The sequence below is a fragment of the Sedimentitalea nanhaiensis DSM 24252 genome, from assembly GCF_000473225.1.
Lineage (GTDB): Bacteria > Pseudomonadota > Alphaproteobacteria > Rhodobacterales > Rhodobacteraceae > Sedimentitalea > Sedimentitalea nanhaiensis.
In genome coordinates this window covers 3800165-3857835 of the sequence record NZ_KI421509.1, presented here as the reverse complement: position 1 = coordinate 3857835, position 57671 = coordinate 3800165, and the positions used below count along the sequence as shown (strand labels likewise).

51 protein-coding genes, 1 tRNA gene and 4 pseudogenes (1 of these 56 cut by a window edge) are annotated in these 57671 nt (G+C 60.1%); 21 read left to right on the top strand and 35 right to left on the bottom strand.

Going from position 1 to position 57671, the window contains the following annotated elements:
• The 3 genes in view from NANH_RS0121095 to NANH_RS0121085 are tightly spaced (at most 13 nt apart) and all read right to left on the bottom strand, a layout consistent with a single transcriptional unit that may run on beyond the window.
• Positions 1-1171, bottom strand: the 5' end (the start) of a protein-coding gene (locus NANH_RS0121095; RefSeq protein WP_245601489.1) for a sarcosine oxidase subunit alpha family protein. 1739 nt of this gene lie to the left of the window's left edge; only the first 1171 of its 2910 coding nucleotides appear in the window; its start codon is at positions 1169-1171; its stop codon lies beyond the left edge, outside the window.
• Positions 1140-1394: a sarcosine oxidase subunit delta gene (locus tag NANH_RS0121090; RefSeq protein WP_027263826.1), complete on the bottom strand. Its 255-nt coding sequence runs from the start codon at positions 1392-1394 to the stop codon at positions 1140-1142. The genes NANH_RS0121095 and NANH_RS0121090 overlap by 32 nt, the downstream gene beginning before the upstream one ends.
• Before the next feature lie 13 nt (positions 1395-1407).
• The gene (locus NANH_RS0121085; RefSeq protein ID WP_027263825.1) at positions 1408-2658 is read right to left on the bottom strand and encodes an FAD-dependent oxidoreductase; all 1251 of its coding nucleotides are present in this window, start codon (positions 2656-2658) and stop codon (positions 1408-1410) included.
• A gap of 207 nt (positions 2659-2865) precedes the next feature.
• On the opposite strand from NANH_RS0121085, the gene NANH_RS0121080 reads away from it, so the two are divergent.
• The 3 genes from NANH_RS0121080 to NANH_RS0121070 are packed head-to-tail and all read left to right on the top strand — an operon-like array spanning position 2866 to position 5149.
• Positions 2866-3933 carry an aromatic ring-hydroxylating dioxygenase subunit alpha gene (locus NANH_RS0121080; RefSeq protein ID WP_027263824.1) on the top strand — a complete coding sequence of 356 codons (1068 nt, stop codon included), beginning with the start codon at positions 2866-2868 and terminating at the stop codon, positions 3931-3933.
• Between the two features lie 27 nt (positions 3934-3960).
• Positions 3961-4542, top strand: a complete 582-nt coding sequence (locus NANH_RS0121075) for a carboxymuconolactone decarboxylase family protein (RefSeq protein ID WP_027263823.1) — start codon at positions 3961-3963, stop codon at positions 4540-4542.
• Between the two features lie 4 nt (positions 4543-4546).
• Positions 4547-5149, top strand: a complete 603-nt coding sequence (locus tag NANH_RS0121070) for a helix-turn-helix domain-containing protein (protein WP_245601488.1) — start codon at positions 4547-4549, stop codon at positions 5147-5149.
• 9 nt (positions 5150-5158) lie between these two features.
• Here NANH_RS0121070 and NANH_RS0121065 read toward each other — a convergent pair whose 3' ends face one another.
• From NANH_RS0121065 to NANH_RS26805, 4 genes are all read right to left on the bottom strand, one after another.
• Positions 5159-5911, bottom strand: coding sequence for an amino acid ABC transporter ATP-binding protein (locus tag NANH_RS0121065; RefSeq protein ID WP_027263821.1), 753 nt, complete (start codon positions 5909-5911; stop codon positions 5159-5161).
• Between the two features lie 11 nt (positions 5912-5922).
• A complete protein-coding gene (locus NANH_RS0121060; protein ID WP_027263820.1) occupies positions 5923-6828 on the bottom strand; it encodes an amino acid ABC transporter permease in 906 nt (301 codons plus the stop codon).
• A 65-nt stretch (positions 6829-6893) separates the two neighbouring features.
• Positions 6894-7724 carry a transporter substrate-binding domain-containing protein gene (locus NANH_RS0121055; RefSeq protein ID WP_027263819.1) on the bottom strand — a complete coding sequence of 277 codons (831 nt, stop codon included), beginning with the start codon at positions 7722-7724 and terminating at the stop codon, positions 6894-6896.
• A gap of 41 nt (positions 7725-7765) precedes the next feature.
• Positions 7766-8617, bottom strand: a complete 852-nt coding sequence (locus NANH_RS26805; protein WP_081710501.1) for an amino acid ABC transporter permease — start codon at positions 8615-8617, stop codon at positions 7766-7768.
• A gap of 146 nt (positions 8618-8763) precedes the next feature.
• On the opposite strand from NANH_RS26805, the gene NANH_RS0121045 reads away from it, so the two are divergent.
• The 3 genes from NANH_RS0121045 to NANH_RS0121035 all read left to right on the top strand — a co-directional run bounded on the left by NANH_RS0121045 (position 8764) and on the right by NANH_RS0121035 (position 12184).
• On the top strand, positions 8764-9654 hold the full coding sequence (locus NANH_RS0121045; protein WP_027263818.1) for a LysR substrate-binding domain-containing protein: 891 nt from the start codon (positions 8764-8766) through the stop codon (positions 9652-9654).
• A 136-nt stretch (positions 9655-9790) separates the two neighbouring features.
• Positions 9791-10801: a succinylglutamate desuccinylase/aspartoacylase family protein gene (locus tag NANH_RS0121040; protein WP_036050178.1), complete on the top strand. Its 1011-nt coding sequence runs from the start codon at positions 9791-9793 to the stop codon at positions 10799-10801.
• Between the two features lie 294 nt (positions 10802-11095).
• Positions 11096-12184: a hypothetical protein gene (locus NANH_RS0121035; protein WP_027263816.1), complete on the top strand. Its 1089-nt coding sequence runs from the start codon at positions 11096-11098 to the stop codon at positions 12182-12184.
• Between the two features lie 497 nt (positions 12185-12681).
• Here NANH_RS0121035 and NANH_RS0121030 read toward each other — a convergent pair whose 3' ends face one another.
• The 7 genes from NANH_RS0121030 to NANH_RS0121000 all read right to left on the bottom strand — a co-directional run bounded on the left by NANH_RS0121030 (position 12682) and on the right by NANH_RS0121000 (position 20886).
• Entirely contained in the window at positions 12682-13650 is a 969-nt protein-coding gene (locus NANH_RS0121030; RefSeq protein ID WP_027263815.1) for an ABC transporter ATP-binding protein, read from the bottom strand.
• Positions 13647-14660: an ABC transporter ATP-binding protein gene (locus NANH_RS0121025; RefSeq protein ID WP_245601487.1), complete on the bottom strand. Its 1014-nt coding sequence runs from the start codon at positions 14658-14660 to the stop codon at positions 13647-13649. The genes NANH_RS0121030 and NANH_RS0121025 overlap by 4 nt, the downstream gene beginning before the upstream one ends.
• Before the next feature lies 1 nt (position 14661).
• The gene (locus tag NANH_RS0121020; RefSeq protein ID WP_027263813.1) at positions 14662-16137 is read right to left on the bottom strand and encodes a chlorohydrolase family protein; all 1476 of its coding nucleotides are present in this window, start codon (positions 16135-16137) and stop codon (positions 14662-14664) included.
• Positions 16134-17330, bottom strand: a complete 1197-nt coding sequence (locus tag NANH_RS0121015) for an amidohydrolase family protein (protein WP_027263812.1) — start codon at positions 17328-17330, stop codon at positions 16134-16136. Before NANH_RS0121015 ends, NANH_RS0121020 begins: the two co-directional genes overlap by 4 nt.
• Positions 17331-17341: 11 nt before the next feature.
• Entirely contained in the window at positions 17342-18280 is a 939-nt protein-coding gene (locus NANH_RS0121010; protein WP_027263811.1) for an ABC transporter permease, read from the bottom strand.
• On the bottom strand, positions 18277-19248 hold the full coding sequence (locus NANH_RS0121005) for an ABC transporter permease (RefSeq protein WP_027263810.1): 972 nt from the start codon (positions 19246-19248) through the stop codon (positions 18277-18279). The genes NANH_RS0121010 and NANH_RS0121005 overlap by 4 nt, the downstream gene beginning before the upstream one ends.
• Before the next feature lie 66 nt (positions 19249-19314).
• Positions 19315-20886, bottom strand: a complete 1572-nt coding sequence (locus tag NANH_RS0121000) for an ABC transporter substrate-binding protein (protein WP_051372531.1) — start codon at positions 20884-20886, stop codon at positions 19315-19317.
• 254 nt (positions 20887-21140) lie between these two features.
• Here NANH_RS0121000 and NANH_RS26800 point away from each other — a divergent pair, with 254 nt between their 5' ends.
• From NANH_RS26800 to NANH_RS26795, 3 genes are read left to right on the top strand one after another with little or no spacing between them, the layout of a single operon-like run.
• Positions 21141-21833: a GntR family transcriptional regulator gene (locus NANH_RS26800; protein ID WP_036050174.1), complete on the top strand. Its 693-nt coding sequence runs from the start codon at positions 21141-21143 to the stop codon at positions 21831-21833.
• 46 nt (positions 21834-21879) lie between these two features.
• Entirely contained in the window at positions 21880-22539 is a 660-nt protein-coding gene (locus NANH_RS0120990; protein WP_027263808.1) for a flavin reductase family protein, read from the top strand.
• The gene (locus NANH_RS26795) at positions 22509-23201 is read left to right on the top strand and encodes an aspartate/glutamate racemase family protein (protein ID WP_051372530.1); all 693 of its coding nucleotides are present in this window, start codon (positions 22509-22511) and stop codon (positions 23199-23201) included. The genes NANH_RS0120990 and NANH_RS26795 overlap by 31 nt, the downstream gene beginning before the upstream one ends.
• A gap of 85 nt (positions 23202-23286) precedes the next feature.
• On the opposite strand, the gene fzlA is transcribed toward NANH_RS26795, so the two are convergent.
• The 6 genes from fzlA to NANH_RS0120955 form a co-directional block, all read right to left on the bottom strand.
• Positions 23287-23952 carry an FtsZ-binding protein FzlA gene (gene fzlA, locus NANH_RS0120980; protein ID WP_027263807.1) on the bottom strand — a complete coding sequence of 222 codons (666 nt, stop codon included), beginning with the start codon at positions 23950-23952 and terminating at the stop codon, positions 23287-23289.
• Between the two features lie 57 nt (positions 23953-24009).
• On the bottom strand, positions 24010-24729 hold the full coding sequence (mtgA, locus tag NANH_RS0120975; RefSeq protein ID WP_027263806.1) for a monofunctional biosynthetic peptidoglycan transglycosylase: 720 nt from the start codon (positions 24727-24729) through the stop codon (positions 24010-24012).
• 372 nt (positions 24730-25101) lie between these two features.
• Entirely contained in the window at positions 25102-29634 is a 4533-nt protein-coding gene (gltB, locus tag NANH_RS0120970) for a glutamate synthase large subunit (protein WP_027263805.1), read from the bottom strand.
• Positions 29634-30068: a GFA family protein gene (locus NANH_RS0120965; protein WP_027263804.1), complete on the bottom strand. Its 435-nt coding sequence runs from the start codon at positions 30066-30068 to the stop codon at positions 29634-29636. The genes gltB and NANH_RS0120965 overlap by 1 nt, the downstream gene beginning before the upstream one ends.
• Positions 30065-30502: a GFA family protein gene (locus NANH_RS0120960; RefSeq protein WP_027263803.1), complete on the bottom strand. Its 438-nt coding sequence runs from the start codon at positions 30500-30502 to the stop codon at positions 30065-30067. Before NANH_RS0120960 ends, NANH_RS0120965 begins: the two co-directional genes overlap by 4 nt.
• 121 nt (positions 30503-30623) lie before the next feature.
• Positions 30624-32060, bottom strand: a complete 1437-nt coding sequence (locus NANH_RS0120955) for an NAD(P)-dependent oxidoreductase (protein ID WP_027263802.1) — start codon at positions 32058-32060, stop codon at positions 30624-30626.
• Positions 32061-32288: 228 nt separating this feature from the next.
• Between NANH_RS0120955 and NANH_RS0120950 the strand changes: the two genes are divergently transcribed.
• Positions 32289-33092 carry an undecaprenyl-diphosphate phosphatase gene (locus NANH_RS0120950; RefSeq protein WP_027263801.1) on the top strand — a complete coding sequence of 268 codons (804 nt, stop codon included), beginning with the start codon at positions 32289-32291 and terminating at the stop codon, positions 33090-33092.
• Here the strand turns inward: NANH_RS0120950 and NANH_RS0120945 are convergent, their stop codons facing one another.
• Complete coding sequence (locus NANH_RS0120945) at positions 33093-34076, bottom strand: complex I NDUFA9 subunit family protein (RefSeq protein WP_027263800.1); 984 nt, start codon at positions 34074-34076, stop codon at positions 33093-33095. It lies immediately after the preceding gene.
• 216 nt (positions 34077-34292) lie between these two features.
• Between NANH_RS0120945 and NANH_RS0120935 the strand changes: the two genes are divergently transcribed.
• Positions 34293-34379 (top strand) — tRNA-Leu (locus NANH_RS0120935).
• A 490-nt stretch (positions 34380-34869) separates the two neighbouring features.
• Here the strand turns inward: NANH_RS0120935 and NANH_RS0120930 are convergent.
• Positions 34870-36693 carry a Fic family protein gene (locus NANH_RS0120930; protein WP_211237104.1) on the bottom strand — a complete coding sequence of 608 codons (1824 nt, stop codon included), beginning with the start codon at positions 36691-36693 and terminating at the stop codon, positions 34870-34872.
• Entirely contained in the window at positions 36614-37114 is a 501-nt protein-coding gene (locus tag NANH_RS0120925; protein ID WP_027263797.1) for a hypothetical protein, read from the bottom strand. The genes NANH_RS0120930 and NANH_RS0120925 overlap by 80 nt, the downstream gene beginning before the upstream one ends.
• 350 nt (positions 37115-37464) lie before the next feature.
• Here NANH_RS0120925 and NANH_RS26790 point away from each other — a divergent pair, with 350 nt between their 5' ends.
• A complete protein-coding gene (locus tag NANH_RS26790) occupies positions 37465-38139 on the top strand; it encodes an SOS response-associated peptidase (protein WP_245601486.1) in 675 nt (224 codons plus the stop codon).
• Between the two features lie 60 nt (positions 38140-38199).
• Here NANH_RS26790 and NANH_RS28695 read toward each other — a convergent pair whose 3' ends face one another.
• The 9 genes and pseudogenes from NANH_RS28695 to NANH_RS0120870 all read right to left on the bottom strand — a co-directional run bounded on the left by NANH_RS28695 (position 38200) and on the right by NANH_RS0120870 (position 47903).
• The gene (locus tag NANH_RS28695) at positions 38200-38385 is read right to left on the bottom strand and encodes a hypothetical protein (protein WP_083557678.1); all 186 of its coding nucleotides are present in this window, start codon (positions 38383-38385) and stop codon (positions 38200-38202) included.
• A gap of 571 nt (positions 38386-38956) precedes the next feature.
• Entirely contained in the window at positions 38957-39781 is an 825-nt protein-coding gene (locus NANH_RS26785; protein ID WP_051372529.1) for an alpha/beta fold hydrolase, read from the bottom strand.
• A gap of 47 nt (positions 39782-39828) precedes the next feature.
• On the bottom strand, positions 39829-41562 hold the full coding sequence (locus NANH_RS0120900) for a PHA/PHB synthase family protein (RefSeq protein ID WP_027263796.1): 1734 nt from the start codon (positions 41560-41562) through the stop codon (positions 39829-39831).
• Positions 41563-41605: 43 nt separating this feature from the next.
• A pseudogene (locus tag NANH_RS0120895) lies at positions 41606-41752 on the bottom strand (acyl-CoA dehydrogenase family protein); the annotation flags it as partial.
• A gap of 82 nt (positions 41753-41834) precedes the next feature.
• Positions 41835-43280: a dihydrolipoyl dehydrogenase gene (gene lpdA, locus NANH_RS0120890; protein ID WP_027263794.1), complete on the bottom strand. Its 1446-nt coding sequence runs from the start codon at positions 43278-43280 to the stop codon at positions 41835-41837.
• A gap of 2 nt (positions 43281-43282) precedes the next feature.
• Complete coding sequence (locus NANH_RS0120885; RefSeq protein WP_074920808.1) at positions 43283-44959, bottom strand: 2-oxo acid dehydrogenase subunit E2; 1677 nt, start codon at positions 44957-44959, stop codon at positions 43283-43285.
• Positions 44960-45973, bottom strand: a complete 1014-nt coding sequence (locus NANH_RS0120880; RefSeq protein WP_027263792.1) for an alpha-ketoacid dehydrogenase subunit beta — start codon at positions 45971-45973, stop codon at positions 44960-44962.
• Position 45974: 1 nt separating this feature from the next.
• Complete coding sequence (locus tag NANH_RS0120875; RefSeq protein ID WP_027263791.1) at positions 45975-47207, bottom strand: 3-methyl-2-oxobutanoate dehydrogenase (2-methylpropanoyl-transferring) subunit alpha; 1233 nt, start codon at positions 47205-47207, stop codon at positions 45975-45977.
• 225 nt (positions 47208-47432) lie between these two features.
• On the bottom strand, positions 47433-47903 hold the full coding sequence (locus NANH_RS0120870; protein WP_027263790.1) for an Lrp/AsnC family transcriptional regulator: 471 nt from the start codon (positions 47901-47903) through the stop codon (positions 47433-47435).
• A gap of 206 nt (positions 47904-48109) precedes the next feature.
• Here NANH_RS0120870 and NANH_RS0120865 point away from each other — a divergent pair, with 206 nt between their 5' ends.
• Complete coding sequence (locus NANH_RS0120865; protein ID WP_036050171.1) at positions 48110-49174, top strand: Glu/Leu/Phe/Val family dehydrogenase; 1065 nt, start codon at positions 48110-48112, stop codon at positions 49172-49174.
• Between the two features lie 175 nt (positions 49175-49349).
• Here the strand turns inward: NANH_RS0120865 and pcaQ are convergent, their stop codons facing one another.
• Positions 49350-50270, bottom strand: a complete 921-nt coding sequence (pcaQ, locus tag NANH_RS0120860; RefSeq protein WP_027263788.1) for a pca operon transcription factor PcaQ — start codon at positions 50268-50270, stop codon at positions 49350-49352.
• Positions 50271-50361: 91 nt separating this feature from the next.
• On the opposite strand from pcaQ, the gene pobA reads away from it, so the two are divergent.
• The 7 genes and pseudogenes from pobA to NANH_RS29095 form a co-directional block, all read left to right on the top strand.
• On the top strand, positions 50362-51531 hold the full coding sequence (pobA, locus tag NANH_RS0120855) for a 4-hydroxybenzoate 3-monooxygenase (RefSeq protein ID WP_027263787.1): 1170 nt from the start codon (positions 50362-50364) through the stop codon (positions 51529-51531).
• 10 nt (positions 51532-51541) lie between these two features.
• Positions 51542-51925: a 4-carboxymuconolactone decarboxylase gene (gene pcaC / locus NANH_RS0120850; RefSeq protein ID WP_027263786.1), complete on the top strand. Its 384-nt coding sequence runs from the start codon at positions 51542-51544 to the stop codon at positions 51923-51925.
• The gene (gene pcaH, locus NANH_RS0120845; RefSeq protein WP_027263785.1) at positions 51922-52644 is read left to right on the top strand and encodes a protocatechuate 3,4-dioxygenase subunit beta; all 723 of its coding nucleotides are present in this window, start codon (positions 51922-51924) and stop codon (positions 52642-52644) included. The genes pcaC and pcaH overlap by 4 nt, the downstream gene beginning before the upstream one ends.
• A 2-nt stretch (positions 52645-52646) precedes the next feature.
• Positions 52647-53246, top strand: coding sequence for a protocatechuate 3,4-dioxygenase subunit alpha (gene pcaG, locus NANH_RS0120840; RefSeq protein WP_027263784.1), 600 nt, complete (start codon positions 52647-52649; stop codon positions 53244-53246).
• Between the two features lie 7 nt (positions 53247-53253).
• Positions 53254-54090, top strand: coding sequence for a BKACE family enzyme (locus NANH_RS0120835; RefSeq protein ID WP_027263783.1), 837 nt, complete (start codon positions 53254-53256; stop codon positions 54088-54090).
• Positions 54091-54124: 34 nt separating this feature from the next.
• Positions 54125-54418: pseudogene (locus NANH_RS26780) on the top strand (CoA transferase subunit A); the annotation flags it as partial.
• A 145-nt stretch (positions 54419-54563) separates the two neighbouring features.
• Positions 54564-54773 (top strand): annotated as a pseudogene (locus tag NANH_RS29095) (ATP-binding protein); the annotation flags it as partial.
• A gap of 610 nt (positions 54774-55383) precedes the next feature.
• Here the strand turns inward: NANH_RS29095 and NANH_RS0120815 are convergent.
• Positions 55384-55725 (bottom strand): zinc ribbon domain-containing protein YjdM, encoded by a 342-nt coding sequence (locus NANH_RS0120815; RefSeq protein WP_027263782.1) that lies wholly within the window; start codon positions 55723-55725, stop codon positions 55384-55386.
• Positions 55726-55922: 197 nt separating this feature from the next.
• Here NANH_RS0120815 and NANH_RS28120 point away from each other — a divergent pair.
• Positions 55923-56197, top strand: a pseudogene (locus tag NANH_RS28120) (transposase); the annotation flags it as partial.
• Between the two features lie 359 nt (positions 56198-56556).
• Here NANH_RS28120 and NANH_RS0120810 read toward each other — a convergent pair.
• Positions 56557-57462, bottom strand: coding sequence for a LysR family transcriptional regulator (locus NANH_RS0120810; protein ID WP_027263781.1), 906 nt, complete (start codon positions 57460-57462; stop codon positions 56557-56559).
• Between the last annotated feature and the right edge of the window lie 209 nt (positions 57463-57671).

Sequence of the window (57671 nt, the reverse complement as noted above, 5' to 3'; positions counted from 1 at the left end):
GTGAAATTGCGATGCTGCGCAAACTCATCCGTCCCCGCGTTCGGACCACGACATGACCGCCCAGCACGTCAATCCCCGCCACCTGCGCCAGCGCCTCGGGCGGCACCTGCGGGCGGGCGTCGACAATTGCCGCAATCTCGATCCCCGCCGCCTGCATGTCCGCCGCAACAGCATAGGCGCTGTTATTGTTGGTAAAGACCACGGCCCGTCGGCCGGGACGCACCGCCCAGCGGTTGACATAGGCCTGTGCCGCGCTGGCCAGCATCACGCCGGGCCGGTCGTTGCCGGGAAACACCAGCAGCCGTTCGATCGCCCCGGTAGCGCAAATCACCCGGCCCGCGCGCACGCGCCAACTGCGTTCCAACAGGCTGTCGTGATCGGGGCTGCGTTCAGTCACCATCATCAGATTGTGTTCGCGATAGGCCCAGACGCTGGCGTTTTGCAGGTGGGTGACATGCTCCATCGCTGCCAGTTCCGCCACCGCATCCGCGACCCACTCCATCGCCGGACGGTCCTCGATGCGCAGGCGGCGGGTCAGCAGGCCGCCTCCGGCTTCGGTGCCCTCATCGGCCAGAAACACCCGCTTGCCAGCGCGACCCGCGACCAGCGCCGCCATCAGCCCCGCCGGGCCGGCACCCGCGATGAACACATCCGCATGGGCGTGGCGCGCCTCGTAATGACCGTTTGCAGGCGGCTGTGTCGGGGCGCGGGCCAGCCCGGCGGCCCGGCGGATCATCGGTTCGAACAGCTGCCAGTCGGGCCATTTGAAGGTTTTGTAATAGAACCCGGCAGGCAGGACTCGCGCGAACAATTGGTTGACGCCACCAATATCGAACCGAAGCGACGGCCAGCAATTCACCGATTTTGCCCGCAACCCGTCGCGGATCCGCACCGTGGTGATCGGTTCGTTGCCCGAGGCGTCCGCCCCCAGCAGTTCCACCAGCGATGCCGGTTCCTCGACGCCGTAGCCGACAATGCCGCGCGGACGGTGGTATTTGAAGCTGCGCGCCGTCAACCGGACCCCATGCGCAAGCAGCGCCGAGGCCAGGGTGTCGCCGTGATACCCGTCATAGACCCGTCCGTTAAAGGTAAAGGCCACCCGCCGGCTCCGGTCGATCCGCCCACCCTGCGGCAATCGCTCACGCATCGTCCGGCCCTTTGACAATGTCATGGCTGGTCGTGTCCCGCCAAAGGGTCAGCCATGTGCCGCAGCCGCGCACATGCCACCAGTGTTCCTGAACCGGTCCCTGTGGATTGGGAGTGACGGTCAGATATTCGACCCAAGCCGCATCGCTGACCGCGTCGGGATCGGGGCGGCGGGCGCGAACCGGGCCGCCATGGGCAAACTCGCTTTCGTTGCGCGGCCCACAGAACGGGCATGGGATCAGCAGCATCATCCGTCTCCTGTCATCGGGCGGTGGTGGTCCCGGATTCCATCACAAAATCCAGATGTCGAAACCGCTCCAGCGTGAACGCTGCCATCAGCGGGTGCGGCTCGCCCCTGGCCACCAGATGCGCCAGCGTCAGTCCGCCCGCCGGGATCGCCTTGTAGCCGCCCCACCATCCGGCGGTAATGAACAGTCCTGCCACATCGGTTTTCGACATGATCGGCGAAGCGTCATGGGCGATGTCCAGATGCCCGCCCCATTGCCGCATCAACTTGAGTTTTTGGAAGGCCGGAAACAGCGACAGCATTGCCGTCACCGTATCCTCGAACACCGTCTGCTTGATATCCCGGCGGAAACTCTGCCCCGCGTCAGGCGCGCCGCCGATGACCATCTCGCCCTTGTCGGACTGGCTGAAATAAAAGCCGCTGTCGGGGCAATTCACGATCACGTCGACCAGCGGCTTGACCGGCTCGGACACAAATGCGGTCAGATTCATCGTGCGCAGCGGCAGTTTCAGACCGGCGGTTTCGGTCACCGTCGTGGTATGGCCGGACACCGCCACCACCACCTTTGCCGCCCGCACCTTGCCGCGATTGGTCTGAACCCCGGCGATAGCTCCGTCCGCCCCCCGGATCAGGGACTGCACCGCCGTCTTCTGGTGAATCTCGACCCCCAGAGCATCGGCCCCGCGCGCATAGCCCCAGGCCACGGCGTCGTGGCGGTTCACCCCGGCATCGGTATGCACCATGCCGCCCAGAATCGGCAGCCGCGCATCGGGACCGCCACCGGTCAGGGCAGGAATTCTCCGACGCAGCTCCTCCGTCGAGATCGGTTCATAGGTCGAGCCATAGATATCCATCGTCAACTGCCGCCGCCGCAATTCGCGCATCCGGGAATAGGTTTGCACCACATCCACCATGGTGCGCTTGGAATGCATCATGTTGAAATTCAGCTCGCGGGTCAGGTCCTCGAACATGGCGACGGATTTGACGTAAAAGGGGATCGATTCATCGCGCATGTAGTTGGACCGGATAGTCACCGTATTGCGGGCGATGTTGCCGCCGCCAAGCCAGCCGCGTTCCAGAACCGCAATGTTTTTCTGCCCGAATTCCTTGGCCAGATAATAGGCGGTGGCCAGTCCGTGACCTCCGGCGCCGATGATGACGACATCATAGGCCGGTTGCAGCGGCGGCGATCGCCAAGCACGGGCCCAGTTGCGATGTCCGCTCAGCGCGTTGCGAGCCAGGGAGAAGAGAGAGTATCTTTGCATTTGAATAAATATATTTACTGGAAATAATTATTCGTCAAGCCATTTCCGCTGCTCCCGGGCCTGCCGGAACAGCCTGAATTCGCTTGATCTGGAGTCGGAGTTCAATGTATTGTCAGTTAAGTTTTCTACTGACAGGAAATTTCAACAAGCGAACCCGGCTGGCAAAACGACCGCCGTTTCAAGTGACCCAGACAAAGGACATGAGACATGCAACAGGATCTGATTGGCAGCGAAGGGTTCTTGTTCAATTGCTGGTACGTGGCCGGACGCAGCGAAGATTTCGGCCAGTCGCTGACCGCGGCGCGGCTGCTGGATCAGGAAATCGCGATATTCAGGGGCGAGAACGGCGAGCCGATCGCGCTTGAGGATGCCTGCCCGCACCGCAAGCTGCCATTGTCGCGCGGGTCGATCCAGGGCAGCAACGTCGTCTGCGGCTATCACGGCCTGACCTTTGATTGTTCCGGCTCTTGCGTCGCCGCGCCGACCCAGCCCGACGCGCTGCCCAAACGCGCGAGGGTGCGCAGCTATCCGGTACGGGATCGCTGGGGGTTTCTGTGGATCTGGATGGGCGACGCCAGCAAGGCCAACCCGGAAGCGATTATTGATATCCCCAATTTCGACGACCCGTCCTGGGGCAAAACCCAAAGCGGCGCGCTGGAGATGGACTGCAACTATCTGTACATCACCGATAACCTGCTCGACCCGTCGCATGTGGCCTGGGTGCATCTGACCTCGTTTGCGGGCGCGGGCACCGACAGCCGCCCGCTGGCGATGGACGACACCGAGGACAGCGTGATGATCTGGCGCTGGATCGCCTCGGAGCCCGCCCCGCCCTATTACGCCGACATGCTGGAATTCAGCGACAATTGCGACCGCAAACAACATTACGAATGCCGCCTGCCCTCGACCGCGATCAACATGTCGGTTTATACCCCGGCGGGAGAAGGCGGTGCCGACAAGCCGCTGTCGCCCAACGCCTTCGTCAATATCTCGTATAACTTCATCACCCCGGTGGATGACCGGCATTCACTGTATTTCTGGTTCCAGCATCGCAATATGCATGCCGGGGACGCCGAGATGAGCAAACGCATGTTCGACGGCGCGGTCATGGCCTTTCACGAGGACAAAGAGATTCTGGAACGCGTCCAGACCGGCATGGCCAAACGCACCACGCCCTATCTGAATCTGGGGCTGGACATGGGAGCGATGCGGTTCCGCAAGAAGGTGCAGAAAGCGATCGAGGCGGAACAGGCCCCGGCGCAAGAATCCGCCTGAACCATTCACAACAGAACGAGAAGCGATATGTCAGCCTGGATACAGATGATTTCCGACGATGAGGCCAGCGGCAGGCTGAAGCAACTGCTGGACGAGGCGCGCACCCCGCACGGCACGGTGGATACGGTGATGCGGGTGCATTCGCTGCGACCCGAAACCATGAACGGTCACGTAACCCTGTACCGTTCGGTACTGCACAGCGACGACAACAAGCTGCCATTCTGGTTTCTCGAAGTTGTCGCGAGCTATACATCGATCCTGAACGACTGCACCTATTCGCTGACCCATCATTTCATGAATGTGCGCAACCTGTTGCGCGACCAGCCGCGCAGCGACCGCATCTTCACCGCGCTCAAAGCGCATCGTCCCGAGGATGAATTCGCCGGCAAGGACCTGGCGCTGCTGCGCTATGCCGGCAAGCTGACCACCGATGTGGGCAAGATGGTGAAATCGGATTTCGAAGCGCTGAAAATCGCTGGCTGCGAAGATGGCGAGATTCTGGAGGTCAACCAGGTGGTGGCCTATTTCAACTATTCCAACCGGCTGCTGAACGGCTTGGGCGCAACGACCGAAGGCGACGTGGTCGGTTACTACAAAGAGGACGGCTGAGCCGATGGACGACGGCGCAAAACCCGCGATGGACAAGTCCGCCGCGATCGAAGCGCAAGTCGGGCGCGCCCTGCACCGGCTGCGCCAGGAGCGCGCGCTGACGGCGGCGCAACTGGCCGAGACCGCCGGCCTGTCCACCGCGATGATCAGCCGGATTGAAAATGGCCATGTCTCGCCGTCTCTGGGCACATTGCAGGCCTTGGCCGATGCGCTGTCTGTGTCGGTGATGGCGTTGTTTTCCAACAGCGAAAACGCCGCAGACGTGCATCATGTTCCGGCCGGTCAGGGCCTGCCGTCCCGCCGGGTCACTCCGGACCACAGCCACGACTATTTGCTCCTGGGCAAACATTCCGGCCCCGGCGGCAGCTTTCAGTCCTCCCGGATTCGTATCCGACGGCAAGACGCGGGTACGTTGCCGCGTTATCAGCACGAAGGCCATGTGTTCATGTATGTGATCCAGGGCCGGGCCAGCTATGCCTGCGGCGCGCAGGTTTTCGCCCTCGCCCCGGGCGATACACTGAGCTTTGACGGCAAGCTGCCACATGGCTTTACCGAAATCACCAGCGACTATATCGAATTCATCAGCGTCTCCGCCCGCCCGCAGTAGGCGACGGCTTCAATGCCCGAGAAGCTGGCTTAGAAACAGTTGCGCGCGGTCGCTTTGGGGCGCGCTGAAAAATGCCTCGGGCTCGGCGACCTCGATGATTTCGCCTTCGTCCATGAACACGACCCGGTCGGCAACCTTGCGGGCGAACCCCATTTCGTGGGTGACGACGATCATCGTCATCCCCTCTTCGGCCAGTTCGATCATCACATCCAGCACCCCTGCGATCATCTCAGGATCCAGCGCCGAGGTCGGCTCGTCAAACAGCATCACCTTCGGTTTCATACACAGGCTGCGGGCGATCGCCACACGCTGTTGCTGCCCGCCCGACAGTTGCGTCGGATACTTGTCGGCCTGCTCGGCAATATGCACCCGATTCAGGTAATGCATCGCCAGCTCCCGCGCCTCGGCCCTTGACGCGCCGCGATTGCGGATCGGGCCCAGCGTCAGATTGTCCAGGATGGTCATATGCGGAAACAGGTTGAAGTTCTGAAACACCATGCCGACCTCGCGCCGGATCTTCTCGATGTTCTTCATCTCCGGGCTGACCTCTTCGCCGTCGATCATGATGGTGCCAACCTGATGTGCCTCAAGCTGGTTGATGCAGCGGATCATCGTCGACTTGCCCGATCCGGAAGGGCCGCAAACGACAACCTTCTCGCCCTCGTGCACAGTCAGGTTGATGTCATGCAGGGCGCTGAAATCGCCGTACCATTTGCACACGTCGCGGAATTGGACCAGCGGGCGCGGGGTTGCATCGAGCATGTGGAAATCTCCTAACGTCTGCTGCGGGCGGCGCGGCGTTCCAGCCAGCCGAACAGCAATGCGAAACTGTAACACAGGACAAAATACATCGCGCCAACCAGAATCCAGGTTTCGAACACCTTGGTCGTGGTCGCGGCGACCTCGGTTGCCATGAAGGTCAGCTCTTGAATCGAGATCAGCGACACGATGGACGAATCCTTGATCAAGGTAATGAACTGACCAGCCAGCGGCGGCAGGGTCTTGCGCAGGGCCTGCGGCAGGATGACATCGCGCAGCACATTTGTGCGGGACAGACCGATGGCCCGGGCCGCTTCCCATTGCCCCTTGCCGACGGCCTGGATGCCGGCGCGGACGATTTCCGTGACATAGGCTCCTTCGAACATCGCCAGACATAACACCCCGGCCAGAAAGTTTGACAACAGAGCCGGATCGCCGAACAGCAATGCGAACAACCAATTGTCCACAAACAAACCCTCAGGGTTAAGATCGTCCAGCCCGAGCCACGGAAATATCTGGCTGGAAATGAAGAAATAGAAGATGAAAATGAAAACCAGCGGCGGAATGTTGCGGATCAGCTCCACATAGCTGCGGCTGAGAATGCGCAATGTCAGGTTGTCGACCGTGCGCCAATATCCCAAGACGACGCCGATGATCGTCGCCAGGACCGTCCCCCACAGCGCCAGCCGCAGCGTGGTCGCCAGCCCATACAGCAACAGGTTGGTCACATACTCGCCGGTGTCCGGGTCGAAGCGAATGAAGAAGTTGAAAACGCGGGACCAGTTCCATTGATACACCAGAACCTCGTTCACCCGATAGCCGGCATAGGCGATCAGCGCCGCGACACTGGCGAACAACAGGATATCTACGGCGGTCAGCCGCTTTCGCGGCGGAGCGGGCGGTGGCGTGTTGCGGTCCATGGGCTGGATTTACGTCTTTCTAAACAGGGCCGGGGCGCGCGGCCCCGGCGTTCGGTGCGTTGCTACTACTCTTGCGCAACCATGTCTTTCCAGGCGGTCTGGCCCTTGAACCAGTAGTCATGGGTTTCCTGCAACCAACCGTCGGTGGTATTTACCAGAATCCAGTTCGAGAAGAAGTTCAGCGCATCGACGTCGCCCTTGCGCAGACCAAAAGCCTCGTCGTTGCTGCTCAGAGGTTTGCCGTCGTTCGCCATGAACATGATGTCAGGGTTCGCCTCGACGGTGAATTCGGGCTTGGGTGCCGATGAGATTGAGGCATGGGCGTTGCCGTTCGCCACCTCTTGAAACGCCTGGGCGTCATCGTCAAACCGCCGGACCGTGGCCTTGGGGAACATCTGTTCGGCCAGATTGCACGGCGTCGCCCCGCGGCGGCACGAAATCGTGACCGAAGGATCGTTGTAGTCGCTCAGATCCTTGAAATCACCCGCCAATTTCGTGTTGGCGGCCATCGTCTGCCCCGAATGTGCATAGGGAATGGTAAAGTTCACAGTCAGATTCCGCTGCGGGGTGATCGACATGCCGCCGACGATCACATCGAATTTCTTGGCAATCAGCGCCGGAATGATCCCGCTCCAGGCTGTCGGCACGAATTCGACCTCGACGCCCATATCCTCGGCCAGCTTGGTCGCGACGTCGATTTCGAACCCCATCAGGTTGCCTTCCTTGTCGCGCATCGCCCAGGGCACGAAGGTCGACATCCCGACCCGCAGCTTGCCGCGCTTGAGGATGTCTTCCACAACGCTATCGGCATTTGCCGGTGCTGACGTTGCCGCGACGCTGCCCGTCACCATTGCGACCGCAATGGCAACAGCCTTGATTGAGTTGACGATCTTCATTGTATTTCTCCAACTGTGGATGGTTCGATATGTTTTTCTGGCTATCGTTTGCTCTTGTTCAGGGACCGTTCAAACAGGCTGACACCGATTGACAGCGTGATGGTTACCGCCAGGTACATTCCCGCCACCAGAAACCAGACCTCGAACGCCATGAAAGTATCGGCGATCAGATTCAGTCCCGCAGTGGTCAGTTCGGACACCGCAATGACGCTGACGATGGCGGAATGCTTGATCAGCGAGATCAGCAAACCGGTCAGCGGCGGCAGGATCAGCGGCAGCGATTGCGGGATGACGATGTACCGGTATTTGTCGACAACGCTCAGGCCAATGGCGTCGGCGCCTTCGTACTGGCCCCGGTCCACGCCCTGGATGCCACCACGAATGATTTCGGCGGCGAACGAGCCTTCGAAAAACGCCAGGCACAATATACCAGACCAGAACCGGTCGATGCCGAAGATCGGAGCCAGCACGAAATAGAACAGGAACAACTGCACCAGCAACGGCGTGTTGCGGATGGCTTCGAGATAACAGGTGGCGATGATCCGCCCGGAAATCGACTGCGACAGGCGGGCAAAAGCGGTGACAAAGCCGATCAGAACCGCGATCACACCGGCGATTACCGCCAGTTTCAAGGTCTGGATCAACCCTCGCACCAGCGGCCCCCAAATCACCTCGCCGTCGATCACGCGATAAAAGAACGGCTCGACCCGGTACCATTGCCAGTTGTATTCCATCGCAGCGGCACCGCGCCAGATCAGATAGCCGATCACCACATACACCAGCACTGCCTGCACGATCTGCCAGAACCTGCGCCAGATCGTCCGAACGTCCATGCCAGCCTGTTCGCGCTGGCGCAGCTCGCGCGGCGTGGGCACTCCTACTCGTCCCGGCATCGGTTCTCCTGGCGGCGGCTGAAGATGTTTCGAAACTATCGGTTTACAACTATAGCTTTGTCAACCAACAATGCCCTGACGTTTCCATAAATACTATATGTTGACCCGCCCATCGGCGGTACAGGCAGTCCAGGAGGTTCGGCACCATGAACATCACCTTCAGGCAAGTGGATGCTTTTCGAACCGTGCTTTCTACCGGAACCGTTACCGAAGCAGCCGAAATGCTGGGCATATCACAGCCCGCCGTCAGCCGGTTGATCTCGGATTTCGAGTCCGCCGTCGATTTTCGTCTGTTTCGGCGCGTCGGTCGGGTTCTGGAGCCGACCGAAGAGGCACATCTGTTGGTCGCCGAGGTACGCCAGGCGGTCAGCGGGATGGAGCATATCAAGGAAACGGTTACCGCGATCCGCAGATTCGGCCATGCGCGGCTGACACTGGCGACCACACCCACCTTTTCCACCCTTACCGCCCCTGGATTGATCGGCCGGTTTGCACAGGCCCGCCCCGACAGTATGATCAAGATGGAAATCGGCCCTGCCGACGATGCGGTCGAATGGATGGTCTCGCAAAGCTATGACTTTGGGATTTCCAATACCGAAAATCGGAACCCGGCGTTTGACAGTCTGATGATCGCCGATGAAAATGCGTATTGTGTCGTGCCCGATGGCCACCCTCTGGCGGCCAGGACGCTGGTGCAGGCCGAAGATCTGGCGGATGAACGTTTCATATCCTACTTCTCTTCTTCGCGGTTCCGGTTCGAGATCGACAGCTTTTTCGACGCCCAAGGCGTCTCTCGCCGTTTGCAATATGAAACGCGTACGACCGATGCGATCTGCCGTCTGGTAGCGGCCGGGCTGGGGGTTTCGGTGGTCGGCTCCAGCGCCGCCTACCTGCAAACGCTTCCCGGCTGCACCGCCCTGCCGTTCAACGCGCCGCTGCGTTTTCGCGCCATTCTGATCTGGTCCAACCGCCGCCCACTCACAGCCATCGCGCAGGAATTCCTGACCATCGCGCGACATCGGGCCGAAGCGCAATAGGCCACAGTGGCGCGGCGGTTTGCCATTTGCGCTCTGCCTGGTGGGGGTCTCGACATGGCAACCGGTTCGGATCACATTTATACGAACCAGGTTCCGGAGCTTCCTCCGGTCTCACCCTCTTCTGCGAGACATTGCAATGACATCCCCCGAAACGCCCAGTCGCCTCCATCTGACTCTCGATCTGGACCAGCCTGGCCGGCAGATCGGCGATCTGATGCTGCGCTGGTCCGACAACGCCAATCCGCTGGGATATCATCCGGTTCCGGTGATCAGTCTGCGGGGCGGCACCGGGCCGACCGTGCTGATTGCCGGCGCGACCCATGGCGATGAATTCGAAGGTCCGGCGGCGATCATGCGGCTTGTCCACGGTCTGGCACCCGAGGCGTTGGCCGGGCAGTTGATCCTGTTCCCGGCGCTGAACGCGCCCGCGCTTGCGGCATCCTCGCGGGTATCGCCACTGGACGGCGCCAACCTGAACCGCGCCTTTCCCGGCGACCCCGATGGCGGGCCGACGGCGATGCTGGCGGATTTCGTTGAAAACCGGCTGCTGCCGCGATGCGATGCGGTGATCGACCTGCATTCCGGCGGCAAGGCGTCGTTCTTTCAGCCCTGCACCCTGGCCACCCGAACCGCCGATGCCGGCCTGTATCAAAAAAACCTTGCTCTGGCCCGCGCCTTCGGCCTGCCGCTGATCTGGCAATTGGGTGCGAACAACGACAACCGGTCGGTCAATTCTGCCGCCGAGCGTGCCGGAGTGCCGATGATCGCGGCGGAGCTGGGCGGCGGCGGCGGCGTAGACCCCGGCATTACCGATCTGACCGAACAGGGGCTGATGCGCTGTCTGCGTCATCTCGGCTTGCTGCCGACGCCTCCTGCACCTGTTCCGGCGCGGATCGTGACCCTCGCCGCCCCGGAACACTCGATCTACGCCCCTGCGGACGGGCTGTTCGATCGCGCCATTTCGGCAGGGCGCGATGTGCGCGCTGGCGACATCGCCGGTCGGTTTCATTTCATCACCGAACCGGAACGCCCACCCCGCAATCTGACCTTTGGCCAGAGCGGGCTGGTTCTGGCCCATACCTGCCGGGGCATGGTGCGCCGGGGCGAATTGCTGGCGCTGGTGACACAGGATGCCGCCGACGGCTGAGCGCCGGCCCAATCTGCGCAACTCAGCGACGCAATACCCGGCTGTGCAATTGCGTCCCGATGAAGCCGGTTTGAAAGTCCTCAACCCGGCATCCGGGGAAATCCGCACTCGCGCACCCGAACGCCTTGGCCGCACTGCCAGGCCCTGGGGTGGCATATCGCCGATCTGATAGACCCAGCACTGAAAATGAACGGTTGATCTTTGAGTGAGCCAGACTAATGTCCGGCTGTGCCGCCTATTAATGGATTTTGACGCTGCGGGCAGCGATACCTGCCGCGTGGACGGGAATGGAACATGGTAGATTTCACACCAGAGCGCGGCGCGCTCAATCTGCTTCGGAATTGCGCGCGGGCAAGGTCCGGCGACAGGTTGCTGATTGCCTATGAGTCGCCTGAATACGGGTATTATGACGATTTGGCGGTAGCTCTCATATGCGACGCCGCCAAATCTCTGAACCTGCCGGTCGAACTCATTGATGTCGGGTTCAACCCGGACAATCCCCATCTGACTTCCGAGTTGCGGCGGAAACTCAACGACACGGACATTATCCTGTTTCTCGCCCGTCTGGGCGATCAGTTGCGGTTTTCTGACATACCCGCGGGCAAGCGCATGATCGTCAGCTTTGCCGTGTCACAGGAACTGTTTGGCTCGGGCTTTGCCAATGGCCATCACGACGCGTTTCTTGCCCTGAAGAACGCAACCAACGCCAGCCTGGCCCAGGCCAGCGAGGTTCGGATCACCTGCCCGGCGGGGACCGATATCGTGGGCAGACCCGAGATGGACCTCACCCCGTCCGGAGACACCTCGATCCTGCGGTTTCCGATGTCGGTCTTCACCCCGGTGCCCGCACACAGCTTTTCCGGCCGGGCCGCTCTCTCCGGGTTCCTGACCGGAACTGGATCGCGTTATTACGACAATTATACGGTCGAATTCGACAGCCCGGTTTACGCCCTGATGGAAAACGGTCGGCTGACCGGGTTTCAGGGTACCGCCGATGACGTGGCCCGCGCGAACGCCCACTACGACTATGTCGCGGAACGCTTCGGGATCGACCGGAATTTTGTGCATTCCTGGCATGCGGGCATTCATCCGGGCTGTGGCTATCCCTGGCCGGCGCGCGAAAATTACGAACGCTGGGGCGGCGTCGCCTTTGGCAACCCTCGCATCTTGCACTTTCACACCTGCGGTGCCTATGCGCCGGGTGAAATCAGTTGGAACGTGATCGACCCGACGATTGTGGCCGATGGGGTCACCCTGTGGGACACCGGCAGATTTCACGCTGAACGGCTGCCGGACGGCGCGGCGATCTTGCAGCAGTTTCCCTGCGCGGACTCCCTGTTTTCGCGGCCCGACCGCAATATAGGTTTACCGCACGCGGGCTAGCCGTCCAAAGCGACGCCTTACGGATCGGACATGCGCCGCAAGTCGTAGCTTCGCTTCTGTGGCGCTTGATCGTGTACCGTCGCCTGCGCTGCGCAGGGTTAGTTTGCCCCCCAAAGCAGGCAATACTGCCGCGGTCGGGATCATACTGGAAATAGCTGACGTCATATTTGCCTCAGGTCCGATCCTTGCGCTCGCGCACCGGCACATGCGGTGTCACGTCACGCTTCAATGGCCATGCACGGAATGGGCCAGTGCCATCAGATCTATCCGCAGCGATCCCGTGATCCGTGTGGATCAGGTAGTTGGCCCATAACCGAAGTGCCCCGGACCATCTATGATGGACCATGCGGCCCGGGATCAGTGTCGAAGATATATTGAGTGTAGCGAGCTTTGATAGCTTTCCGCGCATCCCGATAGCCGTTGCACTATGTCAGCCGGTCAGTGCGCGCTCGCAACACTGCGGTGGCAACAAAATGGTCTGCGGGTGCTTGATCGCCTCACGGATCCGTCACGGCGTGGCAGGCGACCCTTGCCTGGCCCTCGGTCGCGAGCAGTTCCGGTATCGCTTTTCTGCATTTATCCATCGCGATGGGACAGCGCGGGTGAAAAGCGCAGCCGGAAGGCGGGTTTAACGGGCTGGGAGGTTCGCCAGCCTGCGCATCGATCCGGCGCCTGGGATTCTCGATGTCGGGGATCGTCGCCAGCAACAGTTTTGAATAGGGGTGCCGCGGCGCGGTGAACAGGTGTTCCACCGGGGCCTGTTCGACGATCCGACCGAGATACATGACCGCAATGTAGTCGGACATATGGCGCACCACGCTCAGATTGTGGCTGATGAAGAGATAGGTCAGCCCCAGTTCGTCCTGCAAGTGTCTCATCAGGTTCAGGATCTGCGCCTGCACCGATACGTCCAATGCCGAGGTCGGCTCATCGCAGACCAGCAGTTCGGGTTCCGACGCCAGAGCGCGGGCGATCGAGATGCGCTGCCGCTGACCGCCTGAGAATTCATGCGGATATCTCAGCGCGTCGTCAGCGCCCAATCCGACCGTCTCCAGCAGTTCGCGCACCCGCGCATCCGTCTGTTTCACGTCGTCGCGCAGCTTCATCTCCCGGATCGGTTCCGCGATGATGTCGCCGACGCGCCAGCGCGGGTTCAGGCTGGAATGCGGATCCTGAAAGATCATCTGCACCCGGATCGGACGGCCCGTCCTGCCCGTGCCGAAAGATATATCGCCGCTCGTGGTGGTGTAGAGCCCGGTGACGAGCCGGGCAACTGTGGACTTGCCGCATCCGGATTCACCGACAATGCTGAAACAGGTGCCCTTTTCGATGGTAAACGAGACCTCCGAGACCGCCTTGACGAACAGTTTCGGCCGCCGCTCAATAAGCCGGTTCAGCCACGGGGCGGATACGTCGAATACCTTGCTGACGTCAGAGACGGTGAGGGCGGGGATGTGAGTGTTCATTGCGTGCCTCCCTGTTGCAGCCAGCAAGCTGCGCTGGTGGTGTCCACCTTGACCAGCGGTGGCGTTTCGGCGCTGCATCGCGGCCCGGCATGGGGACAACGCGGATGAAACGCACAGCCCGATGGCCGGGCGTTCAGCCTGGGCATCGACCCGTCGATCTGGGCCAGCGTCTCGACACGGTCATGCAGGCTGGGAATCGCCGACATCAATCCCCTGGTATAGGGGTGCTGCGGATTGTGGATCACATCCGCTACCGGTCCGCTTTCGACCACGCGCCCCGAATACATCACGCAGACCCGGTCGGCGGTTTCGGCGATGACACCCATGTCGTGGGTCACCAGCATGATGCCGACGCCGGTTTCGTCGCAAAGCTTGCGCAGCAGGGCGGTGATTTGCGCCTGAATCGAGACATCGAGCGCAGTGGTCGGTTCATCGGCGATGATCAGGCGCGGCCCGGCGGCGAGCGCCAGTGCGATCACCACCCGTTGACGCATCCCGCCGGAAAACTGGTGCGGATACTGGCGCAGCCGTTCTTCGGGCGCGGGAATGCCGACATTGCGCAGCAGTTCCAGCGCCCGTGCGTTTGCCGCCGCGCGGTTCATGTCGCTGTGCAGGCGGATCGTTTCGACCAGTTGTTTGCCGACGCTGAACAGCGGATTGAGCGCAGTCAAGGGATCCTGGAAGATCGCCCCCATCTCGCGGCCGCGAACCTTGGTCAGTTCCGCTTCGCTCAGCGTATCGACGCGGCGACCGCCGACATGAATGGCCCCGCCCGCAATCCGCCCGGGATGTTCCAACAGCCCCAGAACGGCAAGGCCGGTGATCGATTTTCCGGCCCCGGATTCACCCACAACGCCAAGGATTTCGCCGGGCGCGATCTGCATCGACACATCGTCGATCGCGGTCAGAACGCCGCGCCTGGTCGGAAATTCGACCGTCAGACCGTGCACGTCCAGGGCCGAAGTCGCCGTGTTTTGGGTATTGCCATCTGGAATGGGCAGCACCATCATTTCAGTCTCCATTCGATAGAGGGAAGGTCGGCGGAAAGATCTCGCCGACCGGGGGGTGCCCCAGGGTCCGCTCCGGGTATCTGGCAACCAGACCATCAAACTGCGCCTGCATGTCGGTCCGTGCGCGGGCCATGTCGATGCCCGCCACGGCACCGTCCCGCATGGACAGGCGGCCATCGACGATGGTGGCCTTCGTCACCCGCCCGGTCGCCCCCAGGATCAACGTCTGCACCGGGTCAATGCGCGGCACCAAGTGGGTGTCAGCCATATCGAAGACGGCAATATCGGCCTTGGCCCCGGCCCGCAGCACGCCGATGTCGCTGCGCCCCAGCGCCGCAGCGCCCCGGGCCGTGGCAGCATCGAACATCTCGCCGGATCGGACCGATCGATGCCCGGCGGTCAGACGGCAGGCGATCATGCCGACGGCCATGTTCAGAACCATGTCGGGCGGGGCGGTATCGGTGCCCATGGCGACGTTGATGCCCATGGCGCGCAGTTTCGCAAAGGACCGCAGCGCGCCGCCATGACGGGCGGAGACCAGCGGACAGTGCACCACGGTCACGCCGTTGTCGCGATAGCGCTCCAGATCCTCCTGCGTGGCGACAGTGGCATGCGGCGCCAGAAGGCGTGGCGACAGGCAACCGATCCCGTCCAACCATTCAGGCGCGGTCTTTCCATGCAGCGCCTGGACGGTCTGCAACTCCATCTGGCCCTGCGCCATGTGCAGGCGCACCGGACAATCGAGATCCTCTGCCGCGTGCATGGTCCGTTTCAGCAGGGTGTCGGTGCAGGTTTCCACCCGGTCCGGCGCCAGCATCGGCGACACCAGCGCGCGGCCCTGCAGACCTCTGGCAAAGCGCACCGCATCCTGTAATCCGCGCAGCCCGCGCGCTTCGTCGAAGACTGCGCGCAGCGTGCCGTCCTCGTCGGCCACCATGCCGCCCGAACGATAGGCAGGACCAAGCCAGACCCGCAGGCCCATGTCCTCGGCCACATCGGCCGCGGCGGTGAATTCCTCCACCGTCTCGCCCCATTCGCGGTAGAACAACGAGGCAATCGGCGCCGCAGAGGTAATCCCGTTCAGCAGCAATTGCCCGAAGGCGAACCGTTTCTGGGCGACCAGTTCGTCGGGCGTGTACATCTCGTAGGGGCCGCGCTCCACATAGGTTTGCGGCCAGACCCGGCCCTTGCGCTCACTGGGCCAGTTGTCATAGCTGAGCAAGGTTGTGTCCAGATCTCCAAGCGCATCGAGATCGACAAAACCGGGTGCGATCAGCGCCGCCCCCATGTCGAACCGTGCCGACACCTCGCCATCGAAATGCGCACCGGCATGCAGGATGCGGTCATGTTCAATGACGACTTCGCCATCCCGTACCAGCCGCGGGCCCCGCGGCGTATCCACGACGATCCATTCACCGGTCAGGGCCCATCGGCCCTCGGGGCGCTTGCCCAGGGAAAGATCGTGCCACTGCGTCATGGGGCGGTCATCAACGTTTCGCCGTCGCGGGCGGTGACCCTGCCGGCCTTCACCACCAGCTTGCGGGGTGCATGGTGCACGATGGCATGGGCGACCGCGATCCCTTCGACGATCACCACATCGCCGGGCGCACCGACCTTCAGTTCGCGCCGTTCCATCCCCATCGCCTGCGCCCCGCCGCCGGAACAGACGTCCAGTGCCATGTACATCTCTGCGTCCGAACGCAGGTTGCTGCGCAATCCGACAAACTTGGCCCGCTCCAGCATGTCGCCGTTGCCATAGGGGCCCCAGATGTCCTGTATCCCGTCGTTGCCCGCGCCGAAACGAATGCCGTACTCGGCCATCTGTTTGACCAGCGGTGCCGGGCTGGACGCGGGCGCGGTGGTCATGATGCTTGCCTCCAGTGCGCCAAGACGTTCCAGAAGCGGATTGACCCGGGCCGGATCGGGCATGCCCAGACAAAAGGCATGGCTGACGGTCAGCATCCCCTTCATCCCCAGGGCTTCGGCCCGGTTCAGTATCTGCTCCATCGAAAACGCGCCCAGTTCGCCGCGCTCATGCAGGTGGATGTCGATGCCCTTGCCGTGTTTTTCTGCCAGTGCGAATATCGTGTCGAGGTGCCCCTTGGGATCGCGATCGACGCCGCAGGGGTCAAGCCCCCCCATCAGGTCCGCCCCCATCTTCATCGCTTCGTCCAGCAAATTGGCGGTACCGGGGCTGATCATCAGGCCGGACTGCGGAAACGCCACGGTCTGGATCTCCACCACATCGGCCAGCTTTTCCGCCGTTTCCATTACGCCTTCGAGCGCGCTGAGACCGCCCGTGGTGTCGATATCGACATGGCTGCGGATCAAGGTGGCCCCAAAGGATGCCGTTTGCAGCGCGTGCCGCATGGACTGCACATGCGGATCGAGACCCAATCGCTTTTTCATCTGGCGCTCGTTATCGATCATCGCCATCAGATTGCCGCCCCCGACATCATTGTGATACCATGGATAGCCCAGCAACGACTTGTCCAGATGGGTATGTGCCTCGGTCAATCCCGGCAGCGCGATGCGCCCGCCGGCATCCTCGACTGCGGCCCCTGCCTGGTCCAGCCGGTCGCCGATTGCGGCGATGCGCCCATCCCTGATCAAGATTTCGGTCGGATCGCCGTCCAGCACACGGACGTTTTTGATCAGCAGATCACTCATCTCGGATTCCTTCAGCGGAGTTTCGGGTTCAGTGCGTCGCGCAGCCAGTCGCCCAGCATGTTGACTGCGACCACGAGGATGCAAAGCTGGATCGACGGGAACAGCACAATCCACCACGACCCGGAGAACAGGTATTGATTGCCGACCCGGATCAGCGTGCCGAGCGATGGCTGGTTCGGTGGCATCCCGACACCCAGGAACGACAGCGTCGCCTCGATCAGGATTGCCAGACCGAAGTTCAGCGTCGCCGCAACGAAGATCGGGGTCAGCGTGTTGGGCAGAATGTGCTTGAGCATCAGCCGACGTGCTGGCGTACCGACCAGCCGCGAAGCCTGCACATATTCCTTGCGCCGCTCTACCATGGTCTGGGCGCGCACCACACGCGCGTATTGCACCCATGAATACATCGCGATTGCCAGCACCAGCACCGCCGCCACGCCCGCTTCGCGCCAGGCCGGTGGCAGGAACTGCTGGGCCACCGAACTGACCAGAATCGCGACCAGTACAATCGGGATCGACAGCAGCACATCGCCCACCCGCATCAGCACGTTGTCGATCCAGCCACCGTAATAGCCCGCCATCAGGCCCAGCCCGATGCCCACGAACAGCGACACCACCACGGACGCGACCCCGATGACGATGGAAATCCGCGTGCCATAAAGGATGCCCGACAGGATATCGCGCCCCTGCACGTCCGTCCCCAGAAGATAGGGCATCTGACCGCCCTCCATCCAGATCGGCGGTAATTCTGCGTTCCACAATTCGAGCGCTGCCAGATCATAGGGGTCCTGCGGCGACAATACCGGCGCACAAAAGGCAGCAACGATCACCAGGGCCAGCACAATGGCGGCGCCTACGGCAGATTTGTGCGCCTTGAACGACCACCAGAGATCGCTATCGAAAAACGCCTCGGTGCGCGACAGCACCTTGCGATCGGCCTGATCGGTCATGCGTCGGCTCCCTTCAGACGCGGGTCGATCACCGCATAGGCCATGTCCACGATGGTGTTCAGAACGACAAAGATCAGCGCCACGATGCACAGATACGCGGCCATGATCGGCACATCGACGAAGGTAACCGCCTGAATGAAAAGCAGGCCCATGCCCGGCCACTGGAATACCGTCTCGGTCACCAGCGCAAAGGCGATCAACCCGCCGACCTGCATCGCCGTCATGGTCACAACCGGCATCAGGCAATTGCGCAATGCGTGGCTGAAATGCAGCCTGCGCGCCGGAACGCCCCGTGCCCGCGCGAACTTGATAAAATCCGACCGCAGCACTTCCAGCATCTCAGCACGCACCAGACGCATCACCAGCGTGATCTGGAACAGCGAGAGCGACAACGCCGGCAACACGATGGACATGCGTCCCGAATGGGTCAGCAACCCGGTGCTCCACCATCCCAGATCGACGGTCTCGCCACGCCCGAACGCGGGGAACCATCCCAGCCAGACCGAAAAGATCAGGATCAGCCCGATACCCACCACAAAACTGGGCAGCGACACGCCGATGATCGACGTGAACTGCATCGCCTCGGCATACCAGGTCTGTCGCCTGATCGCCGTGATCACCCCCATCGGCACGCCCACCACCAGTGAGATGAACGTCGCCACCAGAACCAGTTCGAATGTGGCTGGGAAACGCTCACCGATCATCGCCAGCACGTCCTGCTGATTGCGAAACGAGATACCGAAATCCCCCGTGGCAGCGCGGGCCACGAACTTTGAATATTGCACCAAAAACGGGGCTTCGAGGCCGAGTCTCTCACGCAGTTCATCGCGTTGTTCTTGCGTGGCCTGTTCGTTCAGCATCTGGTCAACCGGATCGCCGACGGCAGTAAAGATGACAAAGGCAAGAAACGTGACGGAAAGCATGACAAAGACGGCATTGGCCAGACGCTTGATGATAAATGCCAGCATTGCGATGATCTCCGGTCCGGGGAAATGAGAGGCGACGACGTTGCGCCGCCTCAGTCTCAGGGAGAATTATTTTGTCACGTACCACATGCGCGGCTTGTTATCGGGGAATTGCGGGAAATCGCTGAAGTCCCTGGACACCGCCCATGCCATCGGCTGCTGGTGCAGCGGCATCATGATGATCTCGTCCTTGGCAATGCGCAGCGCCTTGTTCTCCATATCCAACCGCGCCTCCCGGTCCAACTCGACCGCCGCGGATTGTGTCAGCTTGTCAAGTTCCGGATAGGACCAGCCGCCCCAGTTGAAGACCCCGGAATTGCCTTCCTTGGAATGCAACATCTGCACGAGGATCGAATAGGTATCCAGCATAGGCAGCGTCGCCCAGCCGATGGTGTAGATGTCGGCCTTGCCGTTGGCGCGCTTGGGCGTCTGCTTGGCGGTCGGACCGATATCCAGCTTCGGCTCCAGTCCGACGCGTGACCACATCGACGCAATGGCCTGGCAGAACTGTTCCTCGTTCACGTAGCTTTCGTTGGTGCATACGAAATCAAACGCGAAACCGTCGCCATAGCCGGCTTCTTCCAGCAGCGCCCTGGCCTTTTCGGGATCAAAGGGCGCGACCGTGTCCAGATCTTCGGAGTAGCCAGGGATCGAAGGGGCGACGAGGGCACCGGCATTGCGCGACTTGCCGCGCATCACCTTGTCCTGGATCAGATCCATATCGACGGCCAACTGCATCGCCTGACGGACGCGCAGATCGTTCATCGGGTTCTCGCCCCCGCCGACCAGCTCCTCGCGCCGGTTGAAACCCAGCATCACGGTGCGCAGATCGGTGCGTTCCAGGATCGTCAGATTCTCCGCCTGCGCCAGCCGCGGCAGATCCTGCACCGGCGCGCTGTCCACGAAATCGACCTCGCCCGACAGCAGTGCGGCAACCCGTGTCGCAGCGGATGAAATCGGCTGGAATTCGATCCGGGTCAGGTTGTGCGCCGGTTCGTCCCACCAGTTATTGTTGACCGCCAGTACAGTCTGCGCCTCGGGCGTCCGCGATTCCAACTGGAATGGGCCGGTGCCGTTGGTGTTGAATGTGGCATACCCCTCCACGCCGGCACTGACATCCGTTGGCTTCTCGGCATTGTTGGCAACCAGCCAGCCTTTGTCGAAGATGTGAATATTGGTCAGGTCGTTCAGCAGCAGCGGATAGGCACCGCTCAGTTCGATGTCGATGGTGTTATCGTCCACCACGGTGGCGCTCTGGTACGCTGGCAGGTTGCCCTTGAGCGGCGATGTTTCGTCGCTCACCCGCTCCAGCGATGCCAGCACATCCTCGGCGGTGAAATCGGATCCGTCATGAAACTTGACGCCCTTGCGCAGGGTGAACCGCCAGGTCGTCGGCGAGACGATTTCCCATGCGGTCGCCAGCGCCGGTTCGATCTCCAGATCGCGGTTATAGCGGACCAGACCTTCGTAAATGTGGTTGAGGAAGTTGATGGTATAGCTGTCACCGTAGGAATACGGATCCAGCGAAACGATATCACGCGGCGCACCCCAGCGGATGGTCTCGGCCTGTGCGGTCGCGGCCAGCAACGCCGCCGCCAGCCCCGCCAGCGCCCCCTGTCTCGTCTTCGTGGAAATGCTCATTTCTTTCTCCCTATTATTGTATACCTGATCATAAAATATCGCATACGATTCAGCGAGCATAAAGTTTAATTACCTTCCGATAGATGCGTCTTTCGACAGGCAATCCGGCTCACAAGCGCTCCTCTGCAAGAGCAGGCTAGGCGAAAAAACTATGATTTGCTACAAAAAAAGACCGATTGTATTCATTCTATGTATACAATACTATGGCCACACTCGCTTATCTCTTTTACGGCAATCATGGTTTAGGTCCGCGCATGTATAAATCCACGACCCGCAGCTTTCCGGTATACGATTCGCTGAGACAGGCGATTATCGAACAGGCCCTCAAGCCCGGCACGAAACTGCCGGAAGATTCGATTGGCGAAACCTTCAGCGTCAGCCGCACCACGGTGCGGAACGCGCTGGTGCGGCTCGATGCCGAAGGACTGGTGGACCTGCAACCGAACCGGGGGGCCTCCGTTTCGGTGCCGACCATCGAGGAAGCGCACGATATCTTTGAGATGCGCCAATGCCTCGAACGCGAGGTGATGGACCGCCTGTGCAGGATGGACAAGAAGCCGATCGTCAAGGCGCTCAAGGCGCATCTGGTCGAGGAAAAGAAATATCTCGATGTCGACACGACAAGATCGATCCGGCTGGCCGGCGAGTTCCACATCCTGCTGGCAGAGCTGACGGGCTCGCGGATTCTCGCCAACTACGTCAACGAGATCGTGTCGCGTTGCTCGCTGATCCTGGCGCGGTTCGCCCAGGCCCATTCGGCCCAATGCGGGCTCGACGAACACACTGAAATCATCGCGGCCATAGAAGCAGGCGATGCGGATCGCGCCATCATGCAAATGCACCGGCATCTGCACAGCGTTCAGGATCGCGCCCTGCTGGATCCCGATGAGCGTGGCAAAGAAGACGTCAGCGCGATCCTCGCGCGCTACATCGTGCCGAATGCCTGATCACACGTCGCGATCGCTCCACGCCCCCCGTAAAGATGGAATAGCCATGGACAGCCCAAACGCGCAATCGGATCGTTTCGACTTTGCCAGCCTCAGCGCCCGCGACCGCTACAAATTGTTGATCGGCTCTGTCGTGCCCCGGCCCATCGCCTGGGTGACGACGATCGACGAAAAAGGCACCCCCAACGCGGCACCGTTCAGTTTCTTCAATTGCCTTTCATCCGATCCGGCGATTTTGGCGCTGGGAGTCGAAAACCACGCCGACATGCGGTTTAAGGACACCGGCCGCAACATCCGCGTCACCGAAGAGTTCACGGTCAACATCGTCGGCTTTGACAATCTGGAGGCGATGAACGTCACCGCCGTGCCCTTCGCTGCCGGTATCGACGAGATCGAGGCCGCCGGGATGAGCACTGTGCCTGGCGAATTCGTCGCCTGTCCGCAGATCGCCGAAGCGCCGATCCGGTTCGAATGCAGAAAGCACGTCACCCTCAACATCGGCAAGTCGCGCGAGATCGTCCTGGGCGAAGTGCTGGCAATGCACGCCAGACCCGGTCTGGTCAATGACCGCTTCCATGTGGATGCCGCCGCACTTGACGCCCTCGGCCGCATGGGGGGCCACGGATATTGCCGATCGAACAAAACCTTCGATCTGCCGACTATGTCGGAGACCGAATGGCGGACCCGCGCTACCGGAACGAACTGAGCGCCATGCGTTTACTGATCGTGAACCCCAATTCCACTTCCGAGATGACTGACCGCATCGGCGCAGAAGCCAGAAACCACCTGCCGGACGGGGTCGCGCTGACCCTGAGAACCAACGATAGCGGCCCCGCCGCGATCCAGGGTGCGGCCGATGGTAAGGCGGCGATACCGGGTGCTCTGGCCTTGCTGAAAGACACCCCCTGCGACGTCGCCGTGATCGGCTGTTTTGACGATATCGGCCTCTCCGACGTTCCGGCGGACGGGCCTGCGGCTGTCATCGGCCTCGGTGAGGCCGCGATTCGGACAGCAGACAGGTCGGGACGGCGTTTCGCGGTGTTGACCACTTCCGACCTTTCGGTACCGGTTCTGGAAGCGAACCTGCGCGCTTACGGCGCAGAGGCGAACTGTGTCTGTGTGCAGGCCAGCATGATCGGCGTGCTTGATTTCGAAAGAAATCGCGTCGCCGCATCACAACGGTTGATCGCTGCGGCCAGGAGGCTGCTGGACGCTCACCCCGATATCGAAACCATCGTTCTGGGATGCGCCGGGATGGGCGGGCTGGCTTCCGACATGGCAGGTGCGCTGCACATCCCGGTTATCGATCCGATTGAGGCCGCCATCGGCATGGCCCTTCAACGGCATGCGCAGAATACGGCCAAATAGGGTGGATGGCATTGTTAGGTGTCGTCGCGGTACCTCTTACGCATAATCCTCGGGGGTGCAGGGGGGCAGACAGCCCCCGCCGCCCTCAGAAATCCAGATCGGCGTAATGTGCGGGCGGGCGGAACCCGGAAATCTGATCGGCCAGGATCGAGCGGAACGCCGGGCGCGACTTGATCTTTGCGTACCAGTCCTTGACCACCGCCGAGCGGTTCCAGTCCACATCGCTGATATAATCCAGAGAGGACAGGTGCGCCGCAGCGGCAAAATCCGCCAACGTCATCGCATCCCCGGCCAGCCAGCGGCGATGGTCCAGCAACCAGGTCATGTAATCCAGATGATACTTGATCGCCTTGGCCCCGTCCTTGACATTGCGGCTGTCCGGATAACCCGATTTGGTCACCTTCTTGTTGACCCGCTCATACAGCAGCTTGCTGGTGACCTCGTGGTGGAACTTGTCGTCGAACCACCCCACCAGCCGGCGCACTTCGAATCGCGCTTCGGGGGTCGATGGCATCAACGCCGGATCGGGGCGGGTTTCCTCGATATATTCGCAGATCGCCGCACTTTCCGCCATCATCCGCCCATCCAGCTTGAGCACCGGCACCTTGGCCGCCGGGTTGCGGCGTAAAAAATCCGGGTCCGCCTCCCAATAGCGCTCCTCGACCAGCTCGACCTCGATCTTCTTCTCGGCAAGCGACAGCCGCACCTTGCGGCAGAACGGGGATAGGGGAACGTGAAACAGGCGGGCCATGATCTTCCGAAATCTGTGGTGGAACACCACCCTCAATGCCCCGCCGCGCCGGGTTTTTCAATCCTCGAAACAGGCGGCGCGTCCATCTGCGCGGATGGTGGCTGCTCCGTCGGCAATCTGTGCCGCCCGCCGCCGCAGCCGGGGCGACGGGTTCGAGGCCGAGCGCGACTTGGGCGCGGGCAGCGTCGCGGCCAGCCGCGCCGCTTGCGTGGCGCTCAGCCTGGCGGGTGTCACGCCAAAGTAATGCTGCGCCGCAGCCGCCACCCCGAACACACCCTCGTCCATCTCGGCGACGTTCAGATACACTTCCAGGATACGCTTCTTGCTCCACACCGCCTCGACCGCCGGGGTGATCACCGCTTCCAGCGCCTTGCGCAACCAGCTGCGCTCTTGCCACAGGAACACATTCTTGACCACCTGCTGGCTGATCGTGGACCCTCCGCGCCGGTTGCCATCCGCAATGGCGGCGCGAATCGCCTGGACGTCAAACCCCCAGTGCAGGCAGAAATTCGCATCCTCTGCCGCCACCGCAGACCGTGCCATCACCGGCGCGATATCGTCCAGAGCCACCCAGTCCTGTTGCACCGGCCGCCCCAGCCTGCGCCCCTCGGACCACATGGTTTGCGTCGTTGGCGGATTGATCACGCTGAACAGCAGGATCAACAGCGCAAACACGCCGACCACCCCCAGCACCGCCCAGACCAGCAGCCGCCGCAGCGACGACAGCGTCCACCGGGATTTGCGCGCGGATTTTTTCGATTTCGCGGATTTAGCCATGCGCCATGCTATAGGCCTCCGGTCAACAGGCGGAAAGGCCCTTGCGTCGATCGGGCGACAAATCTGGCCGCTTCAGCGGACGTCAGACTGGCACCCTGTGGGCAAGATCGGAATACAGCGCCGGGACCGCGCCGCTGACAGGATGGCCCCGGTTCGTTGACCGGTATGATGTCGCCCGGCCAGGGCCGGCGGATCCATTCGCCGTTAATCCGGCCTCCGGGGCCGATCCGGGCAACACGCTGGCAGCGGCGGTTGAATGGCCCAAACCTGTCCGGCCGGTTTGTCAGCGTCCCGACAATCGCCCCCGCCCACGCGGGCGGGGGGTATGGGCACAATTGCGGCACCTCTGGTAGGCCGGAGCGGCAAAAGCCATCATTCCGCCGGAACCGCTTGCTCCTCGACGCTCAGCGGGGCGGGCAGATGCGCCAGCATCTCCTTGGGGCAGACCTGAATAAAGTTGCTTCGCTCGATGGCCCAATGCTGCAGGATGTCGGTGGCCTTGCGGCTGCCGGTCTCCTGTGCGTGCCGCTCCACCAGCGACCGCAGCTGCTGCTCCCAATGCGCCACCGTCACCGCACAGGTGACCAGGGTCTCGCGGTTCATCACCGTTTCCGCCGTGCGGTCCGGATCGTACAGATAGGCCATGCCACCGGTCATCCCGGCCCCGAAATTGGCACCGACCTCACCCAGAATCACCGCCACACCGCCGGTCATGTATTCACACCCGTTGCTGCCGCAGCCCTCGATCACCACCTTTGCACCGCTGTTGCGTACCGCAAACCGTTCACCCGCGCGCCCGGCGGCAAACAGATAGCCATCGGTGGCGCCATACAGCACCGTGTTGCCGATGATGGTGTTCTCGTCCGCGTTCAGCGGGCTGACCTGCGGCGGGCGCACCACGATGGTGCCCCCCGACAGGCCCTTGCCGACATAGTCGTTGGCATCGCCCGACACTTCCAGCTTCAGTCCCGGTGCCGCGAACGCGCCCAGCGACTGGCCCGCCGACCCCTGCAACTTGACCGTCAGATGATCGGGCTGGAACGCATTGCGCATCCCGAAGTTGCTCACGATGTGGCTGCTGGTGCGGGTGCCCACGGTGCGATGGGTGTTCTGCACCGCATAGGACAGCTGCATCTTTTCGCCATCCCTCAGGAACCGCGCCGCGTCGCGCACGATTTCCGCGTCCAGCGTGTCGGGCACTACATTGCGCGGCTTGTCGCGGTTATACACGATCTCGCTCGCGCCATCGACGGTGATCAGCAGCGGGTTCAGGTCCAGATCGTCCAGATGCGCATTGCCCCGGCTGACCTGGCTCAGCAGATCGGCCCTGCCGATGATCTCGCCCATCGACCGCGCGCCGATGCTGGCCAGCAGTTCGCGCACTTCCTGCGCATAAAAGGTGATCAGGTTGACCACCTTGTCCGCGTTGCCGGTGAACTTGGCGCGCAGGTTTTCGTCCTGCGTGCAAACGCCGACGGGGCAGGTGTTGGACTGACACTGGCGCACCATGATACAGCCCATCGCGATCAGTGCCGCAGTGCCGATGCCGTATTCCTCGGCCCCCATCATCGCCGCCATCACGATGTCGCGCCCGGTGCGCAACCCGCCATCGGTGCGCAACGTCACCCGGTCGCGCAGCTTGTTCATCGCCAGAACCTGATGCGCCTCGGTCAGCCCCATTTCCCATGGCAGACCGGCATATTTGATGCTGGTCGCCGGGCTGGCCCCGGTGCCGCCGTTATGGCCCGAAATCAGGATTACATCGGCCTTGGCCTTGGCCACCCCGGCGGCAATCGTGCCGACACCGCTTGACGCAACAAGCTTCACCGTCACCTTGGCGCGCGGGTTGATCTGTTTCAGGTCATAGATCAGCTGCGCCAGATCCTCGATACTGTAGATATCGTGATGCGGCGGCGGTGAAATCAGCGTCACCCCCTTGGTCGACAGCCGCAGCCGCGCGATCAGCTCGGTGACCTTCATCCCCGGCAGCTGGCCGCCTTCGCCGGGCTTTGCCCCCTGCGCGACCTTGATTTCCAGTTCCTCGCACTGGTTCAGGTATTCCGCCGTCACCCCGAACCGGCCCGAGGCCACCTGCTTGATCTTGGCGGACGGATTGTCGCCATTGGGTTCGGGCACAAAATGCGCCGGATCCTCGCCGCCCTCGCCGCTGTCGGATTTGGCTCCGATCCGGTTCATCGCCACGTTCAGCGTCTTGTGCGCCTCCGGCGACAGCGCCCCCAGCGACATGCCCGGCGTCACGAACCGCTTGCGGATCGAGGTGATGCTCTCCACCTCTTCGATCGGCACCGGCTTGCCCAATGGCTTGATGTCCAGAAGATCGCGCAGATGGATCGGCGGGTTGCTCTTCATCTTGGCCGAATACTGTTTCCACAGCTCGAAACTGGCCTTGTTGCAGGCCATTTGCAGCATATGCATGCTGGTCGCTTCCCAGGCATGGGATTCCCCCGACGCCCGCGCCTTGTAGAACCCGCCGATGGGCAGCACATCCAGCTCCGCGTCCCAGCCCCTGGCATGGACCTGTTCGGCCTTGTGCTGAATGCCCGACACGCCGATGCCGCTGATCCGGCTGATCATGCCGGGAAAATACTCGGCGCACATCGCCCGGCTCAGCCCCACGGCCTCGAAATTCAGCCCGCCCCGATACGAGGACACCACCGAAATGCCCATCTTGGCCATGATCTTCAGCAGCCCCTGATTGATCGCCTCGCGATAGCGCGCCACCGCCTGGGTCAGGTTGCCATCCAGCAGGCCCCGCGCAATCCGGTCGGCCAGCGAATCCTCGGCCAGATAGGCGTTCACAACCGTCGCGCCACAGCCGATCAGAACCGCGAAATAATGCGGGTCGATACATTCGGCCGACCGCACGTTCAGCGAACAGAAGGTCCGCAGCCCGTTGCGCGTCAGATGCGAATGCACCGCGCTGGTGGCCAGGATCATCGGCATCGCCACGCGGCCTGGCCCCGAATGCTGATCGCTCAGCACGATATGGCCCGCACCTGAACGCACCGCATCCTCAGCTTCCGAGCGGATCCGGGCCAGCCCGTCGCTCAGTGCGCCGGCACCGGGTTCAAACGAACAGTCGATCTCGACCATCGGCGCATTGAACTGCTCGATCAGCTTTTCCCACTGGGCGTTGGCGACAAACGGGCTTTCCAGCACCACGATCTCGGTCTGGCTGCTGTCCTCGTCCAGCACGTTCTTCAGGTTGCCGAACCGCGTCTTCAGGCTCATCACCCGGTATTCGCGCAGACTGTCGATCGGCGGGTTGGTCACCTGGCTAAAGTTCTGGCGAAAGAAATGGCTCAGCGGGCGGTACATCTTGGACAACACCGCGCTTGGGGTATCGTCGCCCATGCTGGCCAGCGCCTCCTTTCCGTCTTCGGCCATCGGCGCCAGGATCTGCTCCAGCTCCTCGATGCTATAGCCCGCCGCGATCTGACGCTTGCGCAGCGCGTCGCCGGTAAACAGCGGCTTCTCTTCCGCCCCGGCCAGAACCTCGTCGGCATCGTTGATCTTGCCGACCCAGTCGCTGAACGGCAGGGCCGCCGCCAGCTTGTTCTTGATCTCGGTGTCGTGAAACAGCAGGCCCTTCCGCATGTCCACGGCGATCATCTGTCCCGGCCCCAACGCGCCTTTTTCGCGCACCACGGATTCGTTGATCGGCACCATTCCGGCTTCGGACCCGGCAATCAGCAACCCGTCGCCCGTCACCACATAGCGCATCGGGCGCAGCCCGTTGCGGTCCAGCCCCGCACACACCCAGCGCCCGTCGGTCATCGCCAGCGCGGCGGGACCGTCCCAGGGCTCCATCACAGAGTTGCAATAGGAATACATGTCGCGCCAGGCCTCGGGCAATTCCACCGCCTGCTTGGACCAGCTTTCCGGCACCAGCATGGTTTTTGCCATCGGCGCGCTGCGCCCGGCCCGCACCAGAACCTCGAACACCGAATCCAGCGCGGCGGAATCCGAACTGCCGCTGGCGATGATCGGTTTGATATCCTCGGCCATGTCGCCAAAGGTCGCCGACGCCATGCGGATCTCGTGGCTGCGCATCCAGTTGACGTTGCCCTTCAACGTGTTGATCTCGCCGTTGTGGGCCAGCATCCGGAACGGCTGTGCCAGCCACCACTGCGGAAAGGTATTGGTGCTGTAACGCTGGTGATAGATCGCAAAGGCGCTCTCGAACCGCGCATCCATCAGGTCGGGGTAGAACACCGCCACCTGCTCGGCCAGCATCATCCCCTTGTAGATGATCGACCGGCACGACAGGCTGGCGATATACAGCCCGTTGATCCCGGCCTCGTTTGCCGCCTTTTCGATCCGGCGGCGAATGACATACAGCTCGCGTTCGAATGTTTCCTCGTCCACGCCCTTGGAATTAGACAGCAGGATCTGCTCGATCTCGGGCCGGGTCGCGTTGGCCTTTTCGCCCAGACAGGTCACATCCACCGGCACGTGCCGCCAGCCATAGATGTAATAGCCCATGCGCAAAACCTCGGTTTCCACGATGGTCCGGCATTTCTCCTGGGCGCTGAAATCGGTGCGGGGCAGAAACACCTGACCCACCGCGATCAGCTGATCCTTGTGCGGCGTGTGGCCGGTGCGCTCGACCTGATCGTAAAAGAACGGCACCGGAATCTGCACATGGATGCCCGCGCCATCGCCGGTCTTGCCATCCGCATCCACCGCACCGCGATGCCAGATCGCTTTCAGCGCATCGATCCCGGCCTCCACCACCTTGCGGCTCTTCGCGCCATTCACCGACACCACCAGCCCGACGCCGCAGGACGAATGCTCGTCGGCCTCGGAATACAGGCCATTCTCGGCCATCCACTTGCGTTTCTCTTCTTCGGCCTTGGCCCAGGCGGCGTCGTAAATCGTCATCATGCGTCTCCCTCGACATGGGGGTTTTTGGCTTCGTATTCGGCTTGGGTCGCGCGGGCGTGTTCGCCGGTCAGGCGGGCCGAGGCCATGGCGCGGTCGATATAGATCTCGGATCTGAGCGGCCAGTCGCGCGCCGCGTCAAACAGACCCGGCATCAGCTCATAGGCACCGTCGGTCTCGCCCAGATCGCGCATCCACAGATGCGATCCGCAAGTGCCGCAAAAGGCGCGTTCGGCGAATTCGCTCGACGCGTGACGGGTCGCCGGACCATCGACGGTGACCGCCTCGGCGGCGGCTTCGAAACACAGGAACACCCCGCCGGACCAGCGTTGGCACATGCGGCAATGACAGGCACCGGGGCGCGGATCATGCGCGCCCTCGACCCGAATCGTCACCGCGCCACACAGGCATTGTCCGCTCAGCGCGCTGCTCATGCGCCGCTCTCCGGGGGCGGCGCGAACATCGCCATCACTTCGGCTTCGGTCATCCGCGCATGCTCGCCCGCGAAGGCATAGCCCGCCGGCTTCCGGTCGATGAAGATCTCGGCCGTCAGCGGCGCGCCCGTGGCGTCCTCGAACAGCCCGGCGGCGATATGGGTCTGACCCTGATGCGGGCCCGGCGCGGTAACGCGATACCACAGCGACGAACCGCAGGTTTCGCAAAAGGCGCGCTCGGCCCATTCGGACGAGGCGTAGCGGCGCACCGGCCCGGTCGCCTCCATGCCCGGCGCGGCCTGGAACGCGATCATCGCGCCCGAGGTCCAGCGGCGGCACATGCTGCAATGGCAGGCACTGATCTCCGGCTTGTCCGCGCGCGCCGTCACCGTTACCGCGCCGCACATGCAATGTCCCTTGAGTGTCTCGCTCATGTTCACCGTTCCTCAATCTTTTGGGTCAGCCGACCTGACCAATTCATCATCGTCGGCCCCTACCCCATACATACCGCGTATGTACCCAGTATGTATGGGCTGTGCGCGCCCCGAAACGGCCCTATTCCGCCGCCACGGCCCCGGCCTGGGACAGCGTTTCCAGGATCGCATCGGCGCAATCGCGGCCATCGCGAATCGCCCAGACCACCAGGCTCGCGCCCCGCACAATGTCGCCCACCGCATAGACGCCAGGCATCGCCGTCGCCCCGGTGGTGAAATCGGCCCGGATCGTGCCCCAGCGGGTGACACCCAGTTCCGGCTGGTCCCACAGCGTGGGCAAGTCTTCCGGCTCGAACCCCAGCGCCTTGATCACCAGATCGGCCTCTTCGACATAATCGGCCCCCTCGATGACCTCGGGCGACTGGCGTCCGGTGGCATCCGGTGCGCCCAGACGCATCTTCTGCACCATCACGCCGCTGACCGTGTCATCTCCGACAAACCCCTTGGGCGCGCTCAGCCATTCAAAGATCACGCCCTCTTCCTCGGCGTTCTTCACCTCGCGCTGGCTGCCCGGCATGTTGGCCCGGTCGCGCCGGTACAGGCATTTGACGCTGGTCGCGCCCTGCCGGATGCTGGTGCGCACACAGTCCATCGCCGTATCGCCGCCGCCGATCACCACAACCCGCTTGCCGGTGGCGTTCAGGCGGCCTGAATCATAGGCCTCGACCGCGTCGCCAAAGCTTTTGCGGTTGCTGGCGGTCAGGAAATCGATCGCCTTCTCGATTCCGCCCAAACCGCTGCCCGGCATGGCCAGATCGCGGGATTTGTACACGCCGGTGGCGATGATCACCGCGTCATGCTGGGCGCGGATCTCGTCGAACGAGATATCCTCGCCCACCACACAGTTCAGCCGGAAGGCGACGCCGCCCGCCGCAAGCTGCTCGTTGCGGCGCATCACCACGTCCTTCTCCAGCTTGAAGCCCGGGATGCCATAGGTCAGCAGCCCCCCGGCGCGGTCATAGCTGTCATAGACGGTGACCTGCACCCCGGCCCGGCGCAGCACATCCGCCGCCGCCAGCCCGCCGGGACCGGCCCCGATGATGCCGACGCTTTCGGCGCGTTCCCGCGCCGGTTTGATCGGCTGCACCCAGCCCTGCTCCCAGGCGGTGTCGGTAATGTATTTCTCGACCGCGCCAATGGTCACGGTGCCATGACCGGACTGCTCGATCACACAGCTGCCTTCGCACAGACGGTCCTGCGGACAGATCCGGCCGCAGATCTCGGGAAAGGTATTGGTCGCCTGACTGACCTGATAGGCTTCCTGCAACCGCCCTTCGGCGGTCAGGCGCAGCCAGTCGGGGATATTGTTATGCAGCGGGCAATGGGTCTGGCAATAGGGCACGCCGCACTGGCTGCACCGGCTGGCTTGCTCGCGGGCCTTGGTATCGGCATACTCGGCATAGATCTCGTGAAAATCCGCGCGCCGTTCGTCGGCGTCACGCTTTATTGGCATGTCGCGGTCAATCTGTACAAACTTGAGCATAGGTTGCTTGGCCACGACAAAGACTCCCCTGATTTTCCCGGCCTGGTGTGTCTACGTCATTTCAAAAAGGATTAAAAGTCAATCTTGCTGACCTATTAGCGGTAAATTTTGCGACACCCGCAAGGATTTCCACCGACTCTCCTGATATTGCATATCAAACCGGACCTAAATCCCGCCTTTTCTTTTGAAAATGCCCACTTATACCTGGCCTCCAGACCGACCCCTGAACAGGAATCCCACCCCATGCCCCTTCTTCACCTGTTTCTCGTGGCCGTAATTCAGGGAATCACCGAATTCCTGCCGGTTTCCTCCTCGGGTCATCTGATTCTGTTGCCCGGCCTGACCGGCATGGACGATCAGGGGCAATTGATCGACGTCGCCGTGCATGTGGGCACCCTGGGCGCGGTGGTGCTGTATTTCTGGTCCGATGTGAAAACCGGGCTTCTGGGGTTGCCACGCCTGTTGCGGGGGCGCGCCGACACCCCCGGTGCGCGCCTTGCCCTGGCGCTGATCGTGGCGACGATCCCGGTCATCCTGTGCGGTGCGATCCTGCATTTCACCGGCCTCAGCGACGCGCTGCGCTCGGTCGCGGTGATCGGCTGGACCATGCTGATCTTCGGCGTCGTGCTGTACTGGGCCGACCAGACCGGCAGCGACACCAAACCAGGCAGCGACTGGCCCTTGCGGGACGCGCTGATCATGGGGCTGTGGCAGGCGATCTCGCTGATTCCCGGCACCTCGCGCTCGGGCATCACCATCACCGGCGCACGGCGGCTGGGCTATCGGCGCGAAGACGCGGCGCGGCTGTCGATGCTGATGTCGATCCCGACCATCCTGGCCTCAGGTATCCTGCTCGGCGGCGAAGTCGCATTCGACGCAAACACCGCCGCCATGCGTGACAGCGCCATCGCGGCGGGCCTGTCCTTTGTTGCGGCCCTGGTGGCCCTGACATTGATGATGCGACTGCTGCGCAGCATCAGCTTCACGCCCTACGTGATCTATCGTATCGTTCTTGGAATCGTGCTGCTGATCTATGCCTACGCGTAATCAGACGCGCAGATTGCGCGCCGATTCCTTGATCGCGTCATACTGCCCGGAGGGACGGAACCGCCACAGATAATCCGGCAAAACCGACTCCATCGCCACCGGCGCAATCCCCAGCTCGGCAAAGCCCTGCGCCCCTTCGGACACCACGTTGTTCCGCGCCAGATTGCGCAGTTGATCGCGGGTCAGCACCCCGTTTGTGATCAGCCCACCTGTGACCGTCTGCATCAGATCAAAACCAAAAGCCATCACCCGCGCCACAAAGCGCGGCAGGTTCAACACCAGGCGACGGCGGTGGATCACACCCAGCATCTGCGCCATCAAGGCCCGCAGCGATTTAACTTCGGGACCGCCCAATTCATAGACGCCCGCAGCGGCATCGCCCAACACACCCTTGACAGCCGCCTTGCCGACATCATCCACATAGACGGGCTGAAACAGCGTTTCGGCACCGGCAATCGGCAGGATCGGACCCAGCCGCGTCATCCCGGCAAAGCGGTTGAAAAACTGATCTTCGGGACCGAACACAACCGACGGGCGCAGGATAACCGCGCCGGGCATATGGGCCAGGACCGCAGCCTCGCCCTCAGCCTTGGTGCGGGCATAGTCGCTGTCGCTGTCCTTGTCCGCTCCGATGGCCGAGAGATGCACCATCCGCGCAATCCCCTGGCCGGACGCGATCCGGGCAATACGCCCGGCGCCCTCGACATGCACCGCATCAAATCCATTCCTGCCGACCTGGTTCAGCACACCGACACAGTTCACCACCGCGTCTGCGCCCTGCATCGCCGCAGCGACACTGGCATCGTCCCTGACATTGCACAGAACCGGCTCGACCTGACCGACCACACCGTAGGGCCGCACAAAGATCGCCTCGTTGGGCCGCCGCACCGCAACCCGAACGCGCCATCCCTGCCGCGCCATGCGGCGGGCGATGTAGCGTCCGACAAAGCCGGATCCGCCGTAAATTGTCACCAGTTTGGACATGCCTGGACTCCCTGCAAATTGGGTCCATTCCGATCTACCGTTCCGGACACGTTCAAACAAGGCGCAAAAACGCCGCGCAGCCGGGATTCCCGCGCAGGCGGCATGGCGCGATCATTTTCCGGCTTTTTCCGGCTCGGAGCAAAAAGATTCCGAAATTCACAAAAATCCGTTTGACACCCCTGCCCGGTCAGCCTAAAGCCTCGCCTCACGACACCTGCCCAGGTGGCGGAATTGGTAGACGCGCTAGCTTCAGGTGCTAGTATTGGCAACGATGTGGAGGTTCGAGTCCTCTCCTGGGCACCAGTCAATCCACCTAAGCCTTTGTTTTAGAGTAAGATTGTGGAAATTTTGGAATTTCTATCCACCCTTCTACCCACCTTTGCGCCTTCCTAACCGAACCGATGCTCGCCCCAATTACCAGCGATTCAATGTCCGGTCCTTGAAGGCTTCCGCGCATCCCGTGGCGATACTTGATCCCTACTGAACAATTTTACGACTAGCGCGACGCTGTAGATGCGATGTGGGTCGGATTACGTCCTGGCAGGCTAAGTCAGATGTGGCTGGTGACCTGCTGTCATTGCACCGCATTGCAGTGCCAGCGCACCCAACTGAACTCTGAATCCCATCGGTTACGGGATCTTCGTTTTTGGCATGAGAAGCACACTCCTTCACTAAGTTCATCAAGCGAGAAGCGTCCATCAAACTGGGGAAACTCCAACTCTAGTGATCGACTGCGTTGATCTTGCTGGTCCCATTCAGTTAGGCGATGGTGCCCCAAAGTCCGCGGCTGTCGTCAAAGGCTTGATGTCGTCTCTCTGTATAGTTTTTCAAACTCAGCCGCCTCGGAGTCGCGAAGTAAATCGAACTCACGCGCTCGCATGCGTTTGCTGAAATGGCCATCGTTTTGGCGCAACATATGGAATAGTAGGTCCAGAATGCGCTCCGGCATATCAATTATTTCTCGTGCTCCACGATGAAAATCATCCCTAGAAGACAGGAAGCGCAACTCGTCGCGAAGTTCCTTTTCTATTGTACGTTTAAGGCAGTCAAAAAGGAACTCGGCGTGAGGTGTGGAATCAAAATATCTATAGTAATCAATTGTTTCGTTAAGCACTTCAACGTTGCCACGCTGGGTCGGCTGCCAGTTAACGACCGAAAGCATAGGTTGCGAAACGCTCTCTAGTACGTGCCGATAGGCGACGAGATCAGCCAAAATAGCTACCGAGATAGGCGGGATCACATCCTCAGGGAAGAATTTTCTGGTCGCCAATACATGATGGATAAGATAGCGATGAAGACGACCGTTCCCGTCTTCAAACGGGTGTACATAAACAAAGCCAAAGGCAAGGGCGGCTGCAGTTAGAACAGCATCGTACTCTCTGATCTCAGAGGACGCCTCGTAAGCAACCAAAGCAGCTACTAGGCTATCTAAGTCCTGTGCCTTTGCGCTAATGTGGTCCGGGCGAGGCTCTCCGAAAGGTGTATGCTCACCTACAAAACCGCCTTCTTCACGAAGCCCAAGCTTCACGAAGCGGTCATCTTCTATTAGCGCTCTCTGCATTTCCACAAGTACCGCGACGGACAACCGGCTCTCGCCCGCACGCCCTATCACAGTAGCCCAACGTTGCGCTCTGTCTTTTGAAGGACGCTCCTTCTCGATTTCGAAAGACGCTTTGGAATCATTTAGGAGCAGGAAGGCCGCAGCGCGTCTTAGTAGTTCTTTGGGAACGTCACGTATTGTCTGCTCTGCCTCGGCTGAGAGGTCTAGTTCAAAGTAGCGGTCGAGCTTCTTTGTGCGCGTAACCAGTGGACAAAATCCGGGCGTGCCTGGAAGATTATCTCTCACCCGCCAGCGTGAAATGTTGTCAGGTCTGCTCGCTGCATACTGGTGTTTGGGGTCAACGGCATCAACGTATGCACCACCGAGACTATCCGGTGCAATCAACTCTTGCTGGGTAAGCCACTCAAAAAGAAAGCAAAGCCTCCTAGCATATCCGCTCGTTGGTTGGGCATTGATAGCGCTTTGAAGTTCCCCTGCTCCAATCTTCTGGAAAACTTGCTTCAATATCAGTAGGTTTACCCCCTCATACTTTAGGGCAAACACCATATGGTCATAGTGTGACCGCCTAGGTCGCTTCGGGTGGGGATGGATGATCCAATCTGATGAGCGCTGCCTCGTATTGTTCCCAGCGACAGCATGTAGCTGGGAAGGTAGAATTGTGTTAAGACCTAGTGCATCGATCAAATGCGAGTAGCCCGCGAGGTATGCGGGAACAGGCAGGGTCCGTGACCGAAAAAGTTTTCTTGGACTGTCGTTTGTTTCTGTCATGACCACAGGTAGTCCCATCGGTTTTGTTACTTCGCCGTAGATTTTTTGCACAAATGGCGTCAAGATGTTTTTTTCTTTTCCTTTTTTGGTGCAGGCACATTGACATTGCAACAATATGCTGTGGCTTTCTGCATGATATTGGAGGTTGGTCTCATGATGCCACCAAGAAAACAGCACCGGCACTACATTGCCACAGGTGCCAAATTCACTAAAAGGCTGACCCCGCCACCACCAACGGCGGCTCCGCTGGAAAGCTCCTGATATCGAACCACTTGAACCAGGTGCCATCCGGGTTGGCCTGGTCACCCATGACAAGCTGTTGACCGCCGTTTGCGTGACGTATGAGGGCCGCTCGGAACGCCCGAAGGTCGATCAACCGCCAGTGCTCTATATGCGTTTGTGAGGCGCTGACATGGCCGTAGAACATCCAGTCACCGTATCCGTTCACAATCTTGGACAGTTCCGTTTCAGCCCCTGACGGGACATGAGAGCGGATGGTGAACTGGTGCGGATAGCGCAGGGCGTAGCCGGGTCGTCTGACACGTGCGGCGATCCGCATGTCGCGGGCGTCCAGCATCAGCAGGTCTGTTGCATGGAGCCGGTCCAGCGGATCGGGTGCGACGTTCAGCAGATGTGCTCCGATAAGGCGCTTGATGTCCGGCAGAAACCGGTCGGACCAGCGCCGGTTCAGTGTATAATGATAGGTCATGAAATTTGCTTTTGAAATGTCGAAAACGGTGAGAAGGCCCGCAAAATGGCGAGCCTTCGGTGAGTATTGGCTTGCCGTCAATCACCCCCTCTCTGTTTGGTGAGCTGCTCGCGCCTGTCTCGTCGTGAACGCCATGAATGCACCGGGCCAGCCGTCAGACCGCCTCCGACTTCTTGTAGCGTGGCTCGATCCCGACCATCTCATATGCGCGGGCCTCCTGCCAAACTGGATGGGTATCCCAGTCGAGAACACATCCGCCGCAGACGGTGGCGACAATTATCTTCGCGCGAAGTCAGAAGCGGAAGTTGCGGCAGAGACATCATTTCATCTTCGATCCGGTCCGTTCTGACATGGAACAGACGGTCAAGCCCTTCGTCCTCGGCCTTTCCGATTGCTTTGCTCTCATGCTTTCGGGCTGCATCTGTGATGGCTCGGTGCTCACGAAACAGCCGCATTATCGGCGTGTCGCCAGATTCGGCGGTGAGCGGAAGTGCGTTCGCCGTACCGGCAACAGCTACGGCGGGTGCGGCGGCAAGAAGGTCGCGGCGGTTCATGATGCCACCTCCGGCAGGCTCACCGCGTCCAAGGGCGAAGCAAAGGACTGGAAGGCCACCACGTTCAATGCCCGGATCGAGGAAGCCGCGAAGAAACCGACCTTTCGCAATGCGTGGAAGTCGGGGCGATGCCTGATCCCTGCCGGTGGCTACTATGAGTGGACAGGTGAAAAGGGGCACAAGCAACCGCATGTCATCCTGTCGGCAGGCAACGAGGAAACCCTGTGGTTCGCGGGCCTGTCATCGCACTGGAACGATATCCACACGTGCGCAATCCTGACGCGCCCGGCAAATGCATGTGTCGAACAGGTCCACAATCGAATGCCGGTTATCCTGAATTCTGATGAGCGGGAGGCGTGGATGGGCGGCACGGATGACGCCGGGATCGGGGCAGACGCCATCCTAAAGCATCATCCGGTGAAGCGGTTCGGTATGCGCGACGACGGGCCGGAATTGGTCGAAGAGATGTGAGTCCCGCGTATGCGTTAGCCGGTCTTCGGCGTATCGGCGGTCAACTGAATGATAGCGGACCTAACAGACGCTTCGGCAAATCAGCAACTGCATCTGTGCAGGCGTCGGACTTGGCGAAAGTCGGCTCAGGCCGTCCAGCACGATCCTGATCTTCTCTTCCGCTGAATACTGCTTGCGGGTGGCTCGGCGGATGTCTTTGACGACTTTCTCGCCGTGGCTCTTACGTGTTCCGGGTTTCTGTCTCATCTCCACTCCTTGGTGGTTACGATGTGCCAGAAACCCTCTCTTATCAAATCACCCTAAACTGTCCCAATGGCGCTGACGTCAGACAATTGTGGATAAAACCTCTTCCCATTCTTGAAGTGTTTCAAATATCGCGGTCAGATCGTCAGGAGATAACGCATCGACGGGCACTGCGGTGTTCGAGACTGCTCCTGTCCCGTGCACCACCAACAACGATTGATCACCCATAAACCGTTAGCTATCAGGGGTTTGCACCTGTGTTCCGAGACACATTCTTGGACACAAACAGGACAAATCGAAATGGCGGTGGTGATGAAGTTGAAGCACATTGACGAACTGGCAGGTGGTCGCAAGCGGTTCCGCAGGCGCTGGCCTCAGGACGTGAGCAAGGGTCTTGGGGAATAGTTCATCTAGCGCCCCATGGCTCCCCGTGAGGGCCAGCACCTATTTCAGCCCCGCCGAAACCATTCTGACCCGCGCAGCAAAGAACTCAAAACCGGGCGGCGCAGATACAGGGCCGCGAAATATCGAACTTGCGATATCGACTGCCATCCGGCGACCGATCAACAGAGCTTCAGTTGTCGAGAAAATCAGTCATCAAATCCCCGACTTCCGAGCGGCGTGAATACATCAATAGATGACCCGCAGGGAAAGCTTTCAACCTGGCGTTCGGGATCAGGCTGGCCAGAAGCATCTGATTGGCGATCGGGATCAGCGTATCCAGAGCGCCACCGATAACCTGAGTGGGCATTGTCAGATTGGCAAGCCAGGGCAGACTGCTCCACGAACACAAGGCCTGTACCTGAGCCGCATACCCTTTGTACGTCGGGCGTATGGCCAGTCTGGAATACTCGCGAAACAGCGCTGGCTGCAGCAATGCCTCGCCACCATACATGAACGGGCCGATGAAATCTCCGTAGGCCTTGTTCATATAACGCCACGGGAACATGATTTCAGAGAGCGCGATGGGCGAACCCCACCAACTGGCTATCCCCCCTGCCGAGGTGATGGCCAGAACCAGCTTACGCACACGGTCGGGCCGGTCGTATGCGATCTGCTGCGCCACCGCTCCGCCCCAGGAAATGCCCATAACGTCACATTGCCCGACCCCCAGGTGATCCAGAATCTCGGTCAACATGGATGCATGTCGCGGAATCGTCGTCATGTCATCGGGGACATCCGAGCGGCCCGCACCGGCCGCATCAAACGCAATGATGGGCCTGCCGGGCAACTCCTGCAGCAACGGATAGAGGATCTCGACCGACTGCCCCAAGCCATTGCAGATCACCAGTGGCACGCCAGCTTGCTGCAGATCCCGGGTAAAGACCCGCAAATTCACACCGCCTGCGGAAATTTTCTGAAACCTGCTGTTTTCCGGGGCCTCGTGGATATGTGGCAATGGCAAGGTCCCCAACGCTCAGGTGTTATTGTCCGATAACCAGAGACTTACCCGTCCTGCGGCACATTTTCCAGCACATATGTTCCGGGTGCCGGAGCAAGCTCGGGGTGGTTTCGGTTGCCCAGGACTCGCGGCGCGCTGCGTTGGTCGGCACCGCTGGTCCGGTCGAGCCAGCCAAGCCAATGCGGCCACCAGCTCCCTTCGGTTCGGTCCGCCGAGGCCTGCCAGGCATCCGATGATCCGGAACGGTCACCGCCCGACAGAAAGTAACGGCGGTTCTTCACCGGGTGGTTGATGACGGTGCCGGACACATGGCCACCCGATGTCAGAATAAACTCTGTCACTTTGGGCAGCAGGGCTGTTGATGCATACGAGGTCTTCCAGGGAACGATATGATCGCCCGTGGCGGACACAAAACAGCACGGTACGTCGATATTTGCGCAATCCACCGGCTGGTTCAGCAAGGTCAGCGCACCGGGATCCTTCAGCTTGTTGGCCTGATACATCTCTTCGACGAAATATGAATAATACGGCGCAGGCATGTTCGATGTGTCGGCGTTCCAATACAGGATATCAGAAGGCGGCGGGTTTTGCCCCTTGAGATAGTTGTTGACGACGAACCCCCAGATGCTTTCGTTGACATGCAGCATTGCCATCGCCCGCGCGATATCGCGCCCCGGCGCCACTTTGGCAGTGCCAAGTCGCGCCTTGTAAACCTCATTCTGGGCCTGATCCACGAATACCTCGACTTCGCCGGGATCGCTGAAATCCAACAGCGAGGACAAGAACGTTGCCGATCCCACGAGGGATTTCTGCGCCTCGGGCATCACTGCCAGAGCCGCCAGCAGCAGAGTGCCCCCATTGCACCAGGACAGTAGATCGATCTTCTCGGCCTTGGCGATATCGGCCGTGGCATCGATGGCGGCCATCACGCCCTTGGTGATATAGTCATCCCAGTCATAATCGCGAGTCTCGGGGCCGGCGTTGCGCCAGGAAATGACAAAAACCGAATTGCCCTCTTCCAGCAAGTACCGGATCATCGACTTCTTTTCGTTGATGTCGAAGATGTAGAATTTATTCACGCAGGGCGGCACGATCAGGATCGGATTTGCCCGCACCTTGGGGGTTACCGGGGTATATTGGATCAGTTCGATCAGCGGGTTACGATAGACCACAGCGCCTGGTGTTGTCGCCAGATTTTCGCCGAGTTTGAAAGCGCTTTCGTCGGTGGTGGTGATATAGCCTTTCTTAAGGTCGGCGAGCAGGTTGCTGAACCCGTCAATCAGGCTTTGACCACCGGTTTCCTGTGCCAGCTTCAGCACTTCTGGATTGGACAGAACAAAATTCGACGGCGCGAGGTTGTCGGCTGTCACACGGGCATAGAAGCTGAGCTTGCGTTGCTCGTGTTCGGGCAGCCCGGCCTTGTCCGCCAGATCGACCATCGCCTTTGCAGTCAGCTCATAGGACTGGCGCAGAAGCGGAAAGATGCCTTCGTTCCAGGCCTCATCGCCAAAGCGGCGATCCTTGCTTGGCGCAGCTTGTGCCTTGCCGCCAGGCAATGAGGTCAGCCACAGATTGGACATCTCGGAGGGATCGCCGGACCACATTTTGGCCCACGCGCCCCAGGCCTGCGCATTGGGGGCCGTCATCGCCTGCGCCGCCTCGGTCCAGTTCCTGGCGAGATCGGACATCAGTGTGCCATCCATCCCGGCAAAAAGCGGATGCGACTTGGTTGCATCCAACATGGTTTGGGACAGTTTTTTCATGATCTCCTGATCCATCTCTCTCTCCTTGATATTCAGTTCAGCCACGTTCGGCGAGCCATTACCGCGACACGCAAAGGTGCATGATTTCATTGCTACCTTCAAGGATCTGGTGCACCCGCAAATCGCGCACCAGCTTTTCCACCCCGTAATCGGCCAGATAGCCACAGCCGCCATGCAGTTGCAGCGCGTCGTTGGCGAACTCAAAGACGATCCCGAAAATCTCCTTCTGTTCTTCTGTCGACGCAAAATCCATCAGCTCAGTCTTTCAGTACGCATCGACATTCGGTTCAGATGTGGATGGCATGGCCCAACGCCTTCAGCGCGGCCTCCTGCAAGCCTTCGCTCTGGGTCGGGTGGGCGTGGATGGTGCCTGCGATATCTTCAAGACGCGCGCCCATTTCGATTGCCAGTGCAAAGGTCGCGGCCAGTTCGGAAATTCCACCACCCGTGGCCTGAATGCCCAGTATCACATGATCGCTTGCCCGTGCGACGACGCGGATAAAGCCGCTTTCGCTCTCCATCGTCATGGCACGCCCATTGGCGGTGAACGGAAATTTGCCGATCACGATCTCGCGGTTCAGGACCAACTCTTCCTCGGGCGTAAAACCCGGAGTGACGATGTCATGCCCCAGCGCACGCGCCTCGTCCGGTCCCAGACCGGCGGTTACAATTTCCGGATCGGTAAAGCACACCGCCGGGATACACTGCTTGTCCCAAGCTTGCGGACCACCCGCTACGATTTCGGCGGTCATCTCGCCCTGCGCGATGGCCCGGTGTGCCAGCATCGGCTCACCGGTCACGTCGCCAATGGCAAAGACATCGCGCATCGAGGTTTGGCAGCGGTTGTCGATCTGGATAAAGGTGCCGTTCATTTTCAGAGCCAGTTCATCCAGCCCGCAATCTTGCGTTCGCGCTTTGCGCCCGACGGCAACCAGAACCTTGTCGAACGGCAGTTCGGTTTTTTCGCCGCCCTCCAGCGTGACCCGCAGCGCGTCCTTAGCGGCGTTCAGCCCTTCGGCCTTGGCGTTAAGCATCACCGTGACTCCAAGCGCTGCGAGACGGTCGGCCACCGGCTTGGTCAGGTCCGTGTCATATTGCGGCAGGATCCGCGCGGCAAATTCGACCACCGTCACATTGGCGCCCAGCTTGGCCATAGCAGTGCCGATTTCAAGTCCGATATAGCCGCCGCCGACAACGATCAGTTGTTTGGGCACCGCAGTCAGCGCCAGCGCGCCCGTAGACGAAATGACATCGCCGCCAAACGGCAAGGACGGAATTTCAAACGGCACCGAGCCGGTCGCGATGACGATCTTTTCCGCATGGATCAGTTGCTCGCCCATATCGGTTTTGACGAACACCGATTTTCCGTCACGGAACCGTGCATGGCCGATGATCGCCCGCACCCCGGCCCGTTTCAGCAAGATCCCGACACCGCCGTTCAGACGGGCGACGATACCATCCTTCCACGCGACCGTCTTTTGCAGGTCGATCTGAGGCTTTTGCACGGATATTCCCAATGGATTGTCGCTTGTGAAATGGATCGCGTGCGAAAATTTCTCGGCGGCGTGGATCAGCGCCTTGGAGGGGATGCAGCCGACGTTCAGACAGGTGCCGCCATGGGCTTTTGCCTCGACAATAATCGTGTCCACGCCCAGTTGTCCGGCGCGGATGGCGCAGACATAACCGCCCGGGCCCGAACCGATCACCAGCAATTTGCACTTCAGTTCTTCCATGATCAATCCTCCAGCATCAGCAATGCAGGCGCTTCGAACAGCGACTTGAGTTTCTGGACGAAGACTGCCGCATCCCAACCGTCGATGACCCGATGATCAAAGCTGCAGGAAATGTTCATTTTTTTTCGGGGCACAAAGCCCGAACCGTCCCAATGCGGGCGTACCTCCATCTTGTTGATCCCAACAATCGCCACCTCGGGATAGTTGATGATCGGCGTGGTCGCCAAGGCCCCGAGCGGTCCCAGCGAGGTGATGGTTATCGTCGAACCGCTCAGGTCCTCGGCCTTGGCCTTGCCAGCTTTGGCGGCCGTTGCAAGACGGCCAAGTTCGGCGGCACTGTCCCAAAGGCTCAGCGCTTCGCAATGGCGCACAACCGGAACGATCAACCCGCCCGGAGTCTGGGTTGCGATGCCGACATGCACCGCTTGGAATTTGCGCAAGACGCTATGATCATCTTCGAAATGCGCGTTCAGGTTGGGTTGCGCAGCGACCGCATCCACAATGGCGCGGATCACAAATGGCAGCATGGTCAGCTTGCCCCGGCTTTCGGCACGGGCCTTGTTGAGCTGGCTCCGCAGATCCTCAAGGTCGGTGACATCAATCTCTTCGACGATGGTGATATGTGGAATGCGCGACTTGGACAGCGCCATCCGTTCGGCGATCTTGCGACGCAGGCCGATGACCTTTTCTTCGGTTTCGGCAGTCAGTCGCGGGCGCTTGGCGATGCCCGTCGCGCTCTGCCCGCCGCTCTGGTGGAAATGGGTCAAATCCTCATGGGTGATCCGCCCGGCAGGACCGCTGCCCGAGACAAGGCGCAAATCGACACCCATCTCGCGCGCCCGTTTGCGCACCGATGGCGTTGTCAGCGGCTTTTCACCCTCGGCCCGACGATAGGGCGAGGCGGGAGCAGCGGATTTGCTTTCGGCCCTGGGCGCGGCTGCCGTGGGCCGAGCCTTGGACACGGGCGCGGTCGCGGATTTGGCTGGCGCGGCTGCGGGGGATGTCACGGAAGATCCCATCTTCTGTAAAGCCACTTCAACTGTCGTGTTGCCGGTGCCGTCGACTTCAAGCAGCATCAATGTGCTGCCGATGGCAAGCGTATCACCCACCGCGCCTCCCAGATACAGCACTGTGCCCGAAATATCCGACGGGATCTCGACTGCTGCCTTTTCGGTCATCACCTCGGCGATGATGTCGTCTTCCTGGACTTCGGCGCCGACCGCGACACTCCAGCCGGTCAGTTCCGCCTCGGCTATGCCTTCGCCGACATCCGGCACCTTGATTTCATGCAGGCCCTTGCCGTCGCCGAGTTGCAAACCGGGCTGTGGCGTTGATGCAGCGGCGGCTTGTGCCAGTTCCGGCGTGGCGACCTTTGCGTCTGGCTTTGACGCGGGTTCTACATTCGCTGATGCCGCCTCGGCGCCGGTGTTGCCCACGCCCTCGACTTCCAGCCGGATCAGATCAGCGCCGATGGACAGGATATCACCCGCATCGCAGCCCAGCCAGACGACCCTGCCCGATACCGAGGACGGGATTTCGACGGCGGCCTTATCGGTCATCATCTCGGTCAGGATGTCGTCTTCCTTGACGACATCGCCAATCGCGACTTTCCAGACCCCCAGTTCCGCCTCGGCAATACCTTCGCCGACATCGGGCAGCTTGATGGTGTACAGTCCCATTTACGCCTCCATCAATTTTTTCATGTTGCGACCGACCCGGTCGGGTCCCGGAAAATACGCCCATTCCTGCGCATGCGGATAAGGCGTGTCCCAGCCCGCCACCCGTAGCACCGGCGCTTCGAGATGATAGAAACATTCCGACTGGATCTGCGCCGCAAGTTCCGCGCCAAAGCCAGACGTCAGCGTCGCCTCGTGCAACACCAGGCAGCGCCCGGTTTTCTGAACCGAAGCCATGACCGTTTCGGTGTCCAGCGGGATCAGAGTGCGCAGGTCGATCACCTCGGCATCGATGCCGGTGGCCTCGGCCGCGGCCTGCGCCACATGTACCATGGTGCCGTAGGTCACGATGCTCAGGTCCCGCCCTTCGCGGGCGACTGCCGCGGTACCCAGCGGGATCTCGTAATAGTCCGGATCGACCTCGCCAAGCGGGTGCTTTTTCCAGGGCTGAACCGGTCTGTCATGATAGCCGTCAAACGGCCCGTTATAAAGTCGCTTGGGCTCAAGAAAGACCACAGGATCAGGGTCTGCAATCGCCGCCAACAACAGCCCTTTTGCATCACGCGGGTTCGACGGGATGACTGTTTTCAGACCTGAAACATGGGTGAACAACGCTTCAGGGCTCTGGCTGTGGGTCTGCCCGCCCCAAATACCGCCACCGGTGGGCATACGCACCACCATCGGACAGGTAAATTCACCGCCCGAGCGGTAGCGCATTCTCGCGGCTTCAGACACGATCTGGTCATAGGCGGGGTACATGTAATCGGCGAATTGCACCTCGATCACGGGTTTCAGCCCATAGGCCGCCATGCCAACACCGGCACCGACAATACCCAATTCGCTGATCGGCGCATCAAAGCAGCGCGCGGATCCGTATTTCTGCTGTAGCCCGGCGGTGCAGCGGAACACGCCGCCGAAATAGCCAACGTCCTCGCCGAACACGACGACATTCTCGTCGCGGGCCATTGCAACATCATGGGCATTCTGGATCGCCGTGATCATAGTCATCTGTGTCATGTCAATATCCCACGTCGTGACGCTGCCGAACAAGATGCGGCGGCATTTCGGCATATACATCCTCGAACATATCGCGCGGCGAAGGGACGTGGCCCGAGTTCAGCGTGCCAATCGACTCGGCGCGTTTCTGGCACTCTATCACCATATCGGTGATCTCGGCGCTGGCCTGTTTATGGCGATCTTCCGACCATAGGCCCTTGACGATAAGATGCGTCTTGAGCCGGTCAATCGGATCGCCCAGCGGCCAGATTTCACTCTCGGATTTCGGCCGATAGGCGCTTGGATCGTCGGATGAGGAATGCCCCCCTGCACGGTAGGTCACATGCTCGATCAGGGTCGGACCCAGATTACGCCGCGCGCGCTCGGTGGCCCATTTCGCAGCGGCATGCACAGCCAGATAATCGTTGCCATCCACGCGCAGCGACGGGATGCCAAACCCGTGGCCGCGCGCCGCAAACGTATGCGACCCACCTCGCGCAAGCCCCTGAAACGTGGAAATTGCCCATTGGTTGTTAACGACGTTCAGCACCACCGGCGCAGTGTAGGTCGAGGCAAAAACCAGGGCCGCATGAAAATCGCTTTCCGATGTGGACCCGTCGCCGATCCAGGAAACGGCGATTTTGGTATCGCCCTTGATCGCCGAGGCCATGCTCCAGCCGACCGCCTGAATATACTGGGTGGCAAGATTACCTGAGATCGTAAAAAACCCGTGGTCTTTTGACGAATACATCACCGGCAGCTGTCTGCCATGAAGCGGATCCGCTTCATTGGAAAAGATCTGGCACATCATGGTTTCCAGCGGATAGCCCGATGCAATCAACAACCCGGCTTGCCGGTATGTGGGAAAGTTCATATCGCCCTTGTGCAAGGCCCGCTGAAAGGCGCAACTGATCGCCTCTTCCCCGAGGTGCTGCATGTAAAAAGAGGTTTTGCCCTGACGCTGTGCCGTCATCATCCGGCTGTCATAGATGCGCAGCGTCATCATGTCCCGCAACCCTCGGGCGATCTCGTCATCGCTCAGGCTGTCGGCCCAATCTCCGACAGCATTGCCCTGATCGTCGAGCACACGGATGATGGTAAAGGCGAGATCGCGCATGCCATCGGCTGGCTCATCAACGTCCGGTCGCCGCACGGAACCGGCCGCCGGGATTTCGATGCCGGAAAAATCTGGCGTGTCGCCGGGTCTGAATTCGGGCTGCGGAACCTTAAGCGAAAGCGGGGGCGTTTCAGTCATGGCGTCCTCGTATTGAATGGGTTTGCACGGGCAGTTGCCTCGCCAACCAGCTAACCGGCACGCGTTGTATTCCGTGGCGGCTGAAGCATTGCAGAGAAGGGTATTGGTGGCCGGAATAAATTGCTACCTGTTCTTCCAGCCCGCAAAACGAAAAAACGAGATACAATTTTGCCTACTGGGTAAGTGGCAAAATTATTATTCGAACACCCATCGTTCGAAATGACCCTAGATCGAGTCGGGTACGAATCCGGACTCGTTTTTGAATGACTTCAGAGAAAAGGACGACCGGGAATCCCGGATGCCCTTGATGCGATACAGCTTCTGGCTGAGGAAAGCCTCAAACCCACGTGTCCCGTCGACCGCGACTTTGATGAAGCAATCGAACTCTCCGGATGTCAGGTGGACCTCCAGGACCTCTGGAATCTTGCTGAGTTCTTCACACAGTTCGGAAACGCGCGTGACTTCGTCGCGAGCCGCCGAGATCTCGACCAGAACGATATCAGAATACCCAAGCAGGCGATGATTGATTACCGCATAGTATCCTTCGATATACCCTTCGCGCTGCAGGCGCTGCACGCGCTGCCAGCATTGGCTGGTCGACAGGGACACGATTTCCGACAGCTTCGTGTTCGGGATATTGCCTTCTTTGAGCAACGTCCGAAGGATTCGCAGATCAGTCGCGTCCAGAGGTTTCACGAATTTTCTTTCGACATTCCGTGTTCCATCAAAATCTGATTTTGAATCCACATGTGAGATTTATAGATTCGAACAGTCATTCTGGCAATGCAGCCATAAGATATACGCATTCAGTCGGGACAGGCCACGTAGACCAGATCGCGACACGATGCGCATGACCCTACCCCAATTCAACCGTTCTGTCTTTGAAACAAGAGGGACCACACATGAACCAGATAACCGCCGATCACAGCCTTATCATTCGTGATCTCAAACCCAGCGAAGGTTACGAACGACTGATCGAGGCGCAAGACGCCCAGACAGGGCTGCACGCTTTGGTCTCCATTCATTCGCTGCGGCGGGGGCCTGCAGCTGGCGGATGCCGGATGTTCAACTACGCAAAAGCCGAAGACGCGATCTATGATGTCGAGCGTCTGTCGCGGGGCATGACCTACAAGAATGCCGCTGCTGAACTGCCGCTTGGTGGAGGAAAGTCGGTGATCATCGGCGATCCGAAAACCCAGAAGACTCCGGCACTGATGCGCGCCTTCGGTGCATTCATCGAACATCTGGCGGGCGATTATTATACCGCCGAGGATGTCGGCGTGTCGCCACAGGACATGGCCCATATCGCGGAAAAGACCGCATATGTCGCGGGTCTTGAAGGCGGGGAGTTCGCCAGCGGCGATCCGTCGCCGGTCACCGCGCGCGGGGTGTTCCTGTGCCTCAGGCAGACCCTGAAACACGGGCTGGGATCGGACGACCTGACTGACAAGAAAGTCGCCATTCAGGGGCTGGGTCATGTTGGCATGAGCCTTGCAGAGATGCTGCATAGGGCCGGAGCAAAGCTGATAGTGAGCGACATCAACGCCGAAACCGTGCGCACCGCTGAAGCCCGCCTTGGGGCATCGGTCACTGCACCGGACGCCATCCTGCATCAGGACGTCGACATTTTTGCCCCCTGCGCAATGGGCGGTGCACTGACCGCCGATGCGATTGCACTGTTGAAGGCACGATTTGTCGTCGGTGCGGCAAACAATCAGCTCGCCGATGACAGCTGCGGGCAGCGGCTGCAGGACGCCGGTATCCTCTATGCGCCCGACTATATCGTGAACGGGGGTGGCATCGTGAATGTGGCGATGGAAATTCTGAAGATTGACGATCCGAGCTATCGCGAAAGCCGCATTGCGGGACTGGCAACAACATTGGAACAGGTCTTCCAGCGCGCCGACGAAACCGGCGAACCACCACACCTGGTCGCGAACAGGCTGATCGAACGCCGCTTGCAATAAGGTATCGAGATTGCAAGGCAACAATGAACGCTTTCCTTGTTGCCTTGCACTACGATCTGACGTCTCACCCCCAGGCATTTTCGACTGCGCCTTAATGATCGCACGGTCGGTCGGCCATGGCATCAGGGGGCGCTTGGCACTCTATATCAAGAGGCTGTCCAGGTCAGGCTTTGCATCATGAATTGGTCAGAGTCATTTTCGCGCCTTTGATCAATGCGTTCCTGAACATCTGCATCGGGGCGTTTGCTACATCTTCGGACCGAGTCATCAAACCGACAGGCCCGGTTGTAGCGCGCATATCGATATCCAACTGCACCATCCGACCGGTGTCCAGATCGCCCTTTACAACGCCTTTCGAGATAAACCAGATAGCGCGGGCCGGCCCCAGGACCATGGCCCGTCCAAACGCACCGGATACGCTCTCAATCCGGTCCTCAAAGAGCGGTAAACCCTGAGCGATCAGCAGACGCGCCAAGAGCGGGCGAATGGCGGACTCCTCCGCTGGATATATCATGTTTGCGCCAGCGAGTTCCGACAGATGGGTCGCGCCCGCTAACGGATGATCCGGCGCTGCGACAATGACGACCGTTTCCGTATAAAGCTGCGTGAACGAAAGCCCGGCCATGGATGCAGGTCGGCCAAGCCGCCCGATGACAAGGTCAAGCGCACCCGCCCGCAACTTGTTTGTCAGATACCCATGAGGGCCCTCTTCTATACATAACAGTACATTCGGTGACGTTTTGCGGAACACTTCGCTTGCAGTGGGCAAAAGTGTTGCGGCTGCGCTTGGCAACACACCAATGGACAGGCGCGCGCTACCGTCCGGACCTCTTGCGGATATTGTATTCACCCCGGTATTCAGTGCGGCGATGCTTTGTTCGGCAAACTGCAGGAATACCTCGCCTTTGGCGCTCAACAGAATCCCTGCCCGGCCACGTTCCATCAAAGTGACCTCAAGGATTTGTTCCAGATCCTTGAGAGTTTTCGAAATTGCAGGCTGAGTCAGCCCAAGCTTTTCGGCCGCCCGTTTCAACTGCTTTTCACGTGCTATTGCCACAAAGGCTTCGAGGTGACGAATTCTGATCCGACTGTTCATTTGGTTTCCAAAGTTGCAACTAAAATTGCTGTAAAGTCATTTTACATGCCGTTTCAAGTATCTCAAAATGAGATTGAGCAGCGGGGGTCTCATGAAAACACAGGTTGTCATTATTGGAGGTGGTCCATCGGGGCTTTTGCTTTCGCAACTTCTGCACCGGCGCGGCATTGAGAGTATCGTTCTAGAACGCAAGACCAAGGACTATGTGCTGGGCAGGATCCGGGCGGGCGTGCTTGAGACCGGTCTGGTCCAGCTGATGGAGCAGGCAGGCTGCGCCACACGCATGCACGCCGAAGGGTTCATCCATTCAGGCACCCAGATTTCTTATGGCACCGACATTTTCCGCATCGATTTTGCGGCACATACGGGCAGCAATGTGATGGTCTACGGCCAGACCGAAGTGACTCGCGATCTCTACGCCGCTCGGGAACAAGCGGGCGGCGCCATCGAGTTTGACGCCCAGGACGTCGCTATCCATGATGCAAAATCGGACCGCCCCTATGTCAGCTATCGACAAGGTGGCAGGCCGCACCGCATCGACTGCGATTTCATCGCCGGGTGCGACGGGTTTCACGGGATCAGCCGCCAATCCATCCCACTGGATGTGCGGCGCGAATATGAAAAGATCTATCCGTTTGGCTGGCTCGGCATCCTGTCCGAAACACCGCCGGTCAATCACGAATTGATCTATTCAGCGTCCGACCGCGGGTTCGCGCTGTGTTCGATGCGCAACGAGAAATTATCGCGCTACTACATCCAATGCTCGCTGTCGGACAAACCCGAAGATTGGACCGATGCCGCCTTTTGGCAAGAACTGATACGACGCATTCCCGAATCCTTTGCCGCCAACCTTGTCACTGGACCGAGCATTGAGAAATCCATCGCGCCGCTACGCTCTTTCGTGACCGAACCCATGCAGTGGGGGCGGCTGTTCTTGTGCGGCGATGCGGCCCATATCGTTCCTCCGACAGGGGCCAAAGGGCTCAACACCGCAGCCTCTGATGTACATTACCTGTTCAGCGGGCTGACCGAATTTTACGAAACAGGCGCGCGCGCCGGGATCGACGCCTATTCCGGCAAGGCACTCGCGCGGGTCTGGAAGGCCGAGCGGTTCAGTTGGTGGTTCTCGTCGCTCATGCACCGCTACCCCGATCAGAGCGACTTTGACCGCAAGATACAAACCGCCGAGCTGGAGTACCTGCGCAACAGCGCCGCCGCTCAAAAAGTCATGGCCGAAAACTATGTCGGTCTGCCGTATTAGGATGGAAGTAATGTCAAACCGAATAAGCCAGGGCATGGCAATCCGCCGCCGGGTTTTGGGCGATTCGCATGTGGATCGTGCCGAGGCCGCAAAGACCGACTTTGATACGCCTTTTCAGACACTGATCGCCGAAGGGGCCTGGGGCACGGTCTGGTCGAGCGACGCCATCAGCCTGCGAGAGAGGTCGATGATTACGCTTGCACTGTTGGCCGCGACAAAGAATTTTGAGGAAATCCCGATGCATATTCGGGCCACGGCCAACACCGGAGCCTCGAAACAAGACGTGATCGAGGCATTTCAGCATGTCGCGATCTATGCCGGGGTTCCGGCCGCCAATCATGCGATCAAGCTGGCAAAACGAACCTACGCCGAGATGGAAGGGGACGCATCATGACCACGAGGGACCTCTATCAGCGGGATCGGGAATGGCACCCCCCTGCCCTGGCACCGGACTACAAATCAAGCGTGGCACGTGCGCCGCGTCTTGCCCTTCTGTCGCTGCAGAGTTCTGCCAGCGAGCTGACCGGGCCAACCTTTGGTCACGGCGATATCGATCCGATCGACAACGATCTGATCCGTAATTACGCCAAATCGGGGGATCCCATCGGTGAGCGGATCATTCTGCACGGCCGGGTCCTGGATGAAAGCGGACGCCCCGTTCCGAATACGCTGGTCGAGATCTGGCAGGCCAATGCGGGCGGGCGATATCGTCATAAGAAAGATACGTATCTTGCGCCTATCGATCCCAATTTTGGCGGTTGTGGACGGACGCTGACCGACGAAAACGGATACTATACCTTCCGCACCGTGAAACCCGGCGCTTATCCGTGGCGCAACTGGGTCAACAACTGGCGGCCCGCGCATATCCACGTGTCGGTCTTCGGAACCGCCTTTGCGCAGCGCCTGATCACTCAGTTGTATTTCGAGGGCGATCCGCTGATCGCAAAATGCCCCATCGTCAAGACCATCCCGGATCAACGTGCCATCGACCAGCTTGTCGCAGCGCTCGATCTGAACGCGACCGTGCCGTTCGACAGCATCGCCTATAAGTTCGACATCGTTCTGCGCGGCCATCGCTCGACGTTTTTCGAGAACCGGCCAGAGGGGAACTGATCATGGTACAGGCATTGAATTATCTTAAAGAAACCGCTTCGCAGACCGCCGGACCTTATGTTCATATCGGCCTGGCTCCGGGGGATGCCGGGTTTGACATCTACGCTCGCGAATTGGGTCGGGACATCACCGGCCCAAATGCGCTTGGCAAACGCATCACGGTTACGGGCCGCGTCATCGATGGCACGGGCGCCCCGGTCAAGGACGTGCTGATCGAGGTCTGGCAGGCCAATGCGAAAGGCGTCTATCCGGGCAGTGGCGATGTCGAGGACGGTTTCCGCGGCTGGGGCCGCGTGATCCCCGATTTCGGGACCGGCGCTTATTCGTTCGAAACCGTCAAGCCGGGCGCGGTGCAGGGCCGAAACGACCGCCCGATGGCACCGCATCTGAACCTTTGGCTGGTCGCGCGCGGCATCAACATCGGGCTGAACACGCGGATGTATTTCGACGACGAAGAGACCGCCAATGCCGCCGATCCTGTGCTGAACCTGATTGAGCAGACCCATCGCCGCAATACCCTCATCGCGCGGGCCGAGGGAAATACCTATCATTTCGACATCCGACTTCAGGGCGATGGCGAAACCGTCTTCTTTGACCTGTGAGGACGTTATGACCGATCCTTGCATCATCTGCGTCGCCATCACCGGCAGCTTGCCAACCAAAGAAAACAACCCCGCCGTTCCGATCACGATCACTGAACAGATCGAAAGCAGCCAAGAGGCATTCGAGGCCGGTGCCAGTATCGCCCACTGCCATGTGCGCGACGATGAGGGCAAACCGACTTCCGATCCGGATCGCTTTGCGCGCCTCAAGGAAGGATTGGAAAAACACTGCCCCGGCATGATCGTGCAATTATCGACCGGAGGCCGTTCAGGCGCGGGGCGTGATCGCGGTGGGATGCTGCCGCTTTCGCCAGATATGGCGTCACTCTCGGTCGGGTCCAACAACTTCCCCACCCGCGTTTATGAGAACAGCCCCGATCTGGTGGATTGGCTAGCCTCCGAAATGATTGCCCATGATGTGAGGCCCGAGATCGAAGCCTTTGACCTTGGCCATATCGTTCAAGCAACTCGCATGGCGGTCGATGGCCGCTTGAAAGGGCCGCTGTACGTGCAATTCGTCATGGGTGTGAAGAATTCCATGCCCGCGGATGAGCCGATCTTTGATTTCTACATCGAGACCTTGAAACGGCTTGCCCCCGATGCGCAGTGGTGCGCAGCAGGAATTGGTCCGGCACAGCTGACCATCAACGAATGGTCGATCGCAAAGGGCGGCCACACCCGCACGGGGCTTGAAGACAATGTCCGGCTGGATCGTCACAGGCTTGCGCCCTCCAACGCAGCATTGGTGAAACGGGCGGTCGATCTGTGCGACAAATACGAGCGGCCCGTCGCCACCTGGCAACAGGCCCGCGAGACCCTTGGACTGCGAAAGGGTCCGGCATGAAGAAAGTCCTATTCCACCGCCACCGAGGCCTTGGAGGGGCACCCTGGCCGAACGGATGCGCGCGGGCGGCTGCGGCATTCCGGGCTTTTACACCAAGACCGGTGTGGGCACGGTGATCGCCGACGGCAAGGAGAGCAAGGAATTCGACGGTCAGGACTATATTCTGGAACGCGGCATCGTCGCGGATCTGTCGATCGTCAAGGCCTGGAAGGCCGATGACACCGGCAATCTGGTGTTTCGCAAGACCGCGCGCAACTTCAACCCGCCGGCGGCCATGTGCGGCAAGGTCTGCGTCGCCGAGGTCGAGGAAATCGTGCCGGAGCCCGATTTCGCGTTCGGCTTCGACGGGGACAATTGAGCAGTATTGCACTTTCCGTAAACATTCTGGCCCGACACCGCGAGCCGCCGCGATCTCTGACCATCACCACGCCGGACGTGCCACGCCAGGGGCATGCCTCCGACATGATCCTTGAGAGTTGGGCGACCTGCCGTTCTTCAAGACTGCTGGACAGCTCCTGTTCCATCTGATCAGCCGCCTTTGCGAGCGCACCTCCATCATCATGGCGAACGACCTCGGCTTCGGAGAATAACCCCCAGCCATTGGTGATGCGAAGATGACGACGGCGCTCCCCGATCATCTTGCCCACCATTGCGACCTCGTCGAAACCGGAAAAGAAAAGTGATGCTTCAAGATCCGGGAGTGACCGCAATGCCACCGGCCCGATACCGCTGCGCCGCGGCGCGGACCAGCTACCCCTGCGCACAGGAGGACATCTTTGGACGCCAATTGACAGAAATGACCGCACACCATGCAATTCCACCCTTTCAAATCATTGAATAATTCTTCCCACGTTTCGACGAACGCAGCCAAATTATTCGCAGGGGTATCAATCCGGCTGATAATCTTCCCGCCTAACCCATTAGTTTTGTTGAACCGAAATTTTCCAGCGGACCAACCGATTGATCGTCGTCAATCTCGCGAGACTACATCGCTTGCTCTGCAGTGGCAGTACATCGACCGACACGACCGCGCGGTTTCCCTATGCCTTTCTGCCAACATCATAGCACTTCACATCAAGCGGCCCAGAAAAAAGAAACGCGACATAGGCGAGCGCGGACAGGAACACCTTCGGGCACCTGTCCTATCGGGGGGCAAAGCGTCGTCAGGATGGAAACTGTGAAATGGATCGTCAGTACTGTCAGCAAACCAAGCCCAGAAAACCCCCGCGCTGACGATGCTGACGATCAAATGCAATGTTCTGAGCTGGCAAAGCCAAGACGGTCGGCGGCGCCCTACTCCGAAACCTTCTTCACGAACTGAGACTTCAGGCCCATCTGCCCAATCCCCGGCACCTTGCAATCAATGTCGTGATCGCCATCCACCAACCGAATACCGCGAACTTTGGTGCCGACCTTGATAGACGAGGAAGACCCTTTGACCTTCAAATCCTTGATGACGGTCACGGTATCGCCATCCGCCAACACATTCCCCACGCTGTCGCGCACAACGACAAAATCGTCGGCTTCCGCCCCTGGTGACCATTCATGCCCGCATTCTGGGCACGTAAGCAAGGCGTCCACCTGATAGGTGTAGATGGATGAACATTCGGGGCACGGCGGCAAGGTATCAGTCATGAGTCAGCCTATAGTGCCCGGAGCGGGGGGAGACCAGACCGACAACGCCCCAAACGTTGATAATACCGCCGATCAGATTTGCGGGGTCTGTAGTGGGGCGACACATAGTTTTACCCTTTGCGACTCAAAGGTCTTTCATCTCATCGAAGCAATGTGAAAGCAGACATTGGCCTCAAGGCGCGCCGCACGGCTTCCGGCCTGCGACCGATTGGCTGCTGGGAGACCACGGATATGACGCGGACGGGTTCATGGAGGCCCTTACTGGCAAGGGAATTAAGCCCTGCATTCCAGGCGGAAATCGCGCGGCAAACCCAGCCGATAGGACAAGCGTCGCGACGAACGGCGCAACCGGACCGAGATCATGTTCGGACACCTGAAGGCCCGGCGACGGGTCGCCACCCGTTATGACCGATGCCCAAAGGCGTTGCTGTCGGCAATAGCGCTCGCTGCCACCGTCTTGTTCTGGCTGTAAATCAATGGGTCCAAAGCCTAAGCGCGTTAGCGGCCTTCATAGCGACCTTGTGCTGACCAGCTACCTCACCGCGCTTTTTGATCAGTCCGAATATCGCGTGTTCCATGCCCTGTTATGGATTCACGCGAGCCGATTGTTCAGCTAGATTGTCGGTACGTTTGATACATACGGCCGGATTACTCCGTCTTGCGCAGATTGGTGGCACTATTCGCACCACACCATGGCTAAGCTGTTCCCTCAGCCAGGCACTCAAGGTATGAAACCGACGGCCCGCTGGTTTATTGCCAATACCAAAAACCATTCTGCGAGGTGCAATCTTCGGTCAGATTCCAGGCCCTACAATCGGGCACAAACGACAACTATGCATCCAAACGCAATTCCCGGATTGCGCGACTGACCACGTCGCAAAGGTGCCGTTTGGCGGGACCGATGCCCTGTGTCGCGGACACAAGCATTCCGATGCGCATGTCATTCAGCCCCTCCTGTATCAGTGGCACGAATTTGAGCTGGTTCTGGTCGATTTCCTTGAGAAATCCGATCTTGGTGTAGAGGCCGATGCCTTGATTTTCGAGGATCATCTGCTTGGCGAGGAACAGGGTGTTCGTGAACATATGTGTCGACAATGGCGCCGCCAACGTTGACACGACCTGATCGATGATCGAGTTTCGTCCGCGTGCATCAATCGTCCGGATCAGGCGATAGCTGCAGACATCCTCAATTATCACATTGTCACGCTCGGCTAGCGGGTGATCCGGGCGAAGAATGACACCGAACGGCGCTGGCTTCTCCGAAATCACCCGCACGTTCGGATGCATGTCGATCATGAAGGTAATGCCGACATCGGCATCTCCGTTCGCGACGGACCGCATTACCTCATCTGGTTGCGCAGTGGTGACCGAAATCGAAATGTCGGGAAAGGTCTGGCCGAACTTTTGTAGCGCTTGCGGCAGGATTCCATATGCGACCGAGTCGATGGTTTCGATGTTGATATGCCCGGTCCGCAGATCGCGCAGGTCGTCGATCAGGACTTTAGTTCTCTCAAAATCGTGCAGCGTCTTGCGGCAATGCTCCAGCAGGATGGAGCCGATGGTTGTCAGCTCGACCCCTGCCGATGTCCGATCGAACAACGCCACGCCAAGGGCACGTTCGACGCCGAGAATCTGGCGGTTCACCGAGGTCGATGAGACATTGAGCACCGCGGCGGCTTTTCTGATCGACCGGTGTCTCGCGACTTCGTCAAAATACTTCAAAAAGAGAGCATGCATTTTGTCTTGCTCGCGAATGTGGTGCAAAAAACGCATCACTATTGGCAGGAATTGATCCTTCGTGCATCACGCAGCGCGAAGGTAGAGTCAAGAGACAAGTTCGAATCGACCGATTGTTGATTGTCACTGAGAACTGACCCGGCAACTGCAGAAATTGTCATTGAGAATTGACCCATGTGCAACCTTGCCCCTGCTTGATTCAGCTGGGG

Bases quoted from the DNA above. Each gene is read 5' to 3' on its own strand.
- NANH_RS0121090 (WP_027263826.1), bottom strand. From the start codon at position 1,394: ATGCTGCTGATCCCATGCCCGTTCTGTGGGCCGCGCAACGAAAGCGAG.
- NANH_RS0121085 (WP_027263825.1), bottom strand. From the start codon at position 2,658: ATGCAAAGATACTCTCTCTTCTCCCTGGCTCGCAACGCGCTGAGCGGA.
- NANH_RS0121080 (WP_027263824.1), top strand. From the start codon at position 2,866: ATGCAACAGGATCTGATTGGCAGCGAAGGGTTCTTGTTCAATTGCTGG.
- NANH_RS0121075 (WP_027263823.1), top strand. From the start codon at position 3,961: ATGTCAGCCTGGATACAGATGATTTCCGACGATGAGGCCAGCGGCAGG.
- NANH_RS0121070 (WP_245601488.1), top strand. From the start codon at position 4,547: ATGGACGACGGCGCAAAACCCGCGATGGACAAGTCCGCCGCGATCGAA.
- NANH_RS0121065 (WP_027263821.1), bottom strand. From the start codon at position 5,911: ATGCTCGATGCAACCCCGCGCCCGCTGGTCCAATTCCGCGACGTGTGC.
- NANH_RS0121060 (WP_027263820.1), bottom strand. From the start codon at position 6,828: ATGGACCGCAACACGCCACCGCCCGCTCCGCCGCGAAAGCGGCTGACC.
- NANH_RS0121055 (WP_027263819.1), bottom strand. From the start codon at position 7,724: ATGAAGATCGTCAACTCAATCAAGGCTGTTGCCATTGCGGTCGCAATG.
- NANH_RS26805 (WP_081710501.1), bottom strand. From the start codon at position 8,617: ATGCCGGGACGAGTAGGAGTGCCCACGCCGCGCGAGCTGCGCCAGCGC.
- NANH_RS0121045 (WP_027263818.1), top strand. From the start codon at position 8,764: ATGAACATCACCTTCAGGCAAGTGGATGCTTTTCGAACCGTGCTTTCT.
- NANH_RS0121040 (WP_036050178.1), top strand. From the start codon at position 9,791: ATGACATCCCCCGAAACGCCCAGTCGCCTCCATCTGACTCTCGATCTG.
- NANH_RS0121035 (WP_027263816.1), top strand. From the start codon at position 11,096: ATGGTAGATTTCACACCAGAGCGCGGCGCGCTCAATCTGCTTCGGAAT.
- NANH_RS0121030 (WP_027263815.1), bottom strand. From the start codon at position 13,650: ATGAACACTCACATCCCCGCCCTCACCGTCTCTGACGTCAGCAAGGTA.
- NANH_RS0121025 (WP_245601487.1), bottom strand. From the start codon at position 14,660: ATGATGGTGCTGCCCATTCCAGATGGCAATACCCAAAACACGGCGACT.
- NANH_RS0121020 (WP_027263813.1), bottom strand. From the start codon at position 16,137: ATGACGCAGTGGCACGATCTTTCCCTGGGCAAGCGCCCCGAGGGCCGA.
- NANH_RS0121015 (WP_027263812.1), bottom strand. From the start codon at position 17,330: ATGAGTGATCTGCTGATCAAAAACGTCCGTGTGCTGGACGGCGATCCG.
- NANH_RS0121010 (WP_027263811.1), bottom strand. From the start codon at position 18,280: ATGACCGATCAGGCCGATCGCAAGGTGCTGTCGCGCACCGAGGCGTTT.
- NANH_RS0121005 (WP_027263810.1), bottom strand. From the start codon at position 19,248: ATGCTGGCATTTATCATCAAGCGTCTGGCCAATGCCGTCTTTGTCATG.
- NANH_RS0121000 (WP_051372531.1), bottom strand. From the start codon at position 20,886: ATGAGCATTTCCACGAAGACGAGACAGGGGGCGCTGGCGGGGCTGGCG.
- NANH_RS26800 (WP_036050174.1), top strand. From the start codon at position 21,141: ATGTATAAATCCACGACCCGCAGCTTTCCGGTATACGATTCGCTGAGA.
- NANH_RS0120990 (WP_027263808.1), top strand. From the start codon at position 21,880: ATGGACAGCCCAAACGCGCAATCGGATCGTTTCGACTTTGCCAGCCTC.
- NANH_RS26795 (WP_051372530.1), top strand. From the start codon at position 22,509: ATGGCGGACCCGCGCTACCGGAACGAACTGAGCGCCATGCGTTTACTG.
- fzlA (WP_027263807.1), bottom strand. From the start codon at position 23,952: ATGGCCCGCCTGTTTCACGTTCCCCTATCCCCGTTCTGCCGCAAGGTG.
- mtgA (WP_027263806.1), bottom strand. From the start codon at position 24,729: ATGGCTAAATCCGCGAAATCGAAAAAATCCGCGCGCAAATCCCGGTGG.
- gltB (WP_027263805.1), bottom strand. From the start codon at position 29,634: ATGACGATTTACGACGCCGCCTGGGCCAAGGCCGAAGAAGAGAAACGC.
- NANH_RS0120965 (WP_027263804.1), bottom strand. From the start codon at position 30,068: ATGAGCAGCGCGCTGAGCGGACAATGCCTGTGTGGCGCGGTGACGATT.
- NANH_RS0120960 (WP_027263803.1), bottom strand. From the start codon at position 30,502: ATGAGCGAGACACTCAAGGGACATTGCATGTGCGGCGCGGTAACGGTG.
- NANH_RS0120950 (WP_027263801.1), top strand. From the start codon at position 32,289: ATGCCCCTTCTTCACCTGTTTCTCGTGGCCGTAATTCAGGGAATCACC.
- NANH_RS0120945 (WP_027263800.1), bottom strand. From the start codon at position 34,076: ATGTCCAAACTGGTGACAATTTACGGCGGATCCGGCTTTGTCGGACGC.
- NANH_RS0120930 (WP_211237104.1), bottom strand. From the start codon at position 36,693: ATGGCACCTGGTTCAAGTGGTTCGATATCAGGAGCTTTCCAGCGGAGC.
- NANH_RS0120925 (WP_027263797.1), bottom strand. From the start codon at position 37,114: ATGACCTATCATTATACACTGAACCGGCGCTGGTCCGACCGGTTTCTG.
- NANH_RS26790 (WP_245601486.1), top strand. From the start codon at position 37,465: ATGGAACAGACGGTCAAGCCCTTCGTCCTCGGCCTTTCCGATTGCTTT.
- NANH_RS28695 (WP_083557678.1), bottom strand. From the start codon at position 38,385: ATGAGACAGAAACCCGGAACACGTAAGAGCCACGGCGAGAAAGTCGTC.
- NANH_RS0120900 (WP_027263796.1), bottom strand. From the start codon at position 41,562: ATGGATCAGGAGATCATGAAAAAACTGTCCCAAACCATGTTGGATGCA.
- lpdA (WP_027263794.1), bottom strand. From the start codon at position 43,280: ATGGAAGAACTGAAGTGCAAATTGCTGGTGATCGGTTCGGGCCCGGGC.
- NANH_RS0120885 (WP_074920808.1), bottom strand. From the start codon at position 44,959: ATGGGACTGTACACCATCAAGCTGCCCGATGTCGGCGAAGGTATTGCC.
- NANH_RS0120880 (WP_027263792.1), bottom strand. From the start codon at position 45,973: ATGACACAGATGACTATGATCACGGCGATCCAGAATGCCCATGATGTT.
- NANH_RS0120875 (WP_027263791.1), bottom strand. From the start codon at position 47,207: ATGACTGAAACGCCCCCGCTTTCGCTTAAGGTTCCGCAGCCCGAATTC.
- NANH_RS0120865 (WP_036050171.1), top strand. From the start codon at position 48,110: ATGAACCAGATAACCGCCGATCACAGCCTTATCATTCGTGATCTCAAA.
- pcaQ (WP_027263788.1), bottom strand. From the start codon at position 50,270: ATGAACAGTCGGATCAGAATTCGTCACCTCGAAGCCTTTGTGGCAATA.
- pobA (WP_027263787.1), top strand. From the start codon at position 50,362: ATGAAAACACAGGTTGTCATTATTGGAGGTGGTCCATCGGGGCTTTTG.
- pcaC (WP_027263786.1), top strand. From the start codon at position 51,542: ATGTCAAACCGAATAAGCCAGGGCATGGCAATCCGCCGCCGGGTTTTG.
- pcaH (WP_027263785.1), top strand. From the start codon at position 51,922: ATGACCACGAGGGACCTCTATCAGCGGGATCGGGAATGGCACCCCCCT.
- pcaG (WP_027263784.1), top strand. From the start codon at position 52,647: ATGGTACAGGCATTGAATTATCTTAAAGAAACCGCTTCGCAGACCGCC.
- NANH_RS0120835 (WP_027263783.1), top strand. From the start codon at position 53,254: ATGACCGATCCTTGCATCATCTGCGTCGCCATCACCGGCAGCTTGCCA.
- NANH_RS0120815 (WP_027263782.1), bottom strand. From the start codon at position 55,725: ATGACTGATACCTTGCCGCCGTGCCCCGAATGTTCATCCATCTACACC.
- NANH_RS0120810 (WP_027263781.1), bottom strand. From the start codon at position 57,462: ATGCATGCTCTCTTTTTGAAGTATTTTGACGAAGTCGCGAGACACCGG.